This is a genomic window from Burkholderia sp. FW306-1C-G01B (assembly GCF_058781685.1).
This window is the reverse complement of the sequence record NZ_JBYSWZ010000011.1, coordinates 225,203-280,437: the sequence shown is the minus strand read 5'-3', so window position 1 is coordinate 280,437 and position 55,235 is coordinate 225,203. Positions and strand designations below refer to the sequence as shown.

Sequence of the window (55,235 nt, the reverse complement as noted above, 5' to 3'; positions counted from 1 at the left end):
GCCGACAGTTCGGCCGCGGCCGACAGCGCACCCGACGAATACTTGACGCCGTGATGCTCCTCGAAGCGCGACTTCAGCCCGCGCAGGATCGCGACCGTCTGCTCGACGGTCGGCTCGCTCACGTCGACCTTCTGGAAGCGCCGCGACAGCGCCGCATCCTTCTCGAAGATGCCGCGATACTCGGTGAACGTGGTCGCGCCGATGCACTTGAGCGTGCCCGACGACAGCGCCGGCTTCAGCAGGTTCGACGCATCGAGCGTGCCGCCCGACGCGGCGCCCGCGCCGATCAGCGTATGAATTTCGTCGATGAACAGGATCGCGTGCGGGCGCTCCTTCAGTTCCTTCAGCACCGTCTTCAGGCGCTGCTCGAAATCGCCGCGATACTTGGTTCCCGCAAGCAACGCGCCCATGTCGAGCGAATAGACCTGCGCATTCGCGAGGATGTCGGGCACTTCGCCGCGCGTGATGCGATAGGCGAGCCCTTCCGCGATCGCGGTCTTGCCGACGCCGGCCTCGCCGACGAGCAGCGGATTGTTCTTGCGGCGACGGCACAGCACCTGCACGACGCGCTCGACCTCGGGCTCGCGCCCGATCAGCGGATCGATGCGGCCGTCCTTCGCCATCTGGTTCAGGTTCTGCGTGAACTGCGCGAGCGGCGTTTCCTTCTGCGCATTCGCGTCTTCGCTTTCCGCGTTCGCATCGGTGGACTTCGCGGCCTCGCCGTTGTTCGTCTTCGCGATGCCGTGCGAAATGAAGTTCACGACGTCGAGGCGCGTGACGCCCTGCTGCTGCAGGTAGTACACCGCGTGCGAATCCTTCTCGCCGAAGATCGCGACCAGCACGTTCGCGCCGGTCACCTCCTTCTTGCCGTTCGACGTCGACTGCACGTGCATGATCGCGCGCTGGATCACGCGCTGGAAACCGAGCGTCGGTTGCGTATCGACGTCGTCGGTGCCCGGGACGGTAGGCGTGTTGTCGTGGATGAAATTGCGCAGGTTCTGACGCAGATCCTCGATGTTTGCCGCGCACGCGCGCAACACCTCGGCTGCCGTCGGATTATCCAGCAGGGCCAGCAGCAGATGCTCGACCGTAATGAACTCATGGCGCGCCTGGCGTGCTTCCATGAACGCCATGTGCAGGCTGACTTCCAATTCCTGGGCAATCATGCTTCCTCCATCACGCACTGCAGCGGATGCCCGGCCTGCCGCGCATGGGTAACGACTTGCTCAACCTTGGTCGACGCGATGTCCCGCGTATAGACCCCACAAACCCCTCGCCCTTCGCGATGGACCTTCAGCATGATCTGCGTGGCCGTCTCGCGATCCTTCTTGAAATACTCCTGGACCACCATCACGACGAATTCCATCGGCGTGAAGTCGTCGTTCAGCAGCACCACCTTGTACATCGAAGGCGGCTTGAGCTTCTGCTGCTTGCGTTCCAGGACGGTACTGTCCTGCTTGTCCGGGATAATCGCCATACACCCATTCTAAACAACTCGGACAGGCCCGCAATCCTGCCATTACCCGACCGACCGGCCGGCGCCCTCCCCGGTATCCCGGAACACGCGATCTTCTTCGTGCCATACGAAAGCCGGCTGCGGTGCCGGCTTTCACGCGTGGCGCGGAACACGAACCGTCAGGGGGAACCGCACCGGAACGTCGTATCCGCATCCAGTATCCCACAAGCCGGGACGACTCGAACGCGTGTCACTCGAGCCTGGTAGATGAGCCGATTATGCGGCTTTTCAAGTCCTCGCGCTTGGCCGCATGCTGCGAAGCAAAGCCGGAAAAACCCTGAAAATGGGTTCTTTACAACGGCCCTCTAACCGTCTAAAAATTCCTCTTGACACTCCAATAAAGAGCGCCAACAATCAAGCTGGCACTTTTTTCAAATCGCCGGTTGGCGAAATGAAAGAGGCCGAGGTGAGCTTGTGAGGGGGGAACGGCTGCATTTTCCGGTCGTTTAGCTTTTCGAGCGTGCTCGTGGTAAGTAGCAGCGACTGTGTGACAGGGGAAGTAGGTATGGCAACTGGTATCGTTAAGTGGTTCAACGACGCGAAGGGCTTCGGTTTCATCACTCCCGACGAGGGCGGTGAGGATCTGTTTGCGCACTTCTCGGCTATCACCATGAATGGCTTCAAGACGCTGAAGGAAGGCCAGAAGGTGAGCTTTGACGTCGTTCAAGGACCGAAGGGCAAGCAAGCGTCGAACATCCAGGCCGCATAAAGGCATCGGATATCGGACGAAGAAACCCGGCGCATTGCGCCGGGTTTCTTTTTTTTCAGGCCGGCCAATCGATAATCGATTGGCCGGCCTTTTCGTTCAATCCCGATTATTGAACATGCATTGTCTTGTCACGCATGCAGATCGAATACCGATCCGGTATGTGAAACATATTCACCGTTTCGTTACACGACCTTCAGCGTGCCCATCATGCCGAGATCCTCGTGTTCGAGAATGTGGCAATGAAACATGCGCTCGCCGGGCATGTCTTGCGTGACGAGAATCGTCACGGTTTCGCCGCTGCGCACATTCACGGTATCGCGCCATGCGCGCAACGGTTCGCTCGAGCGCGAGCCGCCCGACGCGCGCTCGGTCACCTGGAACTGCGTGCCGTGCAGGTGGAACGGGTGATCCATGTCGGTGGTATTGCGAATCTCCCACCGCTCGACGTCGCCGCGACGGCTCGTCAGCGTCGCGCGGTGCGGCGCGTAGGTTTCGCCGTTGATCGTGAAGCGCATGCCCGCCGGGCGGCCGTGCGCCGCGCCCTTCATCATCGCGTCCATATCCATTTCTTCGCCGAACTCGACCGTCTTGCGCGCAACCGGTTCGCCCAGCAGCGGCACCGCGCGCAGCACGGCGGGCAGCGCGCGCGCCTCGGCGGGCGCAAACGCGACATCGGCCAGCGCCAGCGCCGGATCGGGCGGCAGGCTGCCGTGGCCGTCGTCGTGCGACATCGCCATCTTGCGCCGGTCGTATTCGGCCGCCTGCAGCACCGCGCGCGACGCACGATCGCCGGCGCGCACCAGCAACTCCGCGCGCTCGCCCGGCGCAATCAGCAGCGACGTCACGCGGCGCGGCGCGTCGAACAGCCCGCCGTCGGTGCCCGCGTGCTCGAACGCACGGCCGTCGTCGAACGCGACGCGCAGGTAGCGCGCGCTGCACGCATTCCATACCCGCCAACGCTCGTCGCCGGCGACGTCGATCCGCGGTCGGCGTGCGCCGTTGACCAGCACGAACTGACCTTCACGGCCGTTCATCCAGTCCATCATGTCGTTCGGTGCAATCGTGCCGTCGCGCGCAAGCTTCAGGTCCGACACGAACAGGTTGCGCTCGGGCCAGCCGACGAGCGGATCGTCCGCGGCGCGCACGACGAACGGGCCGGCCAGCCCGCGAAACACCTGCTCGGCCGTCATCATGTGCGGATGCGGGTGGTACCAGTAGGTGCCGGCGCTGCCCTTCGGCAACGTAAAGCGGTACACGCGCGACGCGCCGGGCGCGACCGGATCGGACGGATTGCCGTCCTGATCGGGCGGCACGGGCAGCCCGTGCCAGTGGATCGTCGACGGCTGCGGCAGTTTGTTCACGAACCGGATCTCGACCTTGTCGCCCTCGCGCACGTCGATCAGCGGGCCGACGACGGGGCCCTGCGTGCCCGCACCGAACTGCCAGAAGGTGGTCGGCCGCGCACCGTGCAGCATCGGCCGCGCAACGGGCTGCGCCACCAGCGTGGCCCGGAACGTGCCGGGCTCGCGGCTTTCGTTCGCGAGCGTGCGCAACGTCGCGAGCGGCGCGCCGGCCGGCAGCGCGTCGGCGGCCGCGAGCGCGGCCGGCGCGGGCTTGACGTGCTGCGCATGACCCGACATCCCTGACATGCCGGGCATGTCGTCCATCGAATCCATGCCGGCCATGCCCTCATGACCGGCATGCTGCGCCCACGCGGTGCGCGCGAACAGCGACGCGGCCGCGACACCGATGGCGCGCGACAAGAAGGTTCTCCGTATCATCAATCGTTCCTCGTTATCCATGCTGCGTCGCGCGGCAGCCGCGACGCCCGCGCCGGCCGGCTCGAATGCCGATGCGCGACGCGAAACCTGATGCCCGCGTCATCATAACCGCGAGCCCCATCGAAACGCGCCGCCGCCGGTCGGGCGGCAATACGCCGCAGCGCGCGCTGCCGCACCGAATTCGATACGCATCGGCCGGCATCATCGAGCAGCGCTGTACGCCGGTTCACCGGCGACCGCCGCCGCCACTCATCCGCTCCGATTACGGACTCCTGGCCACCGCCTGGCGCCTGCCGTTCGTCCCTGCATTGGCGCTCGCCGCGTCATCCCCCGCGAAACCGCAAATATTTCACGATGCGGAACAAGTCTCTGCGTTGTAAAAATTCGTGGTGCAGGGCACAAATTTCCTGTTTCGCGATGCCAAAAAACGTTCCGCAATACAAAACGACAGAAATAATGCAATGTTTTTAAACGAGATTTTTTGTTTCGAGAAGCTGTTCTACACGCACCATCCGACTGGGTCGCGGACGTAGACTTTGTTTCATGCACCGACGCTTCGCCACGACGTTCGATACGGAACCCGGCGCAAGCAGCCAGTCGGGCCATGGCCGGCCGAGCCGGCAGGCGGCACAACAGAATCGCATGTGATCAGAAAGGGAGAACGGAAATGAAGGGATTTCGCTTTGGTTCAGCGCTCGGGTCGTTCTACATCCTGCCGGGTAACGGCGGCTGGGAAGCGACGTTCGGCAACGCCCTGCTCGGCGCGTTCTCGTGCCCCGAAGTGGCAGCCGACCACATCTCCCGCGGCGACTGCCCGCAACTGTCCGACATGGACACGGCGACGCTCGAAGTGCCGCACGAAATCGCCGAGTGGGAAATCGTTCACGTCTGAATGGCAAGCCTGCAACGAAAAACGCCCCGGGCGTCCGGGGCGTTTTTCTTTTGCGGAGAGCGGCGGACGGTGAAACCCGCCGCGCCGGCGCCCGCATTGGCCCGCGCGATTGCGCGGCCGGCGTCAGGCGACCGCGTCGACGATGCCGTTCAGCGTCGCGCTCGGGCGCATCGCCTGGCTCGTCAGATCGACGTTCGGACGGTAGTAGCCGCCGATGGCCTGCGGCTTGCCCTGCGCAGCCGCCAGTTCTTCCAGGATGCGCGCTTCGCTGCCAGACAGCGCCTTCGCCACGCCTTCGAACTGCGCCTTCAGCGCGGCGTCCTCGGTCTGCTCGGCGAGCGCCTGCGCCCAGTACAGGCACAGGTAGAAGTGGCTGCCGCGGTTGTCGAGGCCGCCGACCTTGCGCGCCGGCGACTTGTTCTCGTCCAGGAACTTGCCGGTCGCCTGGTCGAGCGTCTTCGCGAGCACGACCGCCTTCGGGTTCTGGTACGCGTGGCCGAGGTGTTCGAGCGACGCTGCCAGCGCGAGGAATTCGCCGAGCGAATCCCAGCGCAGGAAGCCTTCCTCGACGAACTGCTGCACGTGCTTCGGCGCGGACCCGCCCGCACCCGTCTCGAACATCCCGCCACCGGCCATCAGCGGCACGATCGACAGCATCTTCGCGCTGGTGCCGAGCTCCATGATCGGGAACAGGTCGGTCAGGTAGTCGCGCAGCACGTTGCCGGTGACCGAGATCGTGTCCTTGCCCGCGCGGATGCGCTCGAGCGAGAAGCGGGTTGCGTCTTCCGGCGTCATGATGCGGATGTCGAGGCCGTTCGTGTCGTGATCCTTCAGGTAGCGTTCGACCTTCGCGATGATCTGCGCATCGTGCGCGCGCGCCGGATCGAGCCAGAACACGGCCGGTGCACCGGTCGCGCGGGCGCGGTTCACCGCGAGCTTGACCCAGTCCTGCACCGGCGCGTCCTTCGTCTGGCACATGCGCCAGATGTCGCCCGACTCGACCGCGTGCTCGAGCAGCACGTTGCCGGCTTCATCGGTGACGCGCACGACGCCGTCCGACGGGATCTGGAACGTCTTGTCGTGCGAACCGTATTCTTCGGCCGCCTGCGCCATCAGGCCGACGTTCGGCACGCTGCCCATCGTGACCGGATCGAATGCGCCGTGCTGCTTGCAGTCCTCGATCACGGCCTGGTAGACGCCCGCGTAGCAGCGGTCCGGAATCACGGCCTTCGCGTCGTACAGCTCGCCGTCCGGGCCCCACATGCAGCCCGACTCGCGGATCATCGCCGGCATCGACGCGTCGACGATCACGTCGCTCGGCACGTGCAGGTTCGTGATGCCCTTGTCCGAGTTGACCATCGCGAGGCGCGGGCGCACCGCGTATTCGGCCTTGACGTCGGCTTCGATCGCTTCGCGCGTGTCGGCCGGCAGGTCCTTCAGGCGCGCGTACAGATCGCCGATCCCGTTGTTCGGGTTGAAACCGACCTGCGCCAGCACGTCCGCGTGCTTCGCGAGCGCGTCGCGGTAGAACACCGACACGAAATGGCCGAACAGGATCGGATCGGAGACCTTCATCATGGTCGCCTTCAGGTGCACCGAGAACAGCACGCCCTGCGCCTTCGCATCGGCGATCTGCGCTTCGATGAAGCTGCGCAGCGCGCTGCGGCTCATCACCGATGCGTCGATGACTTCACCGGCCTTCACGGCCGTCTTTTCCTTCAGCACCTTCTTCGCGCCGTCGGTCGTCGTGAGTTCGATCTTCACGCTGCCCGCATCGGCGATCAGCGCCGACTTCTCGCTGCCGTAGAAGTCGCCTTCGCTCATGTGCGCGACGTGCGCCTTCGACGTGGCCTGCCACGCCCCCATCTTGTGCGGATGCTTGCGTGCGTAGTTCTTGACCGACAGCGGCGCGCGGCGGTCGGAGTTGCCTTCGCGCAGCACCGGGTTCACCGCGCTGCCCTTGATCTTGTCGTAGCGGGCCTTGACGGCCTTTTCCTCGTCGGTCGACGGGTCTTCCGGATAGGCCGGCAACTTGTAGCCCTGCGCCTGCAGTTCGGCGATCGCGGCCTTGAGCTGCGGCACCGACGCGCTGATGTTCGGCAGCTTGATGATGTTCGCTTCCGGCTTCAGCGTGAGCTGGCCCAGCTCGGCCAGATCGTCGGAACCCTTCTGCTCCGGCGGCAGGATGTCTGCGAATGCCGCGACGATGCGGCCGGCGAGCGAGATGTCGCGCGTTTCGACGGCGACGCCGGACGAACGCGTGAAGGCCTTGACGATCGGCAGCAGCGAATAGGTCGCGAGCGCGGGCGCTTCGTCGGTGAGGGTATAGATGATCTTGGGCGAAGTGGACATGGTCGATGCGTTGCTACGTGAATATTGGAACTGAAGATCGCCGGCAGTAACCGGCGGAGGGGCGACCGGATCGGTCGCGAATGGGGCCGCGCCGGCTCAGCCGGGCGGTGGTATTGCAAGGGCCGTCATGTTCTACCTTGCAGGGCATCCGGGCCGCATCGCGGCGCCGCGGCCCGCATGCCGGACCGCCCTGCCAACAAACCTGCCATCCACGAAACGCCCCGGCGCCGGCAGTAGGCGCCGGGGCGGCCGGAAACGCTCCGGCCCACCCCGGAAGGGGCTTACATGTTCTCGATCAGCACTTCGCCGAAGCCCGAGCACGACACCTGCGTCGCGCCTTCCATCAGGCGCGCGAAGTCGTACGTGACGCGCTTCTGCAGAATCGACTTCTCCATCGACGCGATGATCGTGTCGGCCGCTTCCGTCCAGCCGAGATGGCGCAGCATCATTTCCGCCGACAGGATCTCGGAACCCGGGTTCACGTAATCCTTGCCCGCGTACTTCGGCGCGGTACCGTGCGTCGCCTCGAACATCGCGACCGAATCCGACAGGTTCGCGCCCGGCGCGATCCCGATGCCGCCGACCTGCGCGGCCAGCGCGTCGGAGATGTAGTCGCCGTTCAGGTTCAGCGTCGCGATCACGTCGTATTCGGCCGGACGCAGCAGGATCTGCTGCAGGAACGCGTCGGCGATCGAATCCTTGATCACGATCTCGTTGCCCGTCTTCGGGTTCTTCACGCGCATCCACGGGCCGCCGTCGATCAGCTCGCCGCCGAATTCCTTCTGTGCGAGCGCGTAGCCGGCGTCACGGAACAGGCCTTCCGTGAACTTCATGATGTTGCCCTTGTGCACCAGCGTGACCGACTTGCGATCGTTGTCGATCGCATACTGGATCGCCTTGCGCACGAGGCGCTCGGTGCCTTCGGTCGACACGGGCTTGACGCCGATCCCCGAGGTTTCCGGGAAGCGGATCTTCTTCACGCCCATCTCGTCCTGCAGGAACTTGATCACCTTCTTCGCCTGCTCGGAGCCCGCGGCCCATTCGATGCCCGCGTAGATGTCTTCCGAGTTCTCGCGGAAGATCACCATGTCGATCTTTTGCGGCTCGCGCACCGGCGACGGCACGCCCTTGAAGTACTGGACCGGGCGCAGGCACACGTACAGGTCGAGTTCCTGGCGCAGCGCGACGTTCAGCGAACGGATGCCGCCGCCGACCGGGGTCGTGAGCGGCCCCTTGATCGACACCACGTATTCCTTCAGCACCTGCAGCGTTTCGTCCGGCAGCCACACGTCCGGACCGTACACCTTCGTCGCCTTCTCGCCCGCGAAAATCTCCATCCAGTGGATCTTGCGCTTGCCCTTGTAGGCCTGCGCGACCGCCGCATCGACGACCTTGATCATGACCGGCGTGATATCGAAGCCCGTACCGTCGCCTTCGATATAGGGAATGATCGGCTGATCGGAAACGTTGAGCGAGAAGTCCTTGTTGACGGTGATCTTGTCACCGCCTTCCGGAACCTTGATGTGCTGATACGGCATGATCGACTCCAGTGACGTGGCTGAGCAGGTGATGCTGGTCGAAACTGCGCGCGCGGCGGGGACGCGGCATGGCCACCCCGTGACGGCAACAGCGAGCCGCTATTCTAGCGCCCCAACCGGGCACTTCGGCATGAAGCGCGGCACTGCGCATCAAGACCTCACTTATGTCTTATATAAGACAGAGGACTTGCCGTTCCGTATTATGCATTAAGATTCCGCCATTTGCCATAGACCGCCCTGCCCGCTTGCTGCGGCCCGCCGGGCGGGCGCCCCGCCATGAACCTGATCGCCCTCAACAAGCCGTTCGGCACGATTTGCCAGTTTTCCGCGCACGAGACGCGGCCGTCGCTCGGCGACTGGGTAAAAACGCCCGGTGTCTATGCGGCCGGCCGGCTCGACGCGGACAGCGAGGGTTTGCTGCTGCTCACCGACGACGGCGCGCTGCAGGCGCGCATCGCGGAGCCGCGCCACAAGCTCGTCAAGCGCTACTGGGCGCAGGTCGAAGGTACGCCCGGCCCCGCCGACCTGAAGGCGCTCGCGCGCGGCGTCGATCTTGGCGACTACGTGACGCGCCCGTGCCGCGCCGAATTCATCGAGCCGCCCGACGCGCTGTGGCCGCGCAACCCGCCGATCCGCTATCGTGCCGCGATCCCGACCACGTGGATCGAGCTCGCGATCACCGAAGGCAAGAATCGGCAGGTGCGCCGGATGACGGCGGCCGTCGGCTTCCCGACGTTGCGTCTGGTGCGCGTCGGCATCGGCGCGCTGGATATATTCGCGCTCGGCATTGCGCCAGGCGAAACAATCGCACTGCCGCCGCGCGCGCCGTGGGACGGTTTCGCGCCCGCCGGATGACGGATTCGGGACGCACGATTTTTTTCGTCGTCTTTTTCGTCAACCACCTGCAAAGATCGCGCGTTAAACCACGCAGATGCCACCCTGAGCTATCCGGTATCGGCAGCCGAACGTGTTTGCGTCACGAAAGCGACGTCTTTTTCGAATACGATTCGGCGCCCGCAGCGCAATGAGAAATTTCTCGAAGCGTCTGTCAACCGAAAGGTGGATGGCACCGTTAGACGTCATGACTCCTATGCCGGGTCATTTGGTTAATTAACTAAAGCTGAGGAACACAACATGAACAAACTGATCGCCGCTCTGGTCGCTGGTCTCTTCGCAACGGCTGCTTTCGCACAAGCTTCGGCTCCGGCCGCTCCGGCTGCTGCTGCTCCGGCAGAAGCTGCTTCGGCACCGGCTAAGAAGGCAACGCACAAGAAGCACCACGCTGCGAAGAAGCACCACGCTGCGAAGAAGGCAGCTAGCGAAGCCGAAGCCCCGGCAGCTGCTTCGAACTAAGCAAGCAAGTTGTAATAACGCAGTCAAGAACACGCAGTCTTGCCGTTCTTACGGCGTTGAAAGGCAGATCACCGCAAGGCGATCTGCCTTTTTCTTTTTTGTGCCCGCCGGCGCGCATCGCGTACCATGCGGGTCTCGTTTTCCAGATAGGAGCCTTGCTGTGCAATTCTCCCTGCGCCCGTCGCTCGGCCGCCTTGTGCGCGCCGCCGTGTTTCCCGCCGCGCTCGCCGTCCTCGCGCTCGGCATGCAGGCCGCCAGCGCGCAGATGCCGCCCGGCGCCAAGCAGCCGAGCGAGTTCCCGCACGTGAAGCTGCGCGCCGGCATGTACGTGATCGACGCGGCCGTCGCCGCGAACGACGCCGACCGCGAACAGGGGCTGATGTACCGTTCGCAGCTCGCGCCGAACGAAGGCATGCTGTTCGTGTTCAACGAGAATGCCGTGCACTGCTTCTGGATGAAGAACACGCTGATCCCGCTGTCGATCGCGTTCATCCGCGCGGACGGCACGATCACCGACATCGACGAGATGAAGGCAGAGACGACCGACAACCACTGCCCGCGCAACAACGGCGTCTATGCGCTCGAAATGAGCAAGGGCTGGTTCGCCGCGAAGGGCATCAAGCCCGGCATGAAGCTCGAAGGCCTGCCGAAGGCCCAGTAACGGCGGTCCGCGGCCTCGCGCCGCGCCCCGACCGAAGCCGGCTGCCCGTTGCGCGCCGGCTTTTTTTTCGCCTGCGGGCGGCGCTGCCCGGCTTGATTCCGCCGGCGCTGGCCGCATCTGCAAAAGCCACGCGCAAGCGCTATGCTTTAAGTCTCGCTTGTTCCAAACCCGGGCCGGCCCAGCCTGCCCGCTTACGATCCGAACCACCAGGAGGTTCACGTGCCCCGCAAAACCCCCATCGAGCGCTATCGCAATATCGGGATCAGCGCTCACATCGATGCCGGCAAGACCACGACGACCGAGCGCATCCTGTTTTATACCGGCGTGAGCCACAAGATCGGTGAAGTGCACGACGGCGCGGCCACGATGGACTGGATGGAGCAGGAGCAGGAACGCGGCATCACGATCACGTCGGCGGCGACCACGGCCTTCTGGAAAGGCATGGCCGGCAACTATCCGGAACACCGGATCAACATCATCGATACCCCGGGCCACGTCGACTTCACGATCGAGGTCGAACGCTCGATGCGCGTGCTCGACGGCGCGTGCATGGTCTACGACTCGGTCGGCGGCGTGCAGCCGCAGTCCGAAACCGTGTGGCGCCAGGCGAACAAGTACAAGGTGCCGCGCATCGCGTTCGTCAACAAGATGGACCGCGTCGGCGCCGATTTCTTCCGCGTGCAGCGACAGATCGGCGAGCGCCTGAAGGGCGTCGCCGTGCCGATCCAGATTCCGGTCGGCGCGGAAGATCATTTCCAGGGCGTCGTCGATCTCGTGAAGATGAAGGCGATCGTCTGGGACGACGAAAGCCAGGGCGTGAAGTTCTCGTACGAGGAGATCCCCGCGAATCTCGTCGAGCTCGCGCACGAATGGCGCGGGAAGATGGTCGAGGCCGCGGCGGAAGCGAGCGAGGAACTGCTCGAGAAGTACCTGCACGACCATGAGTCGTTGACCGAGGACGAGATCAAGGCCGCGCTGCGCAAGCGCACGATCGCGAACGAGATCGTGCCGATGCTGTGCGGCAGCGCGTTCAAGAACAAGGGCGTGCAGGCGATGCTCGACGCGGTGATCGACTACCTGCCGTCGCCGGTCGACGTGCCGGCGATCCTCGGCCACGACTTCGCCGATCCGGAAAAGCCGGCGGAACGTCATCCGAGCGACGACGAGCCGTTCTCGTCGCTCGCATTCAAGATCATGACCGACCCGTTCGTCGGCCAGCTGATCTTCTTCCGCGTGTATTCGGGCGTCGTCGAATCCGGCGACACGGTGCTCAACGCGACGAAGGACAAGAAGGAACGGCTCGGCCGGATCCTGCAGATGCACGCAAACGAACGCAAGGAGATCAAGGAAGTGCGCGCGGGCGACATCGCGGCGGCCGTCGGCCTGAAGGAAGCGACGACGGGCGACACGCTGTGCGATCCGACCAAGCCGATCATCCTCGAGAAGATGGAATTCCCGGAGCCGGTGATCTCGCAGGCCGTCGAGCCGAAGACGAAGGCCGACCAGGAAAAGATGGGCCTCGCGCTGAACCGCCTTGCGCAGGAAGACCCGTCGTTCCGCGTGCAGACGGACGAAGAGTCCGGCCAGACGATCATTTCGGGGATGGGCGAGCTGCACCTCGAAATCCTGGTCGACCGGATGAAGCGCGAGTTCGGCGTCGAAGCGACGGTCGGCAAGCCGCAGGTCGCGTATCGCGAGACGGTGCGCACGACCGCGTCCGACGTCGAGGGCAAGTTCGTCAAGCAGTCGGGCGGCCGCGGCCAGTACGGCCATGCGGTGATCACGCTCGAGCCGAACCCGGGCAAGGGCTACGAGTTCCTCGACGAGATCAAGGGCGGCGTGATTCCGCGCGAATTCATCCCGGCCGTCGACAAGGGCATCACCGAAACGCTGAAGAGCGGCGTGCTCGCGGGCTACCCGGTCGTCGACGTGAAGGTGCACCTGACGTTCGGCTCGTACCACGACGTCGACTCGAACGAAAACGCGTTCCGGATGGCCGGCTCGATGGCGTTCAAGGAAGCGATGCGCCGCGCGAAGCCCGTGCTGCTCGAGCCGATGATGGCCGTCGAGGTCGAGACGCCCGAGGACTTCATGGGCAACGTGATGGGCGACCTGTCGAGCCGGCGCGGCATCGTGCAGGGGATGGAGGACATCGCGGGCGGCGGCGGCAAGCTCGTGCGCGCCGAAGTGCCGCTCGCGGAGATGTTCGGCTATTCGACATCGCTGCGTTCGGCCACGCAGGGCCGCGCGACGTACTCGATGGAGTTCAAGCACTACGCGGAAACGCCGGCCAACGTATCGGAAGGCGTGATCAACGCGAAGACGAAGTAAGGTGCCGGGCGCTTGCGCCCTGCCGCATCATGCAAAGCCCGTCCGGTTCCGCCGGACGGGCTTTTTTGTCCGATGCGCACCGTTCGCGGCTTTTGATCGGCCCGCCACGCGTTTTTTTCGCATGCCACAATGCAATGCGATTCGTCTGATGGAACCGTCCCGATGCCGCCGCCCACTTCTGCCCTGCGCCGTCTGCTGATGCTCTACGCCGGCCTGATCGCCGCGAACGCCGCCGTTTGGCTGTGGGCGCTCGCGATGCTGCGCGACCATCCGCTGCTGCTCGGCACCGCGGCGATCGCGTACGGGCTCGGGTTGCGTCATGCGGTCGACGCCGATCACATCGCCGCGATCGACGTCGCGACGCGCAAGCTGATGCAGGACGGCCAGCGTCCGGTAAGCGTCGGGCTGTTCTTCTCGCTCGGCCATTCGACGATCGTGATCGCCGCGACGCTCGGCATCGCGCTGACCGCGTTCGCGCTGCGCGACAGGTTCGACGCGTTTCGCGAGATCGGCGGCACGATCGGCACGGCGGTGTCGGCCACCTTCCTGCTCGTGCTCGCGTGCGTGAACCTGATGATCCTGCGCGACGTGTGGCGGCGTTATCGCGGCGCGCCGGAGCACGCGCACGGCGCCGCGCACGTGCACCGCCCGGCCGGACTCGTGTCGCGGCTGCTGCGCCCGCTGTTCCGGTTCGTGTCGAAGAGCTGGCACATGTATCCGGTCGGCGTGCTGTTCGGGTTAGGTTTCGATACTGCAACCGAAATCGGCCTGCTCGCGATTGCCGCCGCACAGGCGAGCCACGGGTTGCCGGTCTATACGGTCATGCTGTTTCCCGCCTTGTTCACCGCCGGCATGACGCTGATCGACTCGACCGACAACGTGCTGATGATTCATGCGTACGGCTGGGCGATGGACGATCCGCAGCGCAAGCTGCTCTACAACGCGAGCATCACGTTCGTGTCGGCGGCCGTCGCGCTTGCGATCGGCGGGATCGAGGCAGCCGGCCTGCTCGCCGACAAGCTGTCGCTGACGGGCCCCGTGCGCGACGCGCTCGATGCGCTCGGCGAACGCTTCGGCTCGATCGGCTACGGCATCGTCGCGCTGTTCCTCGTCTGCTGGATCGCATCGATCCTGTTCCACCGCTGGCAGCGCGCGGCCGACGCGCCGGCGCGCTGAGCATCGTTCAGACGTTTCATTTCGGAAACAAAACTCCCGCAACGACGTTTCATGCGCCGTCGCGTGCATGCGCGCGCCTTGCGCCACGGGCGTAAGCGGCCGCTGGCACGAATCTCGCTGATAGAGCTTCGCACGGCGGGCCCGCGTGCCGATTCGCGTTCGCGGCTGGCTTCAAGGGCCAGCCCGAAGGCAATCGGCCACCGATAGGACAACGAATCTTTATTGGCCCCCTGCACCACACGTAGATAGCCGCGCGGCGACGAGGCTTCGCGCGCATTGGGAGGCCATAATGATGAAGACAAAACAGCCGTTCCGCGCGGCGGGACGGTGCTATCGCGCGACCTTGATGGCCGCAGCCGCGTTTGCGTGCTGCTGCTCGTATGCAGTCGCGCAGAACGCAACACCTGACTCTGTGCCCGACGCGGTTGCCAGCGCGGACACCGTCATGACACTGGTCGAGGACGCTTCGTCGTGCGCAGCCAATCCGGCTGCATGCGCGGTGCATGTCTATGCCGGCGGTGGAATTGGCGGTAAAGGTGCCGGCGCGAGCGGCAGTGGTGGCAACCCCGGCAGCGGTAGCGGGACCAGCGGAAATAACGGAAACGGCGCTGTGGGACCTGCTGGTGTTGGAGGAACGACAGGCGCAACGTCCGGCGGTACGAGCGGTACGGGTCGCGGAGGCAATGCGTCCGGCAACGGTGGCTCGGGTGGCGGCACTTCGGGCGGCGGTACTTCGGGCGGCGGCACTTCGGGTGGCGGCACTTCGGGTGGCGGTACTTCGGGTGGCGGCACTTCGGGTGGCGGTACTTCGGGTGGCGGCACTTCGGGTGGCGGCACTTCGGGTGGCGGCACTTCGGGTGGCGGTACCTCGGGTGGCGGTACTTCGGGTGGCGGTACCTCAGGTGGCGGCACTTCGGGTGGCGGTACCTCGGGTGGCGGCACTTCGGGTGGCGGCACTTCGGGTGGCGGTACCTCAGGTAGCGGAGGCCATGGCGGACATGGTGGCCATGGCGGCGGTGACGGCGGCGGTGACGGTGGCGGTCACGGCGGTGGTGACGACGGTGGTCACGGCACCGGTGGTGGCCATGGCGATGGTGACGGTGGTGGCAACGGCAATGGCGGCCACGGCAATGGCAATGGCAATGGCCACGGCAACGGTGGCGGCAGTCATGGCGACGGTGACGGCGGTGGCCACGGCAACGGTGGTCACGGCACTGGCGGCGCGGGTAACGGTGGCGGAAACGGCAGTGGCGCTGGCGGCAACGGTGGCCACGGCAATGGCGGCGCGGGTAACGGTGGCGGAAACGGCAGCGGTGCCGGCGGCAACGGTGGCCACGGCAATGGCGGCGGCAGCGGCACTGGCGGCTCGGGTAACGGCGGCGGCAACGGCAGCGGTGCCGGCGGCAATGGTGGCCACGGCAATGGCGGCGGCGGCAGCACTGGCGGCTCGGGTAACGGCGGCGGCAACGGCAGCGGTGCCGGCGGCAATGGTGGTCACGGCAATGGCGGCGGCAGCGGCACTGGCGGCTCGGGTAACGGTGGCGGAAACGGCAGCGGTGCCGGCGGCAACGGTGGTCACGGCAATGGCGGCAACAACGGCACTGGCGGCTCGGGTAACGGCAGCGGTAACGGCGGCGGTAACGGCAACGGCGCCGGCGGCAACGGTGGCCACGGCAATGGCGGCGGCAACGGCACTGGCGGCGCGGGTAACGGCGGCGGCAACGGCAGCGGTGCCGGCGGCAACGGTGGCCACGGCAATGGCGGCGGCAACGGCAATGGCAACGGCAGTGGTGGCGCCGGCAATGGCGGTGCCAACGGTGTCGGCAATGGTAGCGGTACTGGCAACGGCAATGGCGGTGGTCACGGCGGATCGTCCGGAGGCAACCACTGACCGGAAGCGTTGCCCGGCCGGGTGCCGTCAGAGCATCTCGAGCGCGCGCTTGGTGCGCGGCGCACGGAAGTACGCGTCAAGCTGCGCGCGCTCGTCATCGCTCAACACGAAATCGAGCGCGGCACGGTTGTCGCGCACATGTTCGATCCGCGATGCCTTCGGGATCGCGAACACACCCGGCTGCGCGAGCACCCATGCCAGCGCGACGCGCATCACCGACACGCCGCGCTGCCGCGCGATCTCATCGAGCGGCGAGCGCTTCGGCAACCGTCCGTGATCGACCGGGCTGTACGCCATCGCCGGCATCCGGTGTTCGGCGAGCCACGGCAGCAGGTCGAATTCCGGGCCGCGCCGTGCGATGTTGTAGAGGATCTGGTTGGTCGCACACGCGCCGCCGCCCGCGTCGTCGACGAGCTCGGCCATGTCGGCGGTATCGAAGTTGCTCACGCCCCAGTGACGGATCTTGCCCGCGCGTCGCAGCGCCTCGAAGCCCTCGACCGTCTCCTCGAGCGGCACCGAACCGCGCCAGTGCAGCAGGTACAGGTCGAGCCGATCGGTACGCAGGCGCTTGAGGCTCGCGTCGCACGCGGCAACGACGCCGCGCCGGCTCGCATGGTGCGGGTAGACCTTGCTGACGAGGAACACGTCGTCGCGCAGGCCGGCGAGCGCCTCGCCGACGAGCGCCTCGGTCGCGCCTTCGCCGTACATCTCGGCGGTGTCGACCACCGTCATCCCGAGTTCGACGCCTTCACGCAGCGCGGCGATCTCGTCCGCGCGGCGGGCCGGCCGCTCGCCCATTTCCCAGGTGCCCTGGCCGAGCTTCGGAATCGTCTCGCCGTCCGGCAGGACGACCGTGGCGATCGTGTCTGTCATGCGCTCCTCGCTGCGGATTCGTGGCCGCGCGCCGCGGCCGAAGCATGGAATACGATGCATCAGTGTAGTCAATCGGCGCGGCACCGGCCTGTTGCAAGGCAAAAACCGGCTATAACGGCGCCGCATGATGACTTAGAATGGCCGCAATCTGATCGATACCCATTCCATGAAGGCACCCACGGACGACCGCTGGCAGGACCTGCGCCCCGACCCCGACAACGACACGCCGCTCTACCTGCAGCTCGCCCGCAAGCTCGGCGACGCAATCCACGAGAACCGCTGGACGGCCGGCGAGGCGCTGCCGTCCGAGCGTGTGCTGTCCGATGCGCTCGGCGTGTCGCGCATCACCGCACGCAAGGCGATCGCGCTGCTCGTCGAGCAAGGCCTGATCCGCCGCACGCAGGGCGCCGGCAATTTCATCCAGCCGCGCTACGAAGATCCGCTGTCGCGGCTGTCGAGCTTCAGCGAAATGCTCGAGCGTCGCGGCTTCAAGCCGAGCTCGCAATGGATCGCGCGCGAGATCCAGCCCGCGAACCGCGACGAGGTGATCCAGCTCGGACTGTCGCCAGCCGCGTCGGTTACGCGCCTGAAACGCCTGCGCCTCGCCGACGGCATCGTGATGGCCGTCGAGAACTCGACGTTCCCCGCGACGCTGATTCCCGATCCGCAGGCGATCGGCGGTTCGCTGTACAGCTATCTCGAAGCGCGCGGCACGCCGATCGTGCGCGCGCTGCAGCATTTCCGCGCGGTCAACGCGACCGACGAGATCGCCGAACAGATGGGCATCGCGCCGCACGACGCGCTGCTGCTGATCACGCGGATCGGCTATACGTCGGACCAGCGCGCGATCGAGCTGACCGATACCTACTGCCGCAACGACTACTACGACTTCGTCGTCGAGCTGCGCAAGTAACGCAAGCCGCGCCGCCGGCGCTCACAGCCAGCTCGCATCGTCGGTGCCGAGCGGCACGGGCGGCCGCGCGAACGACGGCGGCGTCGCCGACAACCGCTCGGCCGGCCGCACGGCATCGATCGTGCCGAACGGCGATACGATGCGATCGATCCGGTCACGCACGTCGGCAGCCGCGAGATCGGGCGCCTGCAGGCCGTCCGGCACGGCGCCGAACGACTGCAGCCAGCGCCCCGTCTGCGCGAGCGACAGCCGCACGTGCCAGCTTCCCCCTTCGCGCGCCCGGCGCGCAAGCGCGATCATCGCGCCGAACGCCGCGAGATAACCCGTCGCATGATCGAGCGCCTGGCACGGCAGATGGCGCGGTTCGTTCGCGTGCGCGGCCTGCTGCTCCTGCCACGCGATCCCGCTCGCCGACTGCACGAGGCTGTCGAAGCCGCGCCGCTTCGCCCAGGGCCCCGCGTGCCCGTATGCGGACACCGACACGCACACGATGCCGGGCCGCAACTCCGCCAGCGCCGGCGGTGCGAAACCGCGCGCCGCGAGCGCGCCGGGCCGGTACGACTGCAGGAACACATCCGCGCCGCGTGCGAGTGCGTGCAGCGCATCGACGCCAGCCGCATCGCGCAGGTCGATCCACGTCGAACGCTTGCCGCGCCCGTTGTCGATCACGAGCGGCGCGATGTTCGGCAGGTGCGGGCCATTGACGAGCAGCGTCTGCGCGCCGTGCGACGCCAGCGTGCGGCCCGCGACCGGCCCCGCGATGATGCGCGTGAGATCGAGCACGCGCACGCCGGCGAGCGGCTGGCCGGCTTCGCCGCGGCCGATCGGCTCGACCGGCGCGTCGCCGATCCGCTCGATCTCGAACAGCGGCAGCGACGCAATCGCGCGCGCCTGCTCATGCGCCGCCCATTCATCAGGTGTTCTGATCAATGCCGCGCACAGGCCGGCCTCGGCCAGCGCGGTATCGAGCGCCGCGCCGTCCCACGAGCGGATCGCCGCGGCGACGTCGGCCGGCTGCGCGCCGCAACCGAGCACGTCGAGGATCCCGTGCAGGTGATGCGGAAAATTCGCGTGCAACTGGATCCAGCGCCTGTCGCGCGTCTCGAAGAAGCCCGTCACCGGGTGACGCAACTCCGGCGGCGGGCCATCGTCCACGCGCAGGTAGCGTTCGCTGCGGAACGCGACCAGCGCGTCGCGCACCGACACGTCGACGGATTGCGCGACGCCAGTGCGAAGCCGGTGGCATTCGGCCGCCGCGAGCCCGGCGGCTGCGATCGTCGCCGCGGCGAGCGTGCCGACATGGAACGTCGACGGTAGCGTCGGGTCCCGGCCCGTCACGGTCGCGCGGGCCAGCGCGTCGCGGTCGCCGTGCGCGAGTTGCCACAGATGGGTCAATGCGAGTTCGGGTGTCATGGTGAAGTGAGCGCCTCAGCGTCGGAGGGGAGACGGAATCGAGTCTAGAATTCGCGACAGGCGCGATCAATCTTGATTGCGAGAATCAATACATAACGAATAGTTGTAGCGGGGCTGCGCTTCATGCGCCCCGACAGGAGCGACCGGCATGACATCCCTCAGCGCGCAGGAAGCCGCCGGCACCCTCGGCGTCAGCGTGAGCACGCTCTATGCGTATGTGAGCCGCGGGCTGCTGCGCTCGCTGCCCGACGGCGCGACCAAGCGCCGCCGCTACGACGCGGACGAGGTGCGCCTGCTCGCGCGCCGCCGCGCCGACGCGAAACGCGCGGGCGGCGTCGCCGAGCGGTCGCTCGACTGGGGCGTGCCGGTGCTCGAATCGCGGATCACGCAGATCGCCGACGGCCGCCTGCGCTACCGCGGCGCCGATGCAATCGCGCTTGCCGACGGGGCGACGCTGGAACAGACGGCCGCCAGGCTCTGGGAGTGTTCGCCCGCGCGGCTTGCCGCAGCATCGCTCGCGTCGACCGGTTTCGACGCCGCGCAGTGGGACGACTGGGCGCGCCGCTGGGCGCATCTCGCGCCGCTCGAACGCACGCTGGTGCTGTTGCCCGCCGCGGCCGCGACGCTGCCGCGCCTGTGGGCGCAGGGGCGCGACGCGCAGCTCGATTCGGCCGCGCTGCTGCTACGCGTCGCGACGGCCGCGCTCGCCGGCATCGCGCCGGGCGACGCGCCCGTGCACCGGCAGCTCGCTGCCGCATGGCGCGTGCGACGGCGCGACGAAGCCGACCTGCTGCGCCGCGCGCTCGTGCTGTGCGCCGATCACGAACTGAATCCGTCGACCTTTGCGGTGCGCTGCATCGCGTCGACCGGCACTCACCTGTTCGGCGCGATCGCGGGCGGGCTCGCGGCGCTGTCGGGCCCGCGTCACGGCGGCGAAACGTTCCGCGCGGGCACGCTGCTCGACGAAGCGGCCCGCGCCGCCGACCTCGATCGCTACCTTGCGCTGCGGCTGACGCACGACGAACGCGCGGACGGCGGCCGCACGGCCCTGTCCGGTTTCGCGCACCCGCTCTATCCCGACGGCGATCCGCGCGCGCTGGCACTGCTCGACGCACTGCACGGGGCGGTACCCGACCGACCGGCGCTGCACATGGCGCGCGCGCTCGCCGCGCGCGTCGAAGCGGCAACGGGCCTGCGGCCGGCAATCGATTTCGCGCTCGCGGTGCTGGAGCGCACGCTCGCGCTGCCGGACGGCGCGGCGTTCACGCTGTTCGCGGCCGGCCGCACGGCCGGCTGGATCGCCCATGCGCTCGAACAATATGCGGACGGCAAGCTGATCCGGCCCCGGGCGCGCTACGTCGGCAGCGACGCGGCCGCGTGACGACGGCTGTCGCGCCACGCGACGAGCGGCCGCCACCACGCCTGCGCGGCGCGCACGGCCGGCACCGCGAGCGGACCGAACGCGAACGTCGCGCCGTGCGGCCCCGCGCTGACCCACACGCGCATGCCGGACATCAACGTCAGCGAATCGCCGGCAGCGAGCCAGTAGTCGTCGGCCCGGCCCTCGACGGTCACCCAGACGTCGCCCTCGGCCACCTCGAGTACGGTGCGATCGACGATCCGCCACCGTCCGGCCGGCTCGTCACCGTCCATCACGTAGAGTCGCAGTTCGCGCATGGCAGCCTCCTGGTCGCACGGGTTCGATGGCACCAGTATTTCGGACAGTGACAGCACACGGACAGATACGGCTACAGACACTTTCGGCTGAACTGTACTGGTCAACCGACGGGGACGGGCATCCGCCGGCCGGACTTCGCGTTGCACCGAAACTGCACGGCACGGCGGCTTTCCCTACAATGGCGGCTGTCCCGCGCCACCGCCCCGTCTTCATGTTCCAAAGCCCGCCCGCCGCCGCTCCCGGCGAAAAGAACCTCACCGTGATGCTCTGGCTCGTTGCGACGGGCTTCTTCATGCAAACGCTCGATGCGACGATCGTCAACACGGCGCTGCCGTCGATGGCCGCGAGCCTCGGCGAATCGCCGCTGCGGATGCAGTCGGTCGTGATCGCGTACTCGCTGACGATGGCGGTGATGATCCCCGTGTCGGGCTGGCTCGCCGACACGTTCGGCACGCGGCGCGTGTTCTTCAGCGCGATCCTGGTGTTCTCGCTCGGCTCGCTGCTGTGCGCGAACGCGCATACGCTGACGCAGCTCGTCGCGTTCCGCGTCGTGCAGGGGGTCGGCGGCGCGATGCTGCTGCCGGTCGGGCGGCTCGCGGTGCTGCGCACCTTTCCGGCCGAACGCTACCTGTCCGCGCTGTCGTTCGTCGCGATTCCCGGCCTGATCGGCCCGCTGATCGGGCCGACGCTCGGCGGCTGGCTCGTGAAGATCGCGTCGTGGCACTGGATCTTCCTGATCAACGTGCCGGTCGGCGTCGCGGGCTGCATCGCGACCTTCTATTCGATGCCCGATTCGCGCAACCCTGCCGTCGGCCGCTTCGACCTGAAGGGCTATCTGCTGCTGACGATCGGCATGGTCGCGATCTCGCTGTCGCTCGACGGGCTCGCCGATCTCGGCATGCAGCACGCAGCCGTGCTCGTGCTGCTGATCCTGAGCCTCGCGTGCTTCGTCGCGTACGGGCTGTACGCGGTGCGCGCGCCGCAACCGATCTTCTCGCTCGAACTGTTCAGGATCCACACGTTCAGCGTCGGGCTGCTCGGCAACCTGTTCGCGCGGATCGGCAGCGGCGCGATGCCATACCTGATCCCGCTGCTGCTGCAGGTGAGCCTCGGCTACTCGGCGTTCGAGGCCGGGCTGATGATGCTGCCGGTCGCGGCAGCCGGAATGTTCTCGAAGCGGATCATCACGCGGCTGATCACGCAGCACGGCTACCGCAAGGTGCTGCTTGCGAACACGATCATGGTCGGCGTGATGATGGCGAGCTTCGCGCTGATGCGCGACACGGTGCCCGTATGGGTGAAGGTCGTGCATCTCGCGCTGTTCGGCGGCTTCAACTCGATGCAGTTCACCGCGATGAACACGCTGACGCTGAAGGATCTCGGCACGGGCGGCGCGAGCAGCGGCAACAGCCTGTTCTCGCTCGTGCAGATGCTGTCGATGAGCCTCGGCGTCACGGTCGCCGGCGCGTTGCTCGCGACGTTCACCGGCATGCTGCGCACCGTGACGCCGAGCAACACGCTGCCGGCGTTCCATGCGACGTTCGTCTGCGTCGGGATCATCACGGCCGCGTCCGCGTGGATCTTCGCGCAGCTCGCGCCCGAGATCCGCAGCACCGCGCGCAAGACCGACCCGTCCGAGCGCGCGTGACGCGCGGCGCGCGCCGTTTCGGGCACCGCACCGCCACCGCGCGCACCATCGCGGTGCAGCCCGCCCCTGCGATGCGCGCGACGATATCCCGTTCACCGGCCGCGACGGGCCGCCGCATGAGGCACGATGCCGTGCACGCTTCTTGCTCGCCTATTCTCTAGGTAAACTGGCAGTCCTCCTTCGGCCGACATCATGAGCATGATCGAAATCGATCCCCCAGGCTTTCAGCCGCCCCGCCCCGTCGCCGGCGACGACGGGAACCGGCGCACCGTGCTGTACGGCGGCTATACCGTGTTCAGCGTGTTCCAGCCCGTTTTCTCGGTGTCGCACCGCCGCGCGATCGGCTATCACGCATCGCTGCGCGCGCACGACGAGGAAAGCCGCCAGGTGGCGTCGCACGAGGTGTTCACGCAGGCGGCACGGCGCGGCGATCTGCTCGAACTCGGCCGGCTCGCCGAATCGCTGCATCTCGGCAACTTCCACGCGTTCGACAGTCACGACGAATGGCTTTTCCTGAGCCTGCATCCGGCCGCGCTGATGGACACCGTCTACGGCGACGCGCTGCTCGCGAACCTGAAGGCGCTCGGGCTGCCGCCGCACCGCGTGGTGCTCGAGGTGCCCGAGCAGGCGGGCGGCGAGACGCCGCGCTACGCGGCGATCGTCGACGGGCTGCGCAAGGCCGGCTTCCTGATCGCGCTCGGCGGGTTCGGCGCGAAGCATTCGAACATCGACCGCGTGTGGCATCTGCATCCCGATATCGTCACGCTCGACCGCGGCATCCTCGCGCAGGCGAGCGAGCACTCGCATCTCGAACGCGTGCTGCCGGGGCTCGTGTCGCTGCTGCACGAATCCGGCCAGCTCGTGCTGATGGGCGGCCTCGCGACCGAGCGCGACGCGCTGATCGCGCTCGAGTGCAACGTCGATTTCGTGCAGGGCCAGTATTTCGCGGGGCCGAGCGTCGACCCCGTGCAACCGCAGGCTGCCGCGGGCTGCATGGATACGCTGTCGGCCGCGCTGCGGCTGCGCGTCGCGCGACGCGAGCGCACGCAGGCGGAACGGCTCGCACCGTATGTCGCCGCGCTCGAGGAAGCGAGCCGGAAGCTCGCTGCGGGCGAATCGCTCACCGATGCGGCCGCCGCCGTGCTCGGGCTGCCCGAGACCGCGCGCTGCTTCCTGCTCGATGCATCGGGGCGCCAGATCGGCGACAACGTGCTCGCGCGCGGCAGCGTGTCGCAGCGCGCCAAGCGCTTCCGGCCACTGCTGCATTCCGAAGGTGCGAGCTGGGAGCGCCGCCCGTACTTCATCGACGCGATGCGCGCGCCGGGCCGTGTGCATCTGACGCCGCCCTACCTGTCGATCAACGAGGCGCACCTGTGCGTGACCGCATCGGTCGCCGCGCCCGCCGCGGCCGGCATGCAGGTGCTCTGCGTCGACATCAACTGGGAAGCGGCGCTCAACCGCGAGTGAACGCGACCGCGCGCCGCCTTCACGCGGCGGCGGCCGCCTTGCGCACGATCAGCCGGTGTACGCGTTTGCCGGACGACGCGCTGACGACTTCATGTTCGTCGATCACGTGCATGCCGGCGCCGAGCGCCGCGTGCATCCGCGCCGAATCGAGCGGCGTATAGAGGCGGCCGCGCTCGTCGCGCAGCGCGCCGTTTCCGGCCACCCGCCAGCTCAGGTACAACGTGCCGCCCGGCATCAGGAGATCGGCCAGCCGTGCGGCGGCGGCCGCCGCGTCCGCCTGTTCGAGGTGCATGACGACCGTCTCGCACAGCACGTTGCGAAACGCGCCGGACGGCACCCCGGCCAGCGCCGGCAGTGCGGCCAGCTCGAAGCTCAGGTCGGGATGGCGCCGCCGCGCCTCGTCGAGCAGCGCGGCACTCGCGTCGTAGCCGCGTACGTCGAAGCCGCGCGAAGCGAGCCAGGCCGTGTCGCGCCCCGCTCCGCAGCCGACGTCCGCGGTCGGCCCCGGCGAGAAATGCTGTTCGAGCAGCGCGTACATGTCGTCGGGCGCGGCCTGGTCGAGCCAGTCCTGCGCATATTGCGCGGCATGGGCATCGTAGGCGTCGAGAGTCGGGCGATCCACCATGGCGATTGCTCCGCATAGGCGTCGTATGACGCACCCCGCATCTTAGCCGTTGCGCCCCGCCCGTGGCGTTGCGCGCGGCCCACGCAACGATGGGGCTAAGCCGGCCCTACGCGGCTCGCACTTCGCTTGCGAGCGGATCGAGTCAGACATGCGAGCGTGCGCCGCCGTGCACGGGCCCGGCCCGCCGCTCGACTTCGCGGCGCACGTCGCCGCGCAGCCCCGCGAAGAACGCAACTTCGGCGACCACGAACAGCGGCCCGACCATCAGGCCGACCAGATCGTCGACGAATGCGGGCTTGCGCCCCTCGAACCAGTGCCCGACGAACTGCACGATCCAGCCGACGACGAACGCACCGATGCCGATGCCGAGCCATTGCGCGGTCGGCAGCAGCGCGAGCGCCTGCGCGGCCCACATGCCGAGCGCGAACAGCACTGTCATCACGATCCCGAACCGCAGGTCGAGACGCAGGTAGAACACCGCGAACGCGACGGCGAGCAGCAGCGCCGGCGACAGCGCGATGCCGGCAAGCATGCCGATCGCCGGCCGCGACAGCAGCACCTCGACCGCGAACACGATCATCGGAATGCCGACCAGATGCGTCGCGATGTTGCGCGCGTCGCGATGGTAGGCCGCATACTGGGAAAGATGGTCTTCGAGCGTCTTCATCGCGTCTCCTCGTCGGTCGTTGAGCGCTATGATGCGCGTCACGCCCGAGAACCTCTGTCAGCTACCCGACATCGCGTGCCCATGCCTTCGTCGCTCGCCCCCTACGTGCCGCAGATCGAGGCGAACCCGTGGTTCGCCGCGCTGCCGCCCGCGTTGCGCGCGGACCTGCTCGGCCGTGCGGCGCTGCGCCGCCTGCCGGCCGGCCACGCGCTGTTCCGGCGCGGCGACCCGCCGTGCGGGCTGTACGCGGTACTGGCCGGTTCACTCACGATAGGTGCGGTCGATCCGCAGGGCAAGGAAGCGCTGCTGACGGTCGCCGAGCCCGTCACGTGGTTCGGCGAAATCGCGCTGTTCGACGGCCAGCCGCGCACGCACGACGCGATCGCGCTCGACGACGCGCTGTTGCTGCACGTGCCGCAGGCCGCGCTGCTCGCGATGCTCGACGCGACGCCGCAATACTGGCGGCAGTTCGCGCTGCTGATGGCGCAGAAGCTGCGCCTGAGCTTCCTCACCGTCGAATCGATGAGCGTGATGCCGGCCGCGCAACGGCTCGCCGCGCGCCTGCTGATGATCGCCGAAGGCTACGGCGGCATCAGCGCCGGGCGCACGCGCGTGCGGCTGTCGCAGGAAACGCTCGCGTCGATGCTGTCGCTGACGCGGCAGACCACCAACCAGCTGCTGAAGGCGCTGCAGGCCGACGGTGTCGTGCGGCTGCATGTCGGCGAGATCGAACTCGTCGACATCGACGCGCTGCGTCGCGCGAGCGGGTTGGCCGGCGATACGCACTGAACGTCGCGCAACGGCCGCCACGCGACACCCCGCCGTCGCCGCGTTGCGCTATCGTGTCGGCTCGCTCCGCCCATCCCGTGCCCTGTCTTGAATACATCGACCGTCCCCGCCCCTTTCCGTCGTCCGTGGCCCGTGTTCGTCGCATTCCTGCGGCTCGGCCTCACGTCGTTCGGCGGCCCGGTCGCGCATCTCGGCTACTTCCGCGCCGAATTCGTCACGCGGCGCGGCTGGCTCACCGAGCGCACGTATGCGGATCTCGTCGGGCTGTGCCAGTTCCTGCCGGGACCCGCGAGCAGCCAGGTCGGGATGGCGATCGGCCTTGCGCGCGCCGGCTATGCGGGGATGTTCGCCGCGTGGCTCGGCTTCACGCTGCCGTCGGCGCTGCTGATGATGCTGTTCGCGCTCGGCGTTCACGCGACGGGCGCGCCGATCGAAGCCGGCGCGCTGCACGGGCTACGCATCGTGTCGGTTGCGGTGATCGCGCAAGCCGTCTGGGGCATGGCGCGCACGTTGTGCCCGGATGCGCGCCGCGTCACGCTGATGGCCGCGGCCGCGTGCGTCGCGCTGCTCGCGCCGGCCGCGTGGACGCAGGTTGCGGTGATCGCCGCGGCCGGTGCGGCCGGTCTCGTCCTGCTGCCGCAGCCGGCGCGCGACGCCCACGAGCCGTTGCCGCTGCACGTATCGCACCGCGCGGGCGTGCTGTGGCTCGCGCTGTTCGCGGCACTGCTCGTCGCGCTGCCGTTCGCGGCACGCGTGCTCCGCTCCGATACGCTTGCCGTCGTCGATGCGTTCTTCCGCACGGGCGCGCTCGTGTTCGGCGGCGGGCACGTGGTGCTGCCGCTGCTGCAGGCGGCCGTGGTCGCGCCCGGCTGGGTCGGCGATTCGGCGTTCCTCGCCGGCTACGGGCTCGCGCAGGCCGTGCCGGGGCCGCTGTTCACGTTCGCGGCATTCCTCGGCGCTTCGCTGCGCGATGCGCCGAACGGCTGGCTCGGCGGCACGATCGCGCTCGTCTCGATCTTCGCGCCGTCGTTCCTGCTCGTTGCCGGCACCGCACCGTTCTGGGAGCGCCTGCGCCGCAGCACGCGCATGCAGGCCGCGCTCGCGGGCGTGAACGCGGCCGTCGTCGGGCTGCTGCTCGCCGCGCTCTATCACCCGGTCTGGACCGACACGATCGTGGCGCCGCGCGACCTGGCCGCCGCGCTCGTCGCGTTCGTCGCGCTGACGTTCTGGCGCGTGCCGCCGTGGGCTGTCGTGATCGCGAGCGCGGCGCTCGGCTGGGTGCTCGGCGTCGTCGGCTGATCCGGCAAGCGCGGCACGATCCTGCCGGGCAAAAACAAAAAAGCCCTCGCAACGAGGGCTTTTCCACGGGGTGCTGCGCGCCGCTACGGCGCGCGACGCACCGGAGGACCTTACGCGAAATTCTTCGCTGCGAAGTCCCAGTTCACGATGTTCCAGAACGCTTCGACGAACTTCGGACGTGCGTTGCGGTAGTCGATGTAGTACGCGTGTTCCCACACGTCGATCGTCAGCAGTGCCTTGTCGGCGGTCGTCAGCGGCGTCGCTGCGTTGCTCGTCGACACGATGTCGAGCGAACCGTCGGCCTTCTTCACCAGCCATGCCCAGCCCGAACCGAACGTGCCGACTGCAGCCTTCGTGAACGCTTCCTTGAATGCGTCGTACGAACCCCACTTCGCGTTGATCGCATCGCCCAGCGCGCCCGTCGGTGCGCCGCCGCCGTTCGGCGACAGGCTGTTCCAGAAGAACGTGTGGTTCCAGATTTGCGCGGCGTTGTTGAAGATGCCGCCCGACGACTTCTTCACGATCTCTTCCAGCGACAGGTTTTCGAATTCCGTGCCCGGGATCAGATTGTTCAGGTTCGTCACATAAGCCTGATGGTGCTTGCCGTAGTGGTACTGGATCGTCTCGAGCGAGATGGTCGGCGCGAGTGCGTCTTCAGCGTACGGGAGCGGCGGGAGCGTATGAGCCATGGCGATTCCTTCGTTGAGTATGTAGGGGGGCTTGTGTTGAATGCTGCCGAGCGTCCGATTGTAGGCGAGGACGAATAACCCCGCAAACTCACGGGCCAATTATCCGCGGTATGCGGAAAAGCGACGTTTGCGCAACGTCCGGCAGGACGAACCGGCGATGCGCAGTATCCATTCCCGCGCGGGACGCGTCCGTTGCGGGACCTTCGTTTCGCTTGCGCCGGTTACGTCAGATCGTATCGGTCAACCGCGGCTGCACGTCGGCGAGCGACACGTCGGCCGAGCCCTCGGCGAGATGCACGGTCAGGCGCCGCTGCGGCTTCAGCGCGCTCGGCGCGCGCACCGCGCGGCCCGTCTGCGCATCGATGAGCGCCGCATAGCCGCGCTCGAGCGTACGCTTCGGGCTCAGCACCTCGAGCCGCGCCGCACAGGCTGACACACGCGCCGTGTCGCGCTCGTGACGGCGCTGCAATGCGAGCGCGAGACGTTGCGACAGCCCTGCGAGCGCCTGGCGCGCCTGTGACGGATCGGGCCGCGCGCGCTGCCAGCGCAACTGCGCGAGCGCGAAGCGCGCGCGTGCGTCGCGCACCGGCCGCGACGCCGCCGACGCGAGCCGCGCCGCGAGCTGCTCGACGTGCGTGCGCTGCCGCTGCAGCCGCTCGGCCGGGCTCACGAGCCGGCGCGCGAGCCAGTCGAGCTGCTGCGCACGCTGTTCGAGCCGGCGTTCCATGCCGCGCGCGAGCGCACGCTGGCGGTCGCCGACCTCGCGCAGCAGCAGCGCGCGCTGCGGGCTCGCGAGTTCGGCCGCGCCGGTCGGCGTCGGCGCGCGCACGTCGGCCGCGAAGTCCGCGATCGTGAAATCGGTTTCGTGCCCGACGCCGCTGACGACCGGCAGCTCGCTCGCCGCGATCGCGCGCGCCAGCGCCTCGTCGTTGAACGACCACAGATCCTCGATCGAGCCGCCGCCGCGGCAGACGAGCAGCACGTCGACCTCGCGCCGCGCATTCGCGGCCTCGACGGCCGCGACGAGCTTTTCGGCGGAACCGGCACCCTGCACGGGCGCCGGATAGACGATCACCGGAATGTGCGGCGCACGGCGTGCGAGCGTGGTCAGCACGTCGCGCAGCGCGGCGGCCTGCAGCGACGTGACGATACCGATCGCGCGCGGGTGGGCCGGCAGCGGCCGCTTGCGCTCGGGCGCGAACAGCCCTTCGCCTTCGAGCTGCGCCTTCAGCCGCAGGAATGCCTCGTACAGGCGCCCCTGCCCGGTGCGCCGCACGGCCTCGACGTTGAGCTGCACTTCGCCGCGCGGCTCGTACATCGTGACGACCGCGCGAACCTCGATCCGGTCGCCTTCGCGCGGCGTGAATTCCGCGTATTGGGCGCGGCCGCGGAACATCACGCAGCGCATCTGCGCCTGCTGGTCCTTGATCGAGAAATACCAGTGGCCGCTCGCGGCGCGCGTGAAATTCGATACTTCGCCCGAAATCCACAGCAGCGGAAACGAACGCTCGAGCATCGTCGAAATCGCGCGATTGAGCGCCGAAACGGGAATCACTTCGTCGCCGCCGCGGGTCGCGCCGGGTGCGGCAAAAGGGGAGTCGGAAGGCATGGACGGTCGGATGAATGCTGGCGGCGACACGATAGTCTGACACACGCCCGGCGTCCAGCGCCGAGCGCATGCGTCGCGGCGCTCGAAAGGTGTCCACATTCTGGCAATCGTCCGCCTAAAACGCTTGGAAACCGCGAAAAAAGCCAGACAATTCCCGATAACACATTGATTTTTATATATTTTTAAACCTTTCGGAATGATTCTCATCCGATTCGATGCCCACCGGGCGGGCGTTTGAGGCCATCGACCGGGGAGTTCTTCACAGAGTTATCCACAGCCCGCCGCGATCCGGCCCCGCGGGCTGCGTCGGCCGGTCGCGCTTGCCGCGTCCGCATGCGGCGCGCTAGAGTGCCGCCTTCCGCAGACCCCGCGGCATGCGCCGCCCAACGGAGAATCCGCCTTGACGAATCCGTCCCACGCCGCGGCGCACGACGCGCCGCGCCCGGTCCGATGAGCGCGCCCGGCGGCCCGCTCGCCCGGCTCGAAGCGCGCCTGACACGCGAATGGCAGCGGCGCGGCGCGCTCGCGTGGGCGCTCACGCCGTTCGCATGCGTGTTCGGCCTGTGCGCGGCACTGCGGCGCACCGCTTACGCACAAGGCTGGAAGCAGCCGGTCGACGTCGGCGTGCCCGTCGTCGTGGTCGGCAACGTGACCGTCGGCGGTACCGGCAAGACGCCGACCGTGATCGCGCTCGTCGACGCGTTGCGCGCGGCCGGCTTCACGCCCGGCGTCGTGTCGCGCGGCTACGGCGCGAACGTGAAAGCGCCGACCGCCGTCACGCCCGCGTCGAGCGCGAGCGTGGGCGGCGACGAGCCGCTGCTGATCGCACGCCGCACCGCCGCGCCCGTCTGGGTGTGTCCCGACCGCGTGGCGGCCGCGCAGGCGCTGCGCGCCGCGCATCCGGACGTCGACGTGATCGTCAGCGACGACGGCCTGCAGCACTACCGCCTCGCGCGCACGGTCGAGCTCGTCGTGTTCGACCACCGGCTCGGCGGCAACGGCTTCCTGCTGCCGGCCGGCCCGCTGCGCGAGCCGCTGTCGCGGCACCGCGATGCCACGCTCGTCAACGATCCGTACAGCGGCGCGCTGCCGCCGTGGCCCGACACCTACGCGCTCGCGCTCACGCCGGGCGCCGCATGGCACCTCGACCAGCCCGCGCTGCGCCGCCCGCTGTCGCAGTTCGCGAACGAGCGCGTGCTCGCCGCGGCCGGCATCGGCGCGCCGGAACGCTTCTTCGCAACGCTGCGCGCGGCCGGTCTCGCGCCGGCGACGCGCGCGCTGCCCGACCACTACGCGTTCACCGACAATCCGTTCGTCGACGACGCCGTCGATGCGATCCTGATCACCGAGAAGGATGCAGTAAAATTGGGCGCTTCCTGGCGCGACGCTCGACTCTGGGTCGTCCCTGTCGAAGCCGCGCTCGACCCTCGCCTCATTGCCCTCGTTGTGGAGAAACTCCGTGGACGCTCGCCTGCTTGAAATCCTTGTGTGCCCTATCTGCAAAGGCCCGCTCCACTATGACCGCGCCGCGCAGGAGCTGATCTGCAACGCGGACAAGCTCGCCTACCCGATCCGCGACGGCATCCCCGTGATGCTCGTCGACGAAGCGCGCCAGACCGTCGAAGGCACGCCGGTCGACCCGGCCGGCCGCTAAACCGTCAGGCCGCTCGACCGCCGCAGTCGCTTGAAGGCGACCCGGCCCCGGCCGGTCGCCGAACGCCGCCGGGCGACCGGCGCCGGACGCGCCACCCGCCCCGTCCCTCTCACCGTTCCCTCCGATGACTCACCCGCAACCCTTCATCGCCGTCATTCCCGCCCGGCTCGCGTCGACGCGCCTCCCGAACAAGCCGCTCGCCGATCTCGGCGGCAAGCCGATGGTCGTGCGCGTCGCCGAGCGCGCGCGCGAAGCGGGCGCGCAGCAGGTGCTCGTCGCATCCGACGCGCAAAGCGTGCTCGATGCGGCGCGCGATCACGGCTTCGAGGCGGTGCTGACGCGTGCCGACCATCCGTCCGGCACCGACCGGCTCGCGGAAGTCGCGGCGACGTTCGGGTGGAGCGACGACACCGTCGTCGTCAACGTGCAGGGCGATGAGCCGCTGATCGACCCCATGCTCGTGCGCGACGTAGCGTCGCACCTGGCCGCGCATCCGGCCTGCGCGATCGCGACCGCGGCCCACCCGATCCACGATGCAGCCGACGTGTTCAACCCGAACGTCGTGAAGGTCGCGCTCGACGCGCAGAGCGTCGCGCTGTACTTTTCGCGCGCGCCGATTCCGTGGAGCCGTGACGCGTACCAGCCGCACTGGCCGGACGTCGCGGCAATGCCGGCCCCTGCATTTCCGGTCTACCGGCACATCGGCCTCTATGCATATCGCGCGCGTTTCCTGCGCACGTATCCGTCGCTTGCGCAGGCGCCGATCGAACAGGCCGAGCAGCTCGAACAGCTGCGCGCGCTGTGGCACGGCGAGCGCATCGCAGTGCTGATCACCGGGTCCGCGCCCGAAGCCGGTATCGACACGCCCGCCGATCTTGCGCGCGTGCAGGCCCTTTTTCAGCCGGGTTCAAAATAACCCGTGGCATAATCAGGCGATTGTGCGAGCCGTCCGCGACCAGCGCGTCCTCGCTTGACCCCGCCCGCGGCCCTGCCGGCAGCCGCGCGTCGCCGAAGCCGACGCGCCGCATCAGACCGGTCCGCCGCGCGCCAGGCAAGCCCCGCGCACGTTGTCGCCGGCGCCTTTGCGTCTCGCCACACGAATCTACATACTTGGAGATATCACCATGCGTTTGATCCTGTTGGGCGCGCCCGGCGCGGGAAAGGGCACCCAGGCAAACTTCATCAAGGAAAAATTCGGCATCCCGCAAATCTCGACGGGCGACATGCTGCGCGCGGCCGTGAAGGCCGGCACGCCGCTCGGCATCGAAGCGAAGCGCTTCATGGATGAAGGCAAGCTCGTGACGGACGACCTGATCATCGGCCTCGTCAAGGAGCGCCTGAAGGAATCCGATTGCGCGAACGGCTATCTGTTCGACGGCTTCCCGCGCACGATCGCGCAGGCCGATGCGATGAAGGACGCCGGTGTCGCGATCGACTACGTGCTCGAGATCGACGTACCGTTCTCGGAAATCATCGAGCGCATGAGCGGCCGCCGCACGCACCCGGCATCGGGCCGCACGTATCATGTCAAGTTCAACCCGCCGAAGGTCGAAGGCCACGACGACGTGACGGGCGAACCGCTGATCCAGCGCGACGACGACAAGGAAGAAACCGTCAAGAAGCGTCTCGAAGTGTACGAAGCGCAGACCAAGCCGCTGATCAAGTACTACGGCGACTGGGCGCAGCGCGGCGAGGAAAACGGCCTGAAGGCGCCGCAGTATCGCAAGATCTCGGGCCTCGGCAGCGTCGAGGAAATCCGCGAGCGCGCGTTCGACGCACTGAAGTAAGCACCGCATCGCGCACCGCAAGCCGCCCTTTCCGGGCGGTTTTTTTTCGCCCGGCCGAGCTTCGCACGACCGCGCTTGTCTCGCCGCCGGGCGATGGCGCCCCGTACAATCGGTCGGATGCATGCGCGCTGCCAACCGGCACACGTTTTTTCAACCGATCGCTTCGCATCGGACAGCACAACCGCTTTGCGTGGGACCTCCCCAAGCGCCAAAGCGCCAAGGGCGGTCGACCGCCTTGCATGGGACCTCCCTAAGCGCTAAAGCGCCAAGGGCGGTCGACAAAGGAGACAGTCATGGAGATTCGCGGCAACGTCTTTCTGATCACGGGCGGCGCGTCGGGCCTCGGCGCCGGAACGGCGCGGATGCTCGCGCAGGCCGGCGGCAAGGTCGTGCTCGCCGACCTGAACGAGGCGGCGGGCGTCGCGCTCGCGACCGAGCTGGGCGGTGCATTCGTGCGCTGCGACGTGTCGAGCGAAGCCGACGCGCAGGCGGCCGTCGACGCGGCGACGCGCGCGGGCACGCTGCGCGGCCTCGTCAACTGCGCGGGCATCGCGCCCGCCGCGAAGACCGTCGGCAAGGACGGCGCGCATCCGCTAGACGTGTTCGCGAAGACGATCAACGTGAACCTCGTCGGCACGTTCAACATGATCCGGCTCGCGGCGGCCGCGATGGCCGCAACCGCGCCGACCGCGGACGGCGAGCGCGGCGTGATCGTCAGTACCGCGTCGGTCGCCGCGTTCGACGGGCAGATCGGCCAGGCCGCGTACGCGGCCTCGAAGGCCGGTGTCGCGGGCATGACGCTGCCGATCGCGCGCGACCTGGCGCGCAGCGGCATCCGCGTGATGACGATCGCGCCCGGCCTGTTCGAGACGCCGATGCTGCTCGACATGCCGCAGGACGTGCAGGACGCGCTCGGCGCAATGGTGCCGTTCCCGCCGCGGCTCGGCAAACCGGCCGAATACGCGATGCTGGTGCGCCAGATCGTCGAGAATCCGATGCTCAACGGCGAAGTGATCCGCCTCGACGGCGCTATCCGGATGCAGCCGAAGTAAGCGCGAATGAAAAACGCCCGCGATGCGGGCGTTTTTCATTCCGGATTCCGGCAGTCGCGCGGTGGCTCAGTCCTCGCCGTCGCGCTGCATCCGCTGCCGCAATTCGGTCACCTGCGACTCGACGACGGTCGCATCGTCCGCCTCCGGCCGCTCGCCGAGATACTGCTCGAGATCCTCGAGCGCGGGGCGCAGGTAGTCGAGCCGCGCATACGCGAAACCGCGATCGCGCACCTCGTCGAGCTGCTCGGGCAACAGGATCACGAGCCGCTGCTGCACCGCGAGCAGCCGCTGCCAGCGTTCCGTCTGCAGATAGATCGTCTTCAGGTTGCGCAGCATCCGCGCGATGATCTCGCGGCTCGTCGCGGGCTGCAGCAGCGCGCGCAACGCGCTGTCTACCGCGCCGGCCGCGCGCGCGACGTACGGCTCGAGCATCTCGACCATCTCGGCTTCCGACAGCGAATGGCCGTTGGTCGGATCGATGATCAGGTCGCCGTCCGGCAGCGTGACGCGCAGCAGGAAATGGCCGGGGAACGATACGCCGCGCGCCGGCACGCCGACCTGCTCGGCGAGCTCCAGATACAGCACCGACAGCGAGATCGGGATCCCGCGCCGCCGTTTCAGCACGGCGTTCAGGTGGCTGTTATCGGGGTCGTAGTAATCGTTGTGATTGCACGCGAAGCCGAGTTCGCGGAAGAAGAAGTCGTTCAGCGCGGCGACGCGGCCTTTCAGGTCCGCATCGTCGGCGAGCCGCTGGCGCAGCCGCGCCGCCAGCATGTCGAGTTCGGCCAGCGTGCCCTGCAGGTCGAGGTCGGGATACGCGTCCTGCGCCAGCGACAGCGCGGTCTCCGTGACGGGCAGGCTGTCGTCGTCCGCCACGAGCGTGCTGAAGTAGTCGAGGACGCGGGTCATAGCGGTCGTCACTTGGCGCGCCTTCTGAAGTAAGCGTATTTGAAGCCCATCACCCACAACATACCGAAATATAGTGCAGCGAACAGCACGAGGCACGCGGCCATCAACGCGATGCGATCGAGCGGCTGCGTGCGCATCCCGGTCCAGTCGAAGCTGATCGAGAACCAGTGCATCACGCCCGCGAGCACGAGCGTCGCACCGACGAGCTGCATGAAGAAGCGCAGCCAGCCCGGCGACGGCTGGTAGATACCGCGCTTGCGCAGCCCGATGAACAGCAGCAGCGAGTTCAGGCACGCGCCGACGCCGATGCTCAGCGTGAGGCCCGCATGGCCGATCAGCGGCACGAACACGTAGTTCGAGATCTGCGTGACGATCAGCACGCCGATCGCGATCTTCACGGGCGTCTTGATGTCCTGCTTCGCATAGAAGCCCGGCGCAAGGATCTTGATCAGGATGATGCCGACCAGGCCGATCCCGTAGGTCGCGAGCGCGCGCGCGACCATCGTGACGGTATGCGCGTCGAACTTGCCGTAGTTGAAGAGCGTCGCGGTGAGCGGCGTCGCGAAGAAGAACAGCGCGAGCGCGCTCGGCGCCGCGAGCAGAAACGTGACGCGCAGCCCCCAGTCGAGCAGCGCCGAATACTCGGTCGAATCGGCGTCGACGTGCGCCTTCGACAGGCTCGGCAGCAGGATCGTGCCGAGCGCGACGCCGAGCAGCGCCGTCGGGAATTCCATCAGACGATCGGCGTAGTTGATCCACGACACGGCGCCCTGCCCGAGCCGCGATGCGATGTTGGTGTTGATGATCAGCGACAGCTGCGCGACCGACACCGCGAACGTCGCGGGCACCATCTTCGCGAGCACGCGCTTCACGCCGGGGTGCCGCAGCGCGCGCAGCGGGTTGAGGCCGATCAGCGGCACCATGTCGATCTTCTTCAGGCCCGGCAGCTGCACGAGGAACTGCAGCACGCCCCCCACGATGACGGCCCACGCGAGCGCGAACACCGGCACCTTCAGGTGCGGCGCGACGAACACGGCCGCGGCGATGAATGCGACGTTGAGCAGCACCGGCGCGAACGCGGGCAGCGAGAAGCTCTTGTACGTGTTCAGCACGCCGGACGCGAGCGTCGTCAGCGAGATGAACACGATGTACGGGAACATGATCTGCGTCATCGTGACCGCGAGCGGGAACGCACGGCCATCGGTGTGCAGGCCGGACGCGACCGCGAACACGACCCACGACGCGCCGGCGATCCCGAGGACCGACAGCACGGCAAGCGCCCACGCAAGCACGGTCGACATCGCGTCGACGAGCGCCTTCGTCGCATCGTGCCCCTGCTGGTTCTTGAACTCGGCGAGGATCGGCACGAACGCCTGCGAGAACGCACCTTCCGCAGAAAGGCGGCGCAGCAGGTTCGGGATGCGGAAGGCGACGTAGAACGCGTCGGTGTATTGACTGGCGCCGAACGCACGGGCGATCAGCGTCTCGCGGGCCAGTCCGGTCACGCGCGACAGCAGCGTGAAGCCGCTGACCGTCAGCAGGGCTCGGAATAGATTCATGGGGCGCTTATTATACGGACGTTGCGTGGCCCGGCCACCGCCCGATGCCGAAAAGCGCGCCCGCCGCCGGCGCCCCGCCCGGCGGGTGTCACATCGATCTTGCCACTCGCTTGATTTTGTTGCTATAATCGCCCGTTTCTAGGCCTGTACATGTACGGCAACTGCCGTTTCCATGTTCCGGCCTCGGTTAAAATCACCGTTTTTTTATGCGCCCCTGGGCAATCGTTCTCAGGGGACGGATCGAAAAGCAGCGCTTGGCCGTCAGGCTCCAAGCTCTGGAAACAGGACAGGATAAGGAACCGTCATGGCTAACTCCGCACAAGCACGCAAGCGCGCCCGCCAGGCCGCGAAGGCAAACTCGCACAACTCGGCGCTGCGCTCGAAATTCCGTACCGCGATCAAGTCGGTTCGCAAGGCTGTTGAAGCCGGCGACCAGGCAAAGGCTGCCGAGCTGTTCAAGGCTGCCGTGAAGACGATCGACACGATCGCCGACAAGAAGATCGTTCACAAGAACAAGGCCGCTCGCAGCAAGAGCCGCCTCGCCGCAGCCGTCAAGGGCCTGCAGGCAGCAGCGTAAATCCGGTGCGCCCGCTCACGCGGGCGTTCCTGTTTCCTGCGATCGCAAAAAAGCCCGCCTAGGCGGGCTTTTTTGTTGCCTGTCGTCCGGGCATCGGGGCATCGCGCCGACCGACGACAGTCAGGGCGGGCGCACCAGGCGCCCTCGCCCGCCGACATCACCGCATCACTTCTTCGCGCCGTAGTCCGGCAGCTCGCACGCCTCGGTGACGACGAGGTTGTTGTCCTTCGCGAAATTCAGCACGAAATCGAAAGCCATCGGTTCGACATCGCGCAGCCGCGAATCGAGGATCACGCATTTCAGGTCGCCGAGCATCGTCGGACGCACGTACAGCGAATACTTGAGACGCGCATTCGGCCCGCTCGCCCCCGGCCCGAAGCAGGCCATCACACCGGCCAGACGTTCCGACCAGTCGCTCGGGCGAAACTTTTTCCCGTCTTTCGTAATGCCCTGGATAAAGAATTCGGTCGGAGGGGTTTCAGCCATGTGGTTACCCAAGTGACGGCCCGGCGATGCCCAGGCGACGGCGCCTGGATACGCGAACACAAAGCTGGAATGGACGGCGGCACAAGCATCCGGATATCCCGAAAACAGGACGTCGATGCGCGCCGCCGGTGTGCCGCACCGGATTTGTGCAGCGCACAGCTTGTGTCCGGCAGAGCGCGAGGAGGCTTGCCTGCCGGGCTGGAGAAAACTTTTCGATTATACCGCAGCGCGCCATCGCGCGTCGTCCCGACACCCCCTTCCCGTGCCGCCGGCCGTGCACCGCGATCGTGCCCCGCCTCTCTTCGCGGCTCGTCAAAGCACAGAAAATCCTTTATGCTGCTTTGAGTTATCCACACCCGACGGCGGCGCCGTCCGGCCTCGCTGCCGGGTGAAACCCGCCGTATTTCGCTTCATGACCGCCAAAACCATTCGTCACTACCTGCAGTTCAAGGATTTCTCGCTGGAAGACTACGAGTACGTGCTCGAACGCACGGGTATCCTGAAGCGCAAGTTCAAGAACTACGAGACCTATCACCCGCTGCACGACCGCACGCTCGCGATGATCTTCGAGAAGAGCTCGACGCGCACGCGCCTGTCGTTCGAGGCCGGGATCTTCCAGCTCGGCGGCCACGCCGTCTTCATGAGCACGCGCGACACGCAGCTCGGCCGCGGCGAGCCCGTCGAGGATTCCGCGCAGGTCATCTCGCGGATGGTCGACATCATCATGATCCGCACGTTCGAGCAGGAGGTCATCCAGCGCTTCGCGGAAAACTCCCGCGTGCCGGTGATCAACGGCCTGACCAACGAATACCACCCGTGCCAGGTGCTCGCCGACATCTTCACGTACTACGAGCACCGCGGCCCGATCGCCGGCAAGACCGTCGCGTGGGTCGGCGATGCGAACAACATGCTCTACACGTGGATCGAAGCCGCGCAGATCCTCGGCTTCAAGCTGCGCCTGTCGACGCCGCCCGGCTATGCGCTCGACATGAAGCTCGTGTCGCCCGACAGCGCGCCGTTCTACGAAGTGTTCGACGATCCGAACGAAGCATGCAAGGGCGCCGATCTCGTGACGACCGACGTATGGACGAGCATGGGTTTCGAAGCCGAGAACGAAGCGCGGATGAAGGCGTTCGCCGACTGGTGCGTCGACGAGGAAATGATGGGCCACGCGAACCCGGACGCGCTGTTCATGCACTGCCTGCCCGCGCACCGCGGCGAGGAAGTGACGGCCGGCGTGATCGACGGCCCGCAGAGCGTCGTGTGGGACGAGGCGGAAAACCGCCTGCACGTGCAGAAGGCGCTGATGGAGTTCCTGCTGCTCGGCCGCCTCAAGCACTGACGCGCCGCGGGAATCCGGCAGCAGACGCAAAAAGCGCCGATCGACGATCGGCGCTTTTTGTTTGGGGACGTGGAAACCGGCGCGGCCCCGCGCTACAGGCAGACCGGTTCGGCCTCGAGCTCGACGCCGAATTGCTCGCGCACGTCGGCCTGGATCGCCCGTGCCAGCGCGAGCACGTCGGCGCCCGTCGCGCCGCCGCGATTGACGAGCACGAGCGCCTGGCGGTCGTGCACGGCCGCCGCGCCCAGCGCCCGCCCCTTCCAGCCGCAGCGATCGATCAGCCAGCCGGCCGCGAGCTTCACCTGCCCGTCCGGCTGCGGATACGACACGACATCGGGCGCGCGGGCGCGCAGCGCATCGAACTGCACGGCGTCGATCACCGGGTTCTTGAAGAAGCTGCCCGCGTTGCCGAGAACGAGCGGATCGGGCAGCTTCGCGCGGCGGATCGCGACGACCGCGTCGAACACGTCGCGCGGCGTCGCCGCATCGGGCGCGATGCCGCGCGCGTCGAGCTCGCGCGTGACGTCCGCGTAGCCGAGCCGCGGCGCCCATTGCCTGGGCAGCCGGAACGTCACCGACACGATCGCGAACCGGCCGCGCCCTTCCCGCTTGAAGAAGCTGTCGCGATAGCCGAACGCGCAGCGCGCGGCGTCGAAGCGCTCGCTGCGCCCCGTAGACAGCTCGACGGCGACCAGCGAATCGAAATACACCTTCATCTCGAGGCCGTACGCGCCGATGTTCTGGATCGGCGCAGCGCCGACGGTGCCCGGGATCAGCGCGAGGTTCTCGAGGCCCGGCATCCCGTGCTCGAGCGTCCACGCGACGAAGCCGTGCCAGTTCTCGCCGCCGCCGGCCTCGACGTACCACGCGTCGCCGTCCTCGCGCACGACGCGACGGCCCGCGATCTCGTCGAGCAGCACGACGCCGTCGAAATCGCGCGTGAACACGACATTGCTGCCGCCGCCGAGCACGAGCTGCGGCAGGTTCGCGACGCGCGGGTCGCGATGCAGCGCCTCGAACTGCGACGCGTGCGTGATGCGCGCGGCGAAGCGCGCGTTCGCGTCGATGCCGAACGTGTTGTGCGCGGCGAGCGGATGGTCGGGAAGCAGCGACAGGGCGGAATCGTCAGGAGGCATCGGCATTCGCGGTCACGTCGGCCCGGGCGGCGCATGGCCGGCCTTGGGCAAACGGAGGGGCATCGGTAAAATGGCAAACAGTCCGCAATTATAGCGAGTGCCCGCGCGCGAGCCGGGTGCCCGCATCTCAAGGGAGAATGCCATGCCATCGTTCGACGTCGTTTCCGAAGCGAACATGATCGAAGTGAAGAACGCCATCGAGCAGTCGAACAAGGAAATTTCGACGCGCTTCGACTTCAAGGGCTCCGACGCGCGCGTCGAGCAGAAGGAACGCGAGCTGACGCTGTTCGCCGACGACGATTTCAAGCTCGGCCAGGTCAAGGACGTGCTGATCGGCAAGCTGGCCAAGCGCAACGTCGACGTGCGCTTCCTCGACTACGGCAAGGTCGAGAAGATCGGCGGCGACAAGGTCAAGCAGATCGTCACCGTGAAGAAAGGCGTGACGGGCGATCTCGCGAAGAAGATCGTGCGGCTCGTGAAGGACAGCAAGATCAAGGTGCAGGCGAGCATCCAGGGCGACGCGGTGCGCGTGGCGGGCACGAAGCGCGACGACCTGCAGAGCGTGATCGCGATGCTGCGCAAGGACGTGACCGATACGCCGCTCGACTTCAACAACTTCCGCGACTGATCGCCGGCCGAGCCGTCCCGTCATCACGCCGGGCCCCGCACACGCGGCGCGCCCGGCGCGCGGCAAGCACCGCTTCGTCAGGCTTTCCCGCCGTCCTGCGCGCCGCCGTCCGCGGCCGCCTTCTTCTTGTCGCCGATCCGGCTCTCCTGCCCTGCGAGCAGCTTCGAAATATTGCCGCGGTGACGCCACACGAGCAGCACGCTCATCGCGAGCACGGCCCATGCGACCGGGTTGCGGCCCGCGCCGAACAGGAACACGTCGAACACCGGCGCGAACACCGCCGCCACCAGCGCCGCGAGCGACGAATAGCGGAAGAAGAATGCGACGATCAGCCAGGTCAGCGCGGTCGCGAGCCCGAGCACCGGGTGTACGGCGAGCAGCACGCCGGCCGCGGTCGCGACGCCCTTGCCGCCCTGGAAGCGGAAGAACACCGGATACAGGTGGCCGATGAATACGGCGATCGCGACCCATGCGACCGCGACGTCGGGCAGGCCGAAGCGCCGCGCGAGCCAGACGGCAATCCAGCCCTTGAATGCGTCGCCGACGAGCGTCAGGATCGCGGCTTTCTTGTTGCCGCTGCGCAGCACGTTGGTCGCGCCGGGATTCTTCGACCCGTACGAACGCGGGTCGGCCAGGCCCATCGCGGCGCTGACGACGACGGCGAACGACACCGAACCGATCAGGTAGGCAACGAGGGCGGCGAGCAGGATCTGCATGCGGAGGACTCTTCTTTCAACGTATCGGTAAAGGGACGGCTCTGTGCGCGGCAAGCCGAAACGGCGCCCATTCTACCGAACGAGCGCGGCCTGCCACGAAGGTGAAACCCTCAGTCGACGCTCGCGCACTGCACGGGCTGCGCGCCGAGCAGCGACGTGAGCACCGCCGGCGCGAGGCTGACGAGGTAGCCGCGACGGCCGCCGTTCAGGTAGATCGTCGGCAATTCGAGGATCGTCGCCTCGACGTAGACGGGCATCGTCTTGCGCGTGCCGAACGGCGACGTGCCGCCGACGAGATAACCCGAATGGCGGTTCGCGACCTCGGGCTTGCACGGCTCGACGCGCTTCGCGCCGATCTGCCGCGCGAGGTTCTTCGTCGACACGGTGCGGTCGCCGTGCATCAGCACGATCAGCGGCTTCGCGTGTTCGTCTTCCATCACGAGCGTCTTCACGACGCTGTGCTCGTCGACGCCGAGCTGGCGCGCCGATTCGCCGGTGCCGCCGTGTTCGACGTATTCGTACGGATGCTCGCCGAACGTGACGCCGTGGCGGCGCAACAGCTGGGTCGCAGGGGTTTCGGACACGTGTCTGGATTTGCTCATGGCGGCATTCTAATGGCGAACGACCGGCGCGCGCGATGGCGTGCCCGCGCCGGCGGTATACTCGCGGCCCGTTTTCCGCGGGGCGGCCCGCGGCGTCGCCGTGGCGATTCCGCCCATCATCATTGCGAACATCGCGAAGCGCTATTGCCCGTTTGGCCGATTGTGGCGCATGCGCCGTCATGGCACGATCGTTCGCAAACATCGTCACGCCGCCGCCCGCCCCTTTTCTGGAGACGCCATGCCCTCGCCCATCCGTTCATCCGAGTCGCTCGACGTCGATGCGCTGCTCGCCGCGCTGCCCGGCCGCATCGCCGACGTGCCCGCGCGCTGGGCAGCGCGGGCGCCCGCGCACCCGGCGCTGATCGAGGACGCGCGCCGCCTGTCGTACGGCGACTTGTCGCAGGCCGTCGATGCGGCGGCCGCGCGGCTCGCGAGCCTCGGCGTGCAGGGCGGCGACCGCGTGATGATCGTCGCGGAAAACTGCGTCGCGCAGATCGTGCTGCTGTTCGCGGTCGCCCGCGTCGATGCGTGGGCGCTCGTGTCGAACGCGCGGCTGTCCGCCGGCGAACTCGATGCGATCGCCGCGCACGCGCGTCCGAAGCTGATCGCGTTCGCGACGGACGCATCGCCCGACGCACGTGCCCACGCGGCGCGGCTTGGCGCAACACCCGCCGGCGCGCTGCCGGTCGACATCGGCACCTGGTCGTATCGCGTCGATGCGAGCGCGCCTGCCGAACCGGTGGCCGCCGACGGTGCCGCGCAATGCGCGGCGCTGATCTACACGACCGGCACGACCGGCGCGCCGAAAGGCGTGATGCTGTCGCACCGCAACCTGCTGTTCATCGCGGCGACGTCGAGCACGTTGCGCCGCGTGTCGCCGGACGACGTCGTCTACACTGTGCTGCCCGTGTCGCACGTGTACGGGCTCGCGTCGGTCTGCCTCGGCAGCCTGTACGCGGGCGCGACGCTGCGGCTCGCGCCGCGCTTTGCGCCGGAGGCCGTGCGCATCGCGCTCGCCGACGAAGGCGTCACGATCTTCCAGGGCGTGCCCGCGATGCACGCGAAGCTGCTCGAACACCTGCACACGCACGGCCACGCGTGGCACGCGCCGCGCCTGCGCTTCGCGTATTCGGGCGGCTCGCCGCTCGATGCGAACCTGAAGGCGCGCGTCGAGGGCGTGTACGGCATGCCGCTGCACAACGGCTACGGGATGACCGAAAGCAGCCCGACGATCACGCAGACGCCGCTCGACGCGCCGCGCGCCGACAGCTCGGTCGGCGTGCCGATTCCGGGCGTCGACATGCGGATCGTCGCGCCGGACGGCACCGACGTGCCGCAAGGCGAAGTCGGCGAGATCCGCGTGCGCGGGCCGAACGTGATGCTCGGCTACTACCGCAACGCGGACGCCACGCGCGCGGCCGTGTCGCCGGACGGCTGGCTGAGCACCGGCGATCTCGCGCGGCAGGACGCAGACGGCGCGGTGACGATCGCGGGCCGCAGCAAGGAACTGATCATCCGGTCCGGCTTCAACGTGTATCCGGTCGAAGTCGAACAGGTTCTGAACGCGCATCCGGACGTCGTGCAGGCAGCCGTCATCGGCCGCGCGGTCGAAGGCAACGAGGAAGTGCTCGCGTTCGTCGAGCTGGTGCCCTGCGCGGCGGCGGACGAAGCGGCATTGCACGCATGGTGCGCGGAGCGATTGGCGCCTTACAAACGCCCTGCTCACATCCGCGTGCTCGACGCATTGCCGGCCGCATCGACCGGCAAGGTGCTGAAGCACAAGCTGCGCGACCTGGCCTGACGCCTGCCGGCGCGCGCCGCGAAGAATGCGCCGTGCCGGAATCGCGCGCCCCCCGTGCACTAGCCGCGCGGATGGTGTTGCGCGTGCAGCGTCCTCAGCCGCTCGCGCGCGACGTGCGTATAGATCTGCGTGGTCGAGATGTCGCTGTGGCCGAGCAGCAACTGCACGACGCGCAGGTCGGCGCCGTGGTTCAGCAGGTGTGTCGCGAACGCATGCCGCAGCGTGTGCGGCGACAGGTGCGCGCGCACGTCGGCCTGCTGCGCGTGGCGCTTGATGATGTTCCAGAACTGCTGGCGCGTCATTCCGTCGCCGCGCGCGGTCACGAACAGCGCATCGGCCGCGCGTGCGCCGAGCAGCGCCGGCCGCGCATTGCGCAGGTAGCGCTCGATCCAGCCGTGCGCGACTTCGCCGAACGGCACGAGCCGCTCCTTCGAGCCCTTGCCCATCACGCGCACGACGCCCTCGTTGAGGCCGACCTCGACGGTCTTCAGCGTCACGAGCTCGCTCACGCGCAGCCCGCTCGCGTACATCAGCTCGAGCATCGTGCGATCGCGCAGGCCGAGCGGCGTGTCGATGTCGGGCGCACCGAGCAGCGCCTCGACCTGCGCCTCGGACAGCGTCGACGGAAACCGGGCCGCCTGTTTCGCGGACGTGATCCGCAGCGTCGGGTCCGCGCTCGCGCGATGCTCGCGCACGGCCCAGCCGTAATAGCGACGGAACACCGACAGTCGCCGGTTCGACGACGTCGCCTTGCCGTCGCTGCGCGCGGCGATATAGCCCGTCACCATCGCCTCGTCGGCCGAATCGAGCGGCGCGTCGTGCGTCGCGGCCAGCCATCGGGAAAACAGCACCAGATCGCGCCGGTACGCGTCGAGCGTGTTGCGCGAGAGCCCGTGCTCAAGCCACAGCGCATCGCAGAACACGTCGATCGACGCGCGGCTCGCGAGCAGCGCGGGCGATGCCGCGGCGGCATCGTCGTCGGCTTCGGGGGAAATCAGCGGTTCGCTCATCGGTACGGCACGCCCTCGTGCGCCAGCAGCCAGCGCTTCACTTTCTGGTAGTAACCGTTGTCGTCGTGGTTCGCGAAGCCGCCGAGGCCGCCTGCCGCGACGACGCGATGGCACGGGATCACGAGCGGGAAGTAGTTCGCGCCGCACGCCTGGCCGACCGCGCGCGGCGCGCTGCCGATCCGCTTCGCGACCTGGCCGTAGGTCAGCACCGTGCCGGGCGGGATATCGCTGATCACGTCCCACACGCGGTGCTGGAACGCGCTGCCGACTTCGGCGAGCGGCAGGTCGAAGCGCGCCGACGCGCGCTCGAAATAACGTTCGATCTGCTTGACCGCGCGCTTCGCGAGCGGCGAATCCGGATCGACCGACTTCACCGATTCGGGCAGATAGACGATCTCGCGCACCACCGCGGCGTCCGTGCGGATGCCGACCTTGCCGAACGGCGCGTCGATGACTGCATTGAACATTGCCCTCTCCTGAGCGATGGATGCGCGCGGCACCGCCGCGCGCCGACGACACTTTACGCCGCCTTCACGCGGCGCGCAGCGCCCATTCGACATGCTCGCGCACGACCGGCGACGGATCGTCGGCCCGCGCGCGCAACGCGGCGACGATCGCGTCGCGCGCCTGCGGCGAAAGCCGGTCCGCGCTCGCGCGCAGCGCATTGCCGAGCCCGACCGCGAGATTGCGCAGCCAGCTTTCGTAGCCGATGCGCCGGATCGCGCTGCCCTGCATCCGCGTATCGAACGCTTGCGCGTCCCACCCGAACAGCTCGACGAGCGTCGCGCGGTCGAGGCCGTGCCGCACGTCGAAATCGGCGACGGGTGCGGCCTGCGCGAACTTGTTCCACGGGCACACGAGCTGGCAGTCGTCGCAGCCGTACACGCGATTGCCGATCATCGGCCGCAGCGGCTCGGGGATGCTGCCTTTCAGCTCGATCGTCAGGTACGAGATGCAGCGGCGCGCATCGACGCGGTACGGCTCGACGATCGCGCCGGTCGGGCACGCATCGATGCAGCGCGTGCAACTGCCGCAATGCGCGCCGGGCGTCTCGGGTGCGGTATCGGGCGACGTATGCGCGTCGGTCGGCAGCGGAATATCGACGTAGATCTCGCCGAGGAAGAACAGCGAACCCGCGTCGCGCTGCAGCAGCAGCGTGTGCTTGCCGCGCCAGCCGACGCCGGCCTTCTGCGCGAGCTCGACCTCGAGCACGGGCGCCGAGTCGGTGAACACGCGATAGCCGAACGCGCCGATCTCGTGCTCGATGCGCTCCGCGAGCGTCTGCAGCCGGTTGCGCAGCACCTTGTGATAGTCGCGGCCGCGCGCATAGATCGACACGACGGCCGCCTGCGGATCGTCGAGCCGCGCCCGTTCGCGCGCGCGCCAGTCGTGCAGCGCGAGCGCGCCGGGCTCGCCGTCGGGTGCGCCGGCGGCGAGTGTTTCGGCCGGCAGGTAGGCGAGCCGCACGGAAATCACGCGTCGCGTACCGGCCACAAGTTCGGCCGGCCGCGCGCGTTTCATCCCATGTTTCGCCATATAATCCATTTCGCCGTGGTATCCGGCTTCCAGCCAGGCGGCGAGGCCTGCTTCGGCATCCGAGAGATCGGTATCGCTGATGCCGATCGCCCCGAAACCCAATTCGCGCCCCCACGTCCTGATGCGAGCGGCGAGCGCAGTCAAGGCCGCATCGTCGAGCGCGCACGGCGCCGCGCCTTCGGCATGAGTCGAAGGCCTGTCGGATGCGGCGAGTTCCGGTAATCGGTTCATCGCACTATTTTACGAGAATGCCAGCCACGTCCCATACGCCTCACGCCGCCATGCTGCCGGCCCCGCTCGCGGAGCGCGTGATCGCGCTCGCCGACGAAGCGGCGACCGATGCTTTCGGCACGCGCTTCGCGCATGCGCTCGACGCGGCGCGCATCGATCTCGCCCGCGCGCACGCGTTCGACGGGCTGCAGATCCAGCTGGTCGGCGATCTCGGCGCGGGCAAGACGAGCCTCGTGCGCGCGATCCTGCGCGGCCTCGGCCACCAGGGACGCGTGCGCAGCCCGACCTATACGCTCGTCGAGCCGTACGCGCTCGAACGCAGCGATGGGGAACTCGAGGTCTATCACTTCGATCTGTATCGATTCAACGATCCGGCCGAATGGTCCGACGCAGGCTTTCGCGAATATTTCAATTCCAGCGCGATCTGCCTCGTCGAATGGCCGCAACAGGCGGGCGCGCTGCTCGGCGTGCCCGATCTGGTTTTCTCGCTCGACGTGGATGGCGACGGCCGCACCCTCACCGTCCGGGCGTACAGCGCTTCAGGAAAGGCATGTCTCGAAAGATGTTGATCAAACCGTTCCGCTCGATCGAATCGGCGGCCACCGCGACGCATAACTGGCGGCGCCGCCAGATCCTGCGCGCGGGCGCGTCGACGCTGGTGCTCGGCCTCGTCGCCCCGCGGCTCGCGCACGCGTCGTCGGTGCTCGGCGTGCGCGTGTGGCCCGCGCGCGATTACACGCGCGTCACGATCGAATCCGACCAGCCGCTGCAGAATAGCCAACAACTGCTGCAGGGGCCGGACCGTCTCGTCGTCGACCTGAACGGCCTCGATCTCGACCAGGCGCTGCGCGACCTCGTGTCGAAGATCGCGCCGAACGATCCGCAGATCCAGTCGGTGCGCGTCGGCCAGTATCAGCCGCACGTCGTGCGGATGGTGTTCGACCTGAAAGGCTCGGTGAAGCCGCAGGTGTTCACGCTGCCGCCGGTCGGCACCTACAAGTACCGGCTCGTGTTCGACCTGTATCCGGCCGTCGCGCCCGATCCGCTGACCGACCTGATCGCGCAGACGGAACGCAAGGAACAGGCGCTCAACGACACGGCGCGCGCGCAGCAGATGCAGCCGCCGAGCGCGCTGAACGGGCCGGCGACGCCGCCCGTCGCGGGCAACGACAACAGCGACGCGTTCTTCCAGCGCTTCGCGCAGAACACGCCGGCCACGCCGGCCACGCCGCACACGCCGCCCGCTGCCGGCACGCCTGCGACGCCCGCGAAGCCGGCCGTCAAGCCGCCGCCCGTCATCGCGCGCCGCGACGACAGCGACGACGACGGCGACACCTACAAGTTCACCGCACCGAAATCCGGCAAGGGCGGCACCGTACGCCTGCTGACGGTCGCGATCGATCCGGGCCACGGCGGCGAGGATCCGGGCGCGATCGGCGGCGGCGGCACGTACGAGAAGCACATCGCGCTCGACATCGCGAAGAAGCTGCGCGCGAAGATCGACGGCGCGCCGAACATGCGCGCGATGATGACGCGCGACGCCGACTTCTTCGTGCCGCTGAACGTGCGCGTGCAGAAGGCGCGCCGCGTGGGCGCCGATCTCTTCGTGTCGATCCACGCGGACGCTTTCACGACGCCGTCCGCGCGCGGCTCGTCGGTGTTCGCGCTATCCGATCACGGCGCGTCGAGCGCCGCGGCGCGCTGGCTCGCGAACAAGGAGAATTCGTCGGACCTGATCGGCGGCATCAACATCAAGACGCAGGACGCGGCCGTGAGCCGCGCGCTGTTCGACATGTCGACGACCGCTCAGATCCGCGATTCGATGCGCTACGGCAACTACGTGCTGAAGGAAGTCGGCGGCATCAACAAGCTGCACAAGGGCTCGGTCGAACAGGCCGGGTTCGCGGTGCTGAAGGCGCCCGACATTCCGTCGATCCTCGTCGAGACCGCGTTCATCAGCAACCCGGACGAAGAGCGCAGGCTCAACGACGACAGCTATCGCGACGAGATGGCCGACGCGATCTTCCGCGGCATCAAGCGTTATTTCGCCGCGAATCCGCCGCTTGCGAAGAACCGGATGGCCTGACGGCCGTACCCGGCCACCCCGCCCCACCGCCGGCACGCAGCGCGTGCCGGCGCGTCACGACGGCGCGAAGCGGCGCATCAGTTTCCCGCCGAACACGTTCACCGCGAGCCCGCCCATCACGAGCGCCGCACCGAGCAGTTGGGCGCGCGTCAGGTGCTCGTCGAGCAGCAGCGCCGACGACGCGAGCCCGACGATCGGCACCAGCAGCGAAAATTGCGCGACCTGCGCGGCCGGGTAGCGCGACAGCAGGCGGCTCCACAGCCCGTAGCCGAGCAGCGTCGCGACGAACGCGAGATAGACGACCGCGAAGATCGACGCACCGTCGAGCCCGGCGAGCGCGGTCGCGATCCGCTGCGGCCCTTCGAACCACAGCGACAGCAGGAAGAACGGCACGGGCGGCACGAGGCTCGCCCATACGACGAGCGACACGAGGTTCGCTTTCCCGACCTTCTTCGTGACGATGTTGCCGAACGCCCACATCGCGGCCGAGCAGATCGTCAGCAGGAAACCCGCGAGCGTCATCGCACGGCCGCCCTGCGCCGCGATCACGACGAGCCCGCCCGCGGCGATCGCGAGCCCGACCAGGTTCTGCACGCGCAGCTGCTCGCCGAGGAACAGCATCGCGAACACCAGCGTGAAAAACGCCTGCGACTGCAGCACGAGCGACGCGAGGCCGGCCGGCATGCCGACGTACATGCCGGTGAACAGGAACACGAACTGGCCGAGCTGGATCGTCGCGCCGTACAGCACCAGCAGGCGCCACGGAATCTGCGGCCGGCGCACGAAGAACACCGCGGGCACGGCCGCGAGCGTGAAGCGCAGCGCGCCGAGCAGCATCGGCGGCATCCCGTGCAGGCCGACCTTGATCACGACGAAGTTAACGCCCCACGCCAGAATCACGACCAGCGCGAGCAGCAAGTCCTTCGGGGCCATCATCGGCGTCTCCTCGATTGTCGAATCGTTGTTCCGAAGCGCGTCAGTCTACCGGGTTTCGCCGCCCGGCCAGATACCCGCGCGGCGCGCATGGAATCGTCGGCGGGCGGCTATTACAATGACCTGCATCCCCATTGCATCACCGGACCCGCCATGACCGACTCGATCAAAGCCCTGCTGAAGCCGCACGTGCGCGACATCGGCAACCTGCAGGTGCGCCGCACGCTGCCCGCGCTCGCAGCGCGCCTCGTCGGCCCGTTCATCTTCTTCGATCACATGGGGCCCGCCACGCTGCCGGCCGGCACCGGGCTCGACGTGCGCCCGCATCCGCATATCGGGCTCGCGACCGTCACCTACCTGTTCGACGGCGCGATCCTGCACCGCGACAGCCTCGGCTCGCGGCAGGAAATCGTGCCGGGCGACGTGAACTGGATGACGGCCGGCCGCGGGATCGTCCACTCCGAACGCACGCCCGACGCGCAGCGCGCAAACGGCCACACCGTGCACGGAATCCAGACCTGGGTCGCGCTGCCGCGCGCGCACGAAACCACCGAGCCGTCGTTCGAGCACCATGCGGCCGACACGCTGCCGAAGCGCGACGAAGACGGCGTGTCGCTGACGGTGATCGCCGGCGATGCGTTCGGGCTGCGCTCGCCGGTCACGACGTTCTCGCGCACGCTGTACGTCGCGGCCGAATTCGCGGCCGGCGGCCGCATCGAACTCGACGCGTCGCACCAGGAGCGCGCGGTCTACGTGGTCGACGGCGATCTCGCGATCGACGGCACGCCGGTTCCGGCCGAGCAGATGGCCGTGCTCGCGCCGGGCGCGGCGGTCACGCTGACGAGCGCCGGCGGCGCGCGCGCGATGCTGCTCGGCGGCGACAAGATCGACGGCGAGCGCTTCATCGAATGGAATTTCGTCGCCAGCAGCCGCGACGCGATCGCGCGCGCGAAGGAAGCCTGGACGCGCCAGGAAATGGGCAAGGTGCCGGGCGAGACCGAGTGGATTCCGCTACCCGAGTCGAAGCCGCGTTGAAAAACGGGCGCGCCGCCCCCATCCTGACGATATTCGAACGGAAGAGAACGACATGGACACCACGCTTGCCACATTCGAGAAAGACGTCATCGAGGCGTCGCTCGACACGCCCGTGCTGGTCGACTTCTGGGCGCCGTGGTGCGGCCCCTGCAAGACGCTCGGCCCGCTGCTCGAAAAACTCGAAGCCGATTACGAAGGCCGCTGGAAGCTCGTGAAGGTCAACGTCGACGAGAACCAGGAACTCGCCGCGCACTTCCAGACGCGCAGCATCCCGCACGTGATCGCGTTCGCGGACGGGCGCCCGGTCGACCAGTTCGTCGGCGTGCTGCCCGAAGGGCAGTTGCGCGCGTTCCTCGACCGGCTGCTGCCGGCGCCCGAGGAAGCCGAACGCCGCGCCGCGCAGTACGCGATGGCCGAATCGCGCTACGACGACGCGCTCACGCACCTCGAAGCGGCGCTCGCGCTGAACCCCGGTTTCGACGACGCACGCCTCGACCTGATCGAACTGCTGCTCGCGAACAACCAGGTCGAAGTCGCACGCGCCGAGGCCGAGCGCCTGTCGCCGCAGATCGTGGACGGCGGCGATCCGCGCTACCAGGCGATCAAGACCCGTTTCGACGCGCTCGACGCAACGGCCGACCTGCCGCCGACCGACGCGCTCGAAGCCCGTATCGCGGCGAACCCGGGCGATCTCGACGCGCGCTTCGACCTCGCGCAGAGCCTGATCGCGCGGCGCGAGTATGAAGGCGCGCTGGAGCAGTTGCTGGAAATCGTGCTGCGCGACCGCGCGTACGGCGACGATCTCGGCCGCAAGACGATGATTTCCGTGTTCGAGCTGGCGGGCGACCGCCCCGAGATCGTCGCCGGATGGCGGCGCAAGCTGAGCATGGCGCTCAACTGACGAACGACCGGCCGGGCCGCAACGGCCCGGCCGGTCGCCGTATCGCTGGCAGCGCGTGCCCGCGCCGCAGCATGAAGCAACGCCCGCGCGTCGCCGATCAGCCCGCGGCCTGCGCCGCGATCGCGCGCAGCGCATGCGCGGCGGCCGCGAAGCCGAAGCTCGCGGTCACGCATACGCTCGAACCGAATCCCGCACAGTTGAGCCCTGCGACGTGCGCGGCCGTGGACGGCTCGGCGCCGTCCTCGATGTCGCATGCGGCCGCTTCCGGGTAGATCAGCGGCTCGTCCGAATACACGGCGCTGATCTTGAAACGCGCCTTCGGCCCGCGCGGAAAGCCGTGCTGCTTGCGCAACTGCGCACGCACCTTCGACAGCAATGGATCCTGGATCGTCAGCGCGAGATCGTCGATCCGGATGCGCGTCGGGTCGAGCTGCCCGCCCGCGCCGCCGACCGTGACGAGCGGCTGCCGCTTCGCGACGCACCATGCGATCAGCGCGACCTTCGTGCGCACGCTGTCGATCGCGTCGATCACATAGTCGAAGCCGCCGCCGAGCAGCGCGTCGAAGTTGTCGGGTTCCGCGAAATCCTCGATCCGGTTCACGCGGCACGCGGGATCGATCAGCGCGATCCGCTCGGCCATCGCGTCGACCTTCGGCTTGCCGTAATTGCCGTCGAGCGCATGGATCTGCCGGTTCGTATTGCTTTCCGCGACGTTGTCGAGATCGATCAGCGTCAATGTACCGATCGCGCTGCGCGCGAGCGCCTCGGCCGTCCACGACCCGACGCCGCCGATCCCGATCACCGCGACATGCGCACGCTCGAAAGCGGCGGCCGCCGGCGCGCCATACAGCCGCGCGACGCCGCCGAAACGCCGTTCGCGATCCACGTCAAGCTGGATTGTCGGGGTCGGGGTAAGATCAGAAGAACTGGGCGGGGCAGTGTCGGCAGCGGACATGGCAGCAAGGAAAACGTAAGTCGAGCAGCCCTCTATTTTGCCTGAACTCCCCGCTCCCACGCGCCACTGTGCACGCACGATTCTTGCGCGTTCGCTATACTGGCCCCAGATTGAAGCGTTTGCATAACATGACGACTCTCGCCGATCTCCGCATCAACTATTCGCGTGCTTCGCTCGACGAAGCCGATGCCGCCCCCGACCCCTTCGTCCAGTTCGACCGCTGGTTCAAGGAGGCGCTCGCCGCCAAACTGCCCGAGCCGAACACGATGACGCTCGCGACCGTCGGCGCCGACGGCCGGCCGTCTGCCCGGATCGTGCTCATCAAGGGCGTCGACGAACGCGGGTTCGTCTTCTTTACCAATTACGAAAGCCGCAAGGGGCGCGATCTCGCCGCGCATCCGCAAGCGGCGCTGCTGTTCTACTGGATCGAGCTCGAGCGCCAGGTGCGCATCGAAGGCCGGATCGAGAAAACCAGCGCCGAAGAAAGCGACCGCTATTTCGCGTCGCGCCCGCTCGGCTCGCGCATCGGCGCATGGGCGTCCGACCAGAGCGCGGTGATCGACAGCCGCGCGACGCTCGAAGCGCGCGAAAAGGCCGTCAGCGAACGCTACGGCGACACCCCGCCGCGCCCGCCGCACTGGGGCGGCTACCGCCTCGTGCCCGACGCGATCGAGTTCTGGCAGGGGCGCCCGTCGCGGCTGCACGACCGTCTGCTCTATACGCGCGACGCCGACACGTCGCAAGGTTGGACGATTTCGCGCCTGTCGCCGTAAGCGCGGCGCCGGCACACGCCGGTCGTGTCTCGTGTTGCATCCGGGCGCCCGCGTCGCAAGCGGCGGGCGCCGTCAAGATACTTGGCTGTATTCGATTCAACGAACAAACGGAGAATCCAAATGTTCTGGGAAAAGAAGCTGGCACAGTGGGCGGACGAAGTACGGGCGAAAGCGAACATACCGGCGCGCCTCGTGCTGTGGAACGGCGAACAACTCGATTTCGGCACCTTCAGCGCGCCGCAGGTCACGCTGAAGGTCAACAGCGCGTCGGCGTTGCCGCTCTTGCTCGAACCGAGCCTCGACAATCTCGGCGAGGCATACGTGAAGGGCAAGATCGACATCGAGGGCAAGCTGTCGGACATCATCAACATCGGCTACTCGCTCGCGCGCAGCACGGTGACGAGCGCGAGCAAGCTCGCGCGCGTGAAGCGCTACTTCAACCACACGAAGAACACCGACAAGAAGGCGATCCAGTACCACTACGACGTCTCGAACGAGTTCTACAAGCTGTGGCTCGACGAGAACATGGTGTACTCGTGCGCGTACTTCGAGAACGGCGACGAGGATCTCGCCACCGCGCAGATCAAGAAGATCGACCACATCCTCACGAAAATCCAGTTGCAGCCGGGCCAGCGCCTGCTCGATATCGGCTGCGGCTGGGGCGCGCTCGTGCTGCGCGCCGCGCAGAAGTTCGGCGCGACGTGTCTCGGCGTGACGCTGTCGCAGAACCAGTTCGACCTCGCGACCGCGCGCGTGAAGGCCGCGGGATTGGAAGACAAGATCGAGATCCGCCTGCAGGACTACCGCGAGATCGACGGCCAGTTCGACCGCATCACGAGCGTCGGGATGTTCGAGCACGTCGGCCGCAAGAACCTGCCGCTGTACTTCTCGCGGGTGCGCGAACTGCTCGCCGACGACGGCATCGCGATGAACCACGGCATCACGTCGACCGACGCGGAAAGCGGCGAAACGGCGCTCGGCGGCGGCGAGTTCATCGACCGCTACGTATTCCCGGACGGCGAGCTGCCGCACATCAGCCTCGCGCTCGAAGCGGCCCAGCGCGGCGGGCTGGAAGCGGTTGACGTCGAAAGCCTGCGGCGGCACTATGCGCGCACGCTCGACATCTGGACGGAAAACTTCGAGGCGAAGGCCGAGGAGGCGCGAAAACTCGTCGACGACGAAAAATTCCGCATCTGGCGCGTGTATCTCGCCGGCTGCGCGTATGCGTTCGAACACGACGACGTGTCGATCTTCCAGATCGTGTGCCGCAAGGCCGGACGCAGCGCGAAAACGCTGCCGTGGTCGCGACGCTATATGTACGAACACGCGCTGCCGCGCTAGGCGGCGCTTCACGCTGGGCATGCATGGGTGACGGCAGGACGCGGCGCAAGGCGCCGCCGGAACGACAGCAGCGCGACGACACGGCCGAGTCGCACGCCGACGGACAATTCGACCTGTTCGGCGTGCCGGCGGACGCTGCACGCGCGTCGTCGCCCGCGGACGACACGCCCCCTGCAAACGCCGATGCACGCGTGACTTCGAACCCGCATGACGATGCGCGGCAGGCGCCGCCCGCCCGCGCAGCCTCCCGCCTTTCCGACGAAGCACCGCCGCCCGCCTCCGGCCTGCTGTGGGACGACCCGTCGCCGCCGGCCG

At 67.7% G+C, this 55,235-nt stretch carries 54 protein-coding genes (2 of these 54 running past the window's edge); 30 read left to right on the top strand and 24 right to left on the bottom strand.

Annotated elements, in window-relative coordinates; all coding sequences use genetic code 11:
• On the bottom strand, positions 1-1,166 hold the 5' portion of the coding sequence (gene clpA, locus AC3WLY_RS23060; protein WP_072444902.1) for an ATP-dependent Clp protease ATP-binding subunit ClpA. The gene continues 1,135 nt to the left of window position 1, outside the view; only the first 1,166 of its 2,301 coding nucleotides appear in the window; it begins with the start codon at positions 1,164-1,166; its stop codon lies off the left edge, out of view.
• Positions 1,163-1,477 (bottom strand): ATP-dependent Clp protease adapter ClpS, encoded by a 315-nt coding sequence (gene clpS, locus AC3WLY_RS23055; RefSeq protein WP_006398529.1) that lies wholly within the window; start codon positions 1,475-1,477, stop codon positions 1,163-1,165. The genes clpA and clpS overlap by 4 nt, the downstream gene beginning before the upstream one ends.
• Positions 1,478-2,021: 544 nt before the next feature.
• Between clpS and AC3WLY_RS23050 the strand changes: the two genes are divergently transcribed.
• Positions 2,022-2,225: a cold-shock protein gene (locus tag AC3WLY_RS23050; protein WP_006478030.1), complete on the top strand. Its 204-nt coding sequence runs from the start codon at positions 2,022-2,024 to the stop codon at positions 2,223-2,225.
• A gap of 182 nt (positions 2,226-2,407) precedes the next feature.
• On the opposite strand, the gene AC3WLY_RS23045 is transcribed toward AC3WLY_RS23050, so the two are convergent.
• Positions 2,408-4,006, bottom strand: a complete 1,599-nt coding sequence (locus AC3WLY_RS23045; RefSeq protein WP_492332719.1) for a multicopper oxidase family protein — start codon at positions 4,004-4,006, stop codon at positions 2,408-2,410.
• A 71-nt stretch (positions 4,007-4,077) separates the two neighbouring features.
• Between AC3WLY_RS23045 and AC3WLY_RS23040 the strand changes: the two genes are divergently transcribed.
• Positions 4,078-4,386 (top strand): hypothetical protein, encoded by a 309-nt coding sequence (locus AC3WLY_RS23040; protein WP_310142115.1) that lies wholly within the window; start codon positions 4,078-4,080, stop codon positions 4,384-4,386.
• A gap of 287 nt (positions 4,387-4,673) precedes the next feature.
• Positions 4,674-4,898, top strand: a complete 225-nt coding sequence (locus AC3WLY_RS23035) for a hypothetical protein (protein WP_034178827.1) — start codon at positions 4,674-4,676, stop codon at positions 4,896-4,898.
• Positions 4,899-5,021: 123 nt separating this feature from the next.
• On the opposite strand, the gene AC3WLY_RS23030 is transcribed toward AC3WLY_RS23035, so the two are convergent.
• Both AC3WLY_RS23030 and icd read right to left on the bottom strand, forming a co-directional pair.
• Positions 5,022-7,250: an NADP-dependent isocitrate dehydrogenase gene (locus AC3WLY_RS23030; RefSeq protein WP_175961888.1), complete on the bottom strand. Its 2,229-nt coding sequence runs from the start codon at positions 7,248-7,250 to the stop codon at positions 5,022-5,024.
• Positions 7,251-7,531: 281 nt separating this feature from the next.
• Positions 7,532-8,788: an NADP-dependent isocitrate dehydrogenase gene (gene icd, locus AC3WLY_RS23025; RefSeq protein WP_492308914.1), complete on the bottom strand. Its 1,257-nt coding sequence runs from the start codon at positions 8,786-8,788 to the stop codon at positions 7,532-7,534.
• A gap of 276 nt (positions 8,789-9,064) precedes the next feature.
• Here icd and AC3WLY_RS23020 point away from each other — a divergent pair, with 276 nt between their 5' ends.
• The 5 genes from AC3WLY_RS23020 (at position 9,065) to AC3WLY_RS23000 (ending at position 14,309) form a co-directional block, all read left to right on the top strand.
• On the top strand, positions 9,065-9,643 hold the full coding sequence (locus tag AC3WLY_RS23020; RefSeq protein WP_492308915.1) for a pseudouridine synthase: 579 nt from the start codon (positions 9,065-9,067) through the stop codon (positions 9,641-9,643).
• 279 nt (positions 9,644-9,922) lie between these two features.
• A complete protein-coding gene (locus tag AC3WLY_RS23015; RefSeq protein ID WP_072444916.1) occupies positions 9,923-10,141 on the top strand; it encodes a hypothetical protein in 219 nt (72 codons plus the stop codon).
• Between the two features lie 160 nt (positions 10,142-10,301).
• A complete protein-coding gene (locus tag AC3WLY_RS23010; protein WP_492308916.1) occupies positions 10,302-10,802 on the top strand; it encodes a DUF192 domain-containing protein in 501 nt (166 codons plus the stop codon).
• A 219-nt stretch (positions 10,803-11,021) separates the two neighbouring features.
• Positions 11,022-13,133, top strand: coding sequence for an elongation factor G (gene fusA / locus AC3WLY_RS23005; RefSeq protein ID WP_175961890.1), 2,112 nt, complete (start codon positions 11,022-11,024; stop codon positions 13,131-13,133).
• Between the two features lie 162 nt (positions 13,134-13,295).
• Positions 13,296-14,309, top strand: a complete 1,014-nt coding sequence (locus AC3WLY_RS23000) for a HoxN/HupN/NixA family nickel/cobalt transporter (protein WP_492308917.1) — start codon at positions 13,296-13,298, stop codon at positions 14,307-14,309.
• A gap of 973 nt (positions 14,310-15,282) precedes the next feature.
• Here AC3WLY_RS23000 and AC3WLY_RS22995 read toward each other — a convergent pair.
• The gene (locus tag AC3WLY_RS22995; protein ID WP_492332718.1) at positions 15,283-16,173 is read right to left on the bottom strand and encodes a hypothetical protein; all 891 of its coding nucleotides are present in this window, start codon (positions 16,171-16,173) and stop codon (positions 15,283-15,285) included.
• Positions 16,174-16,227: 54 nt separating this feature from the next.
• A complete protein-coding gene (locus AC3WLY_RS22990; RefSeq protein WP_175961893.1) occupies positions 16,228-17,073 on the bottom strand; it encodes an aldo/keto reductase in 846 nt (281 codons plus the stop codon).
• A gap of 166 nt (positions 17,074-17,239) precedes the next feature.
• Between AC3WLY_RS22990 and AC3WLY_RS22985 the strand changes: the two genes are divergently transcribed.
• Positions 17,240-17,986 (top strand): GntR family transcriptional regulator, encoded by a 747-nt coding sequence (locus AC3WLY_RS22985; RefSeq protein WP_175961894.1) that lies wholly within the window; start codon positions 17,240-17,242, stop codon positions 17,984-17,986.
• A 21-nt stretch (positions 17,987-18,007) separates the two neighbouring features.
• Here AC3WLY_RS22985 and AC3WLY_RS22980 read toward each other — a convergent pair whose 3' ends face one another.
• A complete protein-coding gene (locus tag AC3WLY_RS22980; protein ID WP_492308919.1) occupies positions 18,008-19,399 on the bottom strand; it encodes a CoA transferase in 1,392 nt (463 codons plus the stop codon).
• Between the two features lie 148 nt (positions 19,400-19,547).
• Between AC3WLY_RS22980 and AC3WLY_RS22975 the strand changes: the two genes are divergently transcribed.
• Positions 19,548-20,780, top strand: a complete 1,233-nt coding sequence (locus AC3WLY_RS22975; RefSeq protein ID WP_175961896.1) for a citrate/2-methylcitrate synthase — start codon at positions 19,548-19,550, stop codon at positions 20,778-20,780.
• Here AC3WLY_RS22975 and AC3WLY_RS22970 read toward each other — a convergent pair.
• Positions 20,753-21,076 carry a DUF2917 domain-containing protein gene (locus tag AC3WLY_RS22970; protein ID WP_310142142.1) on the bottom strand — a complete coding sequence of 108 codons (324 nt, stop codon included), beginning with the start codon at positions 21,074-21,076 and terminating at the stop codon, positions 20,753-20,755. The two genes, AC3WLY_RS22975 and AC3WLY_RS22970, sit on opposite strands and share 28 nt — an antisense overlap.
• A 212-nt stretch (positions 21,077-21,288) precedes the next feature.
• On the opposite strand from AC3WLY_RS22970, the gene mdtD reads away from it, so the two are divergent.
• Both mdtD and AC3WLY_RS22960 read left to right on the top strand, forming a co-directional pair.
• A complete protein-coding gene (mdtD, locus tag AC3WLY_RS22965) occupies positions 21,289-22,725 on the top strand; it encodes a multidrug transporter subunit MdtD (RefSeq protein WP_175961898.1) in 1,437 nt (478 codons plus the stop codon).
• A gap of 192 nt (positions 22,726-22,917) precedes the next feature.
• Entirely contained in the window at positions 22,918-24,192 is a 1,275-nt protein-coding gene (locus AC3WLY_RS22960; protein ID WP_175961899.1) for an EAL domain-containing protein, read from the top strand.
• A 19-nt stretch (positions 24,193-24,211) separates the two neighbouring features.
• Here AC3WLY_RS22960 and AC3WLY_RS22955 read toward each other — a convergent pair whose 3' ends face one another.
• Entirely contained in the window at positions 24,212-24,817 is a 606-nt protein-coding gene (locus AC3WLY_RS22955) for a class I SAM-dependent methyltransferase (protein WP_175961900.1), read from the bottom strand.
• A 142-nt stretch (positions 24,818-24,959) separates the two neighbouring features.
• Positions 24,960-25,484 (bottom strand): Mpo1 family 2-hydroxy fatty acid dioxygenase, encoded by a 525-nt coding sequence (locus tag AC3WLY_RS22950; protein ID WP_425133002.1) that lies wholly within the window; start codon positions 25,482-25,484, stop codon positions 24,960-24,962.
• Between the two features lie 81 nt (positions 25,485-25,565).
• Here AC3WLY_RS22950 and AC3WLY_RS22945 point away from each other — a divergent pair, with 81 nt between their 5' ends.
• Both AC3WLY_RS22945 and chrA read left to right on the top strand, forming a co-directional pair.
• The gene (locus AC3WLY_RS22945; RefSeq protein WP_175961902.1) at positions 25,566-26,273 is read left to right on the top strand and encodes a Crp/Fnr family transcriptional regulator; all 708 of its coding nucleotides are present in this window, start codon (positions 25,566-25,568) and stop codon (positions 26,271-26,273) included.
• Between the two features lie 87 nt (positions 26,274-26,360).
• The gene (gene chrA / locus AC3WLY_RS22940) at positions 26,361-27,572 is read left to right on the top strand and encodes a chromate efflux transporter (RefSeq protein ID WP_425133003.1); all 1,212 of its coding nucleotides are present in this window, start codon (positions 26,361-26,363) and stop codon (positions 27,570-27,572) included.
• Positions 27,573-27,682: 110 nt separating this feature from the next.
• Here the strand turns inward: chrA and sodB are convergent, their stop codons facing one another.
• Entirely contained in the window at positions 27,683-28,261 is a 579-nt protein-coding gene (gene sodB, locus AC3WLY_RS22935; protein ID WP_011352986.1) for a superoxide dismutase [Fe], read from the bottom strand.
• Positions 28,262-28,487: 226 nt separating this feature from the next.
• On the bottom strand, positions 28,488-29,870 hold the full coding sequence (xseA, locus tag AC3WLY_RS22930; protein WP_105390072.1) for an exodeoxyribonuclease VII large subunit: 1,383 nt from the start codon (positions 29,868-29,870) through the stop codon (positions 28,488-28,490).
• A 450-nt stretch (positions 29,871-30,320) separates the two neighbouring features.
• Between xseA and lpxK the strand changes: the two genes are divergently transcribed.
• The 5 genes from lpxK to AC3WLY_RS22905 all read left to right on the top strand — a co-directional run bounded on the left by lpxK (position 30,321) and on the right by AC3WLY_RS22905 (position 34,363).
• Positions 30,321-31,349 (top strand): tetraacyldisaccharide 4'-kinase, encoded by a 1,029-nt coding sequence (gene lpxK / locus AC3WLY_RS22925; protein WP_175961905.1) that lies wholly within the window; start codon positions 30,321-30,323, stop codon positions 31,347-31,349.
• A complete protein-coding gene (locus tag AC3WLY_RS22920) occupies positions 31,330-31,524 on the top strand; it encodes a Trm112 family protein (protein WP_010090898.1) in 195 nt (64 codons plus the stop codon). The genes lpxK and AC3WLY_RS22920 overlap by 20 nt, the downstream gene beginning before the upstream one ends.
• A gap of 124 nt (positions 31,525-31,648) precedes the next feature.
• Positions 31,649-32,440: a 3-deoxy-manno-octulosonate cytidylyltransferase gene (gene kdsB, locus AC3WLY_RS22915; protein ID WP_175961906.1), complete on the top strand. Its 792-nt coding sequence runs from the start codon at positions 31,649-31,651 to the stop codon at positions 32,438-32,440.
• A gap of 208 nt (positions 32,441-32,648) precedes the next feature.
• Positions 32,649-33,311, top strand: a complete 663-nt coding sequence (gene adk, locus AC3WLY_RS22910; protein ID WP_034178848.1) for an adenylate kinase — start codon at positions 32,649-32,651, stop codon at positions 33,309-33,311.
• A 293-nt stretch (positions 33,312-33,604) separates the two neighbouring features.
• Entirely contained in the window at positions 33,605-34,363 is a 759-nt protein-coding gene (locus AC3WLY_RS22905; protein WP_425132529.1) for an SDR family NAD(P)-dependent oxidoreductase, read from the top strand.
• 66 nt (positions 34,364-34,429) lie between these two features.
• On the opposite strand, the gene AC3WLY_RS22900 is transcribed toward AC3WLY_RS22905, so the two are convergent.
• Both AC3WLY_RS22900 and murJ read right to left on the bottom strand, forming a co-directional pair.
• Positions 34,430-35,272 carry a SirB1 family protein gene (locus tag AC3WLY_RS22900; protein ID WP_175961908.1) on the bottom strand — a complete coding sequence of 281 codons (843 nt, stop codon included), beginning with the start codon at positions 35,270-35,272 and terminating at the stop codon, positions 34,430-34,432.
• 8 nt (positions 35,273-35,280) lie between these two features.
• A complete protein-coding gene (gene murJ, locus AC3WLY_RS22895; RefSeq protein ID WP_175961909.1) occupies positions 35,281-36,831 on the bottom strand; it encodes a murein biosynthesis integral membrane protein MurJ in 1,551 nt (516 codons plus the stop codon).
• 304 nt (positions 36,832-37,135) lie between these two features.
• On the opposite strand from murJ, the gene rpsT reads away from it, so the two are divergent.
• Positions 37,136-37,408 (top strand): 30S ribosomal protein S20, encoded by a 273-nt coding sequence (rpsT, locus tag AC3WLY_RS22890; protein WP_006482211.1) that lies wholly within the window; start codon positions 37,136-37,138, stop codon positions 37,406-37,408.
• Positions 37,409-37,573: 165 nt separating this feature from the next.
• Here the strand turns inward: rpsT and AC3WLY_RS22885 are convergent, their stop codons facing one another.
• Positions 37,574-37,894, bottom strand: coding sequence for a DUF3579 domain-containing protein (locus tag AC3WLY_RS22885; RefSeq protein WP_069248689.1), 321 nt, complete (start codon positions 37,892-37,894; stop codon positions 37,574-37,576).
• 412 nt (positions 37,895-38,306) lie between these two features.
• Between AC3WLY_RS22885 and argF the strand changes: the two genes are divergently transcribed.
• Positions 38,307-39,236, top strand: a complete 930-nt coding sequence (gene argF / locus AC3WLY_RS22880) for an ornithine carbamoyltransferase (protein WP_034178853.1) — start codon at positions 38,307-38,309, stop codon at positions 39,234-39,236.
• A gap of 92 nt (positions 39,237-39,328) precedes the next feature.
• On the opposite strand, the gene murB is transcribed toward argF, so the two are convergent.
• Positions 39,329-40,378, bottom strand: coding sequence for a UDP-N-acetylmuramate dehydrogenase (gene murB / locus AC3WLY_RS22875; RefSeq protein ID WP_492308920.1), 1,050 nt, complete (start codon positions 40,376-40,378; stop codon positions 39,329-39,331).
• 136 nt (positions 40,379-40,514) lie between these two features.
• Here murB and AC3WLY_RS22870 point away from each other — a divergent pair, with 136 nt between their 5' ends.
• The gene (locus AC3WLY_RS22870) at positions 40,515-41,000 is read left to right on the top strand and encodes a YajQ family cyclic di-GMP-binding protein (RefSeq protein WP_011885818.1); all 486 of its coding nucleotides are present in this window, start codon (positions 40,515-40,517) and stop codon (positions 40,998-41,000) included.
• Between the two features lie 77 nt (positions 41,001-41,077).
• On the opposite strand, the gene plsY is transcribed toward AC3WLY_RS22870, so the two are convergent.
• Together plsY and ybaK are read right to left on the bottom strand one after the other, a co-directional pair.
• Positions 41,078-41,716 (bottom strand): glycerol-3-phosphate 1-O-acyltransferase PlsY, encoded by a 639-nt coding sequence (gene plsY / locus AC3WLY_RS22865; protein WP_204424292.1) that lies wholly within the window; start codon positions 41,714-41,716, stop codon positions 41,078-41,080.
• A gap of 110 nt (positions 41,717-41,826) precedes the next feature.
• Positions 41,827-42,318 carry a Cys-tRNA(Pro) deacylase gene (ybaK, locus tag AC3WLY_RS22860; protein WP_347067178.1) on the bottom strand — a complete coding sequence of 164 codons (492 nt, stop codon included), beginning with the start codon at positions 42,316-42,318 and terminating at the stop codon, positions 41,827-41,829.
• A 238-nt stretch (positions 42,319-42,556) separates the two neighbouring features.
• Here ybaK and AC3WLY_RS22855 point away from each other — a divergent pair, with 238 nt between their 5' ends.
• Positions 42,557-44,119, top strand: coding sequence for a class I adenylate-forming enzyme family protein (locus tag AC3WLY_RS22855; protein WP_204424296.1), 1,563 nt, complete (start codon positions 42,557-42,559; stop codon positions 44,117-44,119).
• Positions 44,120-44,178: 59 nt separating this feature from the next.
• Here the strand turns inward: AC3WLY_RS22855 and xerD are convergent, their stop codons facing one another.
• The 3 genes from xerD to queG all read right to left on the bottom strand — a co-directional run bounded on the left by xerD (position 44,179) and on the right by queG (position 46,896).
• Complete coding sequence (gene xerD, locus AC3WLY_RS22850) at positions 44,179-45,129, bottom strand: site-specific tyrosine recombinase XerD (protein ID WP_034178857.1); 951 nt, start codon at positions 45,127-45,129, stop codon at positions 44,179-44,181.
• Entirely contained in the window at positions 45,126-45,596 is a 471-nt protein-coding gene (locus AC3WLY_RS22845) for a methylated-DNA--[protein]-cysteine S-methyltransferase (protein WP_174382600.1), read from the bottom strand. Before AC3WLY_RS22845 ends, xerD begins: the two co-directional genes overlap by 4 nt.
• Before the next feature lie 64 nt (positions 45,597-45,660).
• Positions 45,661-46,896, bottom strand: a complete 1,236-nt coding sequence (gene queG / locus AC3WLY_RS22840) for a tRNA epoxyqueuosine(34) reductase QueG (RefSeq protein WP_425132525.1) — start codon at positions 46,894-46,896, stop codon at positions 45,661-45,663.
• A gap of 17 nt (positions 46,897-46,913) precedes the next feature.
• Here queG and tsaE point away from each other — a divergent pair, with 17 nt between their 5' ends.
• Both tsaE and AC3WLY_RS22830 read left to right on the top strand, forming a co-directional pair.
• The gene (gene tsaE, locus AC3WLY_RS22835) at positions 46,914-47,465 is read left to right on the top strand and encodes a tRNA (adenosine(37)-N6)-threonylcarbamoyltransferase complex ATPase subunit type 1 TsaE (RefSeq protein WP_175961915.1); all 552 of its coding nucleotides are present in this window, start codon (positions 46,914-46,916) and stop codon (positions 47,463-47,465) included.
• Complete coding sequence (locus AC3WLY_RS22830; RefSeq protein ID WP_492308921.1) at positions 47,447-48,982, top strand: N-acetylmuramoyl-L-alanine amidase; 1,536 nt, start codon at positions 47,447-47,449, stop codon at positions 48,980-48,982. The genes tsaE and AC3WLY_RS22830 overlap by 19 nt, the downstream gene beginning before the upstream one ends.
• Positions 48,983-49,036: 54 nt before the next feature.
• Here the strand turns inward: AC3WLY_RS22830 and AC3WLY_RS22825 are convergent, their stop codons facing one another.
• A complete protein-coding gene (locus AC3WLY_RS22825) occupies positions 49,037-49,915 on the bottom strand; it encodes an EamA family transporter (RefSeq protein WP_492308965.1) in 879 nt (292 codons plus the stop codon).
• A 153-nt stretch (positions 49,916-50,068) separates the two neighbouring features.
• Here AC3WLY_RS22825 and AC3WLY_RS22820 point away from each other — a divergent pair, with 153 nt between their 5' ends.
• Positions 50,069-50,950, top strand: a complete 882-nt coding sequence (locus AC3WLY_RS22820; RefSeq protein ID WP_492308922.1) for a pirin family protein — start codon at positions 50,069-50,071, stop codon at positions 50,948-50,950.
• Positions 50,951-51,002: 52 nt separating this feature from the next.
• Positions 51,003-51,851 carry a thioredoxin gene (trxA, locus tag AC3WLY_RS22815; RefSeq protein ID WP_425132523.1) on the top strand — a complete coding sequence of 283 codons (849 nt, stop codon included), beginning with the start codon at positions 51,003-51,005 and terminating at the stop codon, positions 51,849-51,851.
• Positions 51,852-51,948: 97 nt separating this feature from the next.
• On the opposite strand, the gene tcdA is transcribed toward trxA, so the two are convergent.
• Positions 51,949-52,806: a tRNA cyclic N6-threonylcarbamoyladenosine(37) synthase TcdA gene (gene tcdA, locus AC3WLY_RS22810; protein WP_310142246.1), complete on the bottom strand. Its 858-nt coding sequence runs from the start codon at positions 52,804-52,806 to the stop codon at positions 51,949-51,951.
• Positions 52,807-52,934: 128 nt separating this feature from the next.
• Between tcdA and pdxH the strand changes: the two genes are divergently transcribed.
• From pdxH to AC3WLY_RS22795, 3 genes are all read left to right on the top strand, one after another.
• Positions 52,935-53,579, top strand: coding sequence for a pyridoxamine 5'-phosphate oxidase (gene pdxH, locus AC3WLY_RS22805; protein ID WP_175961920.1), 645 nt, complete (start codon positions 52,935-52,937; stop codon positions 53,577-53,579).
• Positions 53,580-53,699: 120 nt separating this feature from the next.
• Positions 53,700-54,920 (top strand): SAM-dependent methyltransferase, encoded by a 1,221-nt coding sequence (locus tag AC3WLY_RS22800; RefSeq protein WP_111016239.1) that lies wholly within the window; start codon positions 53,700-53,702, stop codon positions 54,918-54,920.
• 23 nt (positions 54,921-54,943) lie between these two features.
• On the top strand, positions 54,944-55,235 hold the 5' portion of the coding sequence (locus AC3WLY_RS22795; protein WP_492308923.1) for a DUF72 domain-containing protein. Its footprint extends 1,007 nt past the window's final position; the window shows 292 of its 1,299 coding nt (coding positions 1-292); its start codon is at positions 54,944-54,946; its stop codon lies off the right edge, out of view.

What these genes read in the sequence shown, in the direction of transcription:
- tsaE (WP_175961915.1), top strand. Translation starts at nt 46,914, where the DNA reads ATGCCAGCCACGTCCCATACGCCTCACGCCGCCATGCTGCCGGCCCCG.
- AC3WLY_RS23050 (WP_006478030.1), top strand. Translation starts at nt 2,022, where the DNA reads ATGGCAACTGGTATCGTTAAGTGGTTCAACGACGCGAAGGGCTTCGGT.
- trxA (WP_425132523.1), top strand. Translation starts at nt 51,003, where the DNA reads ATGGACACCACGCTTGCCACATTCGAGAAAGACGTCATCGAGGCGTCG.
- AC3WLY_RS22855 (WP_204424296.1), top strand. Translation starts at nt 42,557, where the DNA reads ATGCCCTCGCCCATCCGTTCATCCGAGTCGCTCGACGTCGATGCGCTG.
- AC3WLY_RS22950 (WP_425133002.1), bottom strand. Translation starts at nt 25,484, where the DNA reads ATGAAGACGCTCGAAGACCATCTTTCCCAGTATGCGGCCTACCATCGC.
- AC3WLY_RS23035 (WP_034178827.1), top strand. Translation starts at nt 4,674, where the DNA reads ATGAAGGGATTTCGCTTTGGTTCAGCGCTCGGGTCGTTCTACATCCTG.
- AC3WLY_RS22820 (WP_492308922.1), top strand. Translation starts at nt 50,069, where the DNA reads ATGACCGACTCGATCAAAGCCCTGCTGAAGCCGCACGTGCGCGACATC.
- AC3WLY_RS22985 (WP_175961894.1), top strand. Translation starts at nt 17,240, where the DNA reads ATGAAGGCACCCACGGACGACCGCTGGCAGGACCTGCGCCCCGACCCC.
- plsY (WP_204424292.1), bottom strand. Translation starts at nt 41,716, where the DNA reads ATGCAGATCCTGCTCGCCGCCCTCGTTGCCTACCTGATCGGTTCGGTG.
- icd (WP_492308914.1), bottom strand. Translation starts at nt 8,788, where the DNA reads ATGCCGTATCAGCACATCAAGGTTCCGGAAGGCGGTGACAAGATCACC.
- clpS (WP_006398529.1), bottom strand. Translation starts at nt 1,477, where the DNA reads ATGGCGATTATCCCGGACAAGCAGGACAGTACCGTCCTGGAACGCAAG.
- xseA (WP_105390072.1), bottom strand. Translation starts at nt 29,870, where the DNA reads ATGCCTTCCGACTCCCCTTTTGCCGCACCCGGCGCGACCCGCGGCGGC.
- rpsT (WP_006482211.1), top strand. Translation starts at nt 37,136, where the DNA reads ATGGCTAACTCCGCACAAGCACGCAAGCGCGCCCGCCAGGCCGCGAAG.
- mdtD (WP_175961898.1), top strand. Translation starts at nt 21,289, where the DNA reads ATGTTCCAAAGCCCGCCCGCCGCCGCTCCCGGCGAAAAGAACCTCACC.
- lpxK (WP_175961905.1), top strand. Translation starts at nt 30,321, where the DNA reads ATGAGCGCGCCCGGCGGCCCGCTCGCCCGGCTCGAAGCGCGCCTGACA.
- sodB (WP_011352986.1), bottom strand. Translation starts at nt 28,261, where the DNA reads ATGGCTCATACGCTCCCGCCGCTCCCGTACGCTGAAGACGCACTCGCG.
- AC3WLY_RS22825 (WP_492308965.1), bottom strand. Translation starts at nt 49,915, where the DNA reads ATGGCCCCGAAGGACTTGCTGCTCGCGCTGGTCGTGATTCTGGCGTGG.
- AC3WLY_RS23045 (WP_492332719.1), bottom strand. Translation starts at nt 4,006, where the DNA reads ATGATACGGAGAACCTTCTTGTCGCGCGCCATCGGTGTCGCGGCCGCG.
- AC3WLY_RS22900 (WP_175961908.1), bottom strand. Translation starts at nt 35,272, where the DNA reads ATGACCCGCGTCCTCGACTACTTCAGCACGCTCGTGGCGGACGACGAC.
- AC3WLY_RS22980 (WP_492308919.1), bottom strand. Translation starts at nt 19,399, where the DNA reads ATGACACCCGAACTCGCATTGACCCATCTGTGGCAACTCGCGCACGGC.
- AC3WLY_RS22830 (WP_492308921.1), top strand. Translation starts at nt 47,447, where the DNA reads ATGTCTCGAAAGATGTTGATCAAACCGTTCCGCTCGATCGAATCGGCG.
- AC3WLY_RS22905 (WP_425132529.1), top strand. Translation starts at nt 33,605, where the DNA reads ATGGAGATTCGCGGCAACGTCTTTCTGATCACGGGCGGCGCGTCGGGC.
- AC3WLY_RS22970 (WP_310142142.1), bottom strand. Translation starts at nt 21,076, where the DNA reads ATGCGCGAACTGCGACTCTACGTGATGGACGGTGACGAGCCGGCCGGA.
- AC3WLY_RS22960 (WP_175961899.1), top strand. Translation starts at nt 22,918, where the DNA reads ATGAGCATGATCGAAATCGATCCCCCAGGCTTTCAGCCGCCCCGCCCC.
- tcdA (WP_310142246.1), bottom strand. Translation starts at nt 52,806, where the DNA reads ATGTCCGCTGCCGACACTGCCCCGCCCAGTTCTTCTGATCTTACCCCG.
- AC3WLY_RS22955 (WP_175961900.1), bottom strand. Translation starts at nt 24,817, where the DNA reads ATGGTGGATCGCCCGACTCTCGACGCCTACGATGCCCATGCCGCGCAA.
- queG (WP_425132525.1), bottom strand. Translation starts at nt 46,896, where the DNA reads ATGAACCGATTACCGGAACTCGCCGCATCCGACAGGCCTTCGACTCAT.
- argF (WP_034178853.1), top strand. Translation starts at nt 38,307, where the DNA reads ATGACCGCCAAAACCATTCGTCACTACCTGCAGTTCAAGGATTTCTCG.
- AC3WLY_RS22975 (WP_175961896.1), top strand. Translation starts at nt 19,548, where the DNA reads ATGACATCCCTCAGCGCGCAGGAAGCCGCCGGCACCCTCGGCGTCAGC.
- AC3WLY_RS22990 (WP_175961893.1), bottom strand. Translation starts at nt 17,073, where the DNA reads ATGACAGACACGATCGCCACGGTCGTCCTGCCGGACGGCGAGACGATT.
- AC3WLY_RS22800 (WP_111016239.1), top strand. Translation starts at nt 53,700, where the DNA reads ATGTTCTGGGAAAAGAAGCTGGCACAGTGGGCGGACGAAGTACGGGCG.
- AC3WLY_RS23030 (WP_175961888.1), bottom strand. Translation starts at nt 7,250, where the DNA reads ATGTCCACTTCGCCCAAGATCATCTATACCCTCACCGACGAAGCGCCC.
- AC3WLY_RS23015 (WP_072444916.1), top strand. Translation starts at nt 9,923, where the DNA reads ATGAACAAACTGATCGCCGCTCTGGTCGCTGGTCTCTTCGCAACGGCT.
- murB (WP_492308920.1), bottom strand. Translation starts at nt 40,378, where the DNA reads ATGCCGATGCCTCCTGACGATTCCGCCCTGTCGCTGCTTCCCGACCAT.
- ybaK (WP_347067178.1), bottom strand. Translation starts at nt 42,318, where the DNA reads ATGAGCAAATCCAGACACGTGTCCGAAACCCCTGCGACCCAGCTGTTG.
- AC3WLY_RS23040 (WP_310142115.1), top strand. Translation starts at nt 4,078, where the DNA reads ATGCGCGACGCGAAACCTGATGCCCGCGTCATCATAACCGCGAGCCCC.
- AC3WLY_RS22885 (WP_069248689.1), bottom strand. Translation starts at nt 37,894, where the DNA reads ATGGCTGAAACCCCTCCGACCGAATTCTTTATCCAGGGCATTACGAAA.
- xerD (WP_034178857.1), bottom strand. Translation starts at nt 45,129, where the DNA reads ATGAGCGAACCGCTGATTTCCCCCGAAGCCGACGACGATGCCGCCGCG.
- pdxH (WP_175961920.1), top strand. Translation starts at nt 52,935, where the DNA reads ATGACGACTCTCGCCGATCTCCGCATCAACTATTCGCGTGCTTCGCTC.
- AC3WLY_RS22845 (WP_174382600.1), bottom strand. Translation starts at nt 45,596, where the DNA reads ATGTTCAATGCAGTCATCGACGCGCCGTTCGGCAAGGTCGGCATCCGC.
- murJ (WP_175961909.1), bottom strand. Translation starts at nt 36,831, where the DNA reads ATGAATCTATTCCGAGCCCTGCTGACGGTCAGCGGCTTCACGCTGCTG.
- kdsB (WP_175961906.1), top strand. Translation starts at nt 31,649, where the DNA reads ATGACTCACCCGCAACCCTTCATCGCCGTCATTCCCGCCCGGCTCGCG.
- adk (WP_034178848.1), top strand. Translation starts at nt 32,649, where the DNA reads ATGCGTTTGATCCTGTTGGGCGCGCCCGGCGCGGGAAAGGGCACCCAG.
- AC3WLY_RS22870 (WP_011885818.1), top strand. Translation starts at nt 40,515, where the DNA reads ATGCCATCGTTCGACGTCGTTTCCGAAGCGAACATGATCGAAGTGAAG.
- AC3WLY_RS23000 (WP_492308917.1), top strand. Translation starts at nt 13,296, where the DNA reads ATGCCGCCGCCCACTTCTGCCCTGCGCCGTCTGCTGATGCTCTACGCC.
- AC3WLY_RS23020 (WP_492308915.1), top strand. Translation starts at nt 9,065, where the DNA reads ATGAACCTGATCGCCCTCAACAAGCCGTTCGGCACGATTTGCCAGTTT.
- AC3WLY_RS22945 (WP_175961902.1), top strand. Translation starts at nt 25,566, where the DNA reads ATGCCTTCGTCGCTCGCCCCCTACGTGCCGCAGATCGAGGCGAACCCG.